The sequence below is a fragment of the Pantoea sp. A4 genome, from assembly GCF_000295955.2.
GTDB classification, from domain to species: Bacteria; Pseudomonadota; Gammaproteobacteria; order Enterobacterales; family Enterobacteriaceae; genus Pantoea; species Pantoea multigeneris.
The window spans coordinates 1-57,671 of the sequence record NZ_ALXE01000022.1 but is presented as its reverse complement, the minus strand read 5'-3'; the positions used below and the strand labels follow the sequence as shown (position 1 = coordinate 57,671).

Below are 57,671 nucleotides of genomic sequence, written 5' to 3'. Positions count from 1 at the left end.
CTTCTCATCCGGCGGCCCCCACACCGGGATGGGGTGCCCCACTCCCCAGCGCAGGGCGAACAGCCCCTGCACATGGTCCATGTGGTAGTGGGTCAGCAGAATGCGTGACAGGCTGCCTGGCGGAAAACGCTGTGCCAACTGCGGCAGTCCGGCATCGAGCAAGATACGCTCCTTCCCGGTCTCAATCAGCGCACTACAGGGTGCGCGGTGCCAGCGACGATCGCTCAGCGCCCGTAAACAGGCCAGACAGTCGCAGCCGGGCACCGGTGCCCCCGTCACACCGCCAGTACCGAGAAAAGTCAGTTGCATCCCGAACCCTCCAGAAGCTGGCGCAGTTGAAGCACGGTGTCACTCAGTGCGCCATCGTTGTTCAGTTGATAGCAGCCCGGCGGCAGCGGCTGTGCGGCACGCGCCAGCCGTCGGGCAATCTCTTCCGCCGTTTCCCGGCCACGCTGTTGCAGGCGCGCCGCCAAAACCGGTGCTGATACCGTCAGACAAACCGGCACCAGCTGTTCGCCGTAGCGCGCCTGCGCCTCGGGCAAGTGCAATCGGGAACCGTTAACCAGCACGTCCAGCCCGCGCTGGAGCCACAAATCCACTTCCACACCAATGCCATACTGATGACCGTGCGCCTCCCAGCGCAGTGCAAACAGATTGCTGGCAGCGCGCAGGCTAAATTCAGCGGGCGTCAGGGCGATGTGATTTTCCCCGCCCGCATCGGCAGCACGGGTAATGTAACGATGGGCGATCAAGAGTCTGGCTGGGGGCACTTCCCGCAAGGCGTTGAGCAGTGAATCTTTGCCCGCGCCAGACGGCCCGGTAAGCCAGATCAGGCGCGCCATCAGTACACCTGCCTGCCCTGATTCCACACATGGCGAATGTGTGGATGACCATGATCGGTATGGACCAGCACCAGGTCCGCACGTAATCCTTCGGCAATCACCCCGCGATCGTTTAACCCCAGCGCCCGAGCCGGGTTACGCGTGACCAGAGCAACCGCGTCTGCCAGGCTCAGCCCATTGTGTTCATCTGCCGCCAGACGGAATGCCGCATCCAGCAGGCTGGCGGGATAGTAATCCGATGAAAGGATATCCAGCAGTCCTTCAGCGGCCAGTTGCCATGCCGCGACGTTGCCGGAGTGCGATCCTCCGCGCACGATGTTCGGCGCGCCCATCAGAATCTGCATGCCGCAGGCGCGCGAAGCACGTGCCGCCTCCAGCGTGGTAGGAAACTCCGCAATTTGGCTGCCTACCTGATGGGATTCGGCCACATGCGCCGCGGTGGCGTCATCGTGGCTGGCAATGGCAATGCCTTTTTGTCGACACAAACCCGCAATCGCCTGGCGATTGGGCTGCGACCATTCGGCGGCAAACGCCAGTTGCTCTCGCTCGAACGCATCCATCTGCTCATCGTTCAAATGATATTTGCCCTGGTAGTAATCGCGGTATTTCTCCAGCGAGGCATACTGCCGCTGGCCTGGTGAGTGATCCATCAGGGAGACCAGTGCCAGTTCCGGCGTACTCATCAAGCCTTCAAACAGCGGTAAGGTGCTGAAGTGCGGCAGTTCACAACGTAAATGCAGCAGGTGGTCCGCCCGGTTCAGCCCTTTGCGGTTACTGTCACGGATGGCATCGATCATCTTATCGAGGTTTTCCCGGCGGTGGCCGCCATCGCGCACATCACCGACGCCAATCGCATCCAGCACTGTGGTAATACCGCTGGCGACCATCAGCGCATCATGGCTGCTCATCGCCGAGTGGGCTGGCCAGTCAACTTTAGGGCGTGGGGTAAAGAATTTATCCAGGTTGTCGGTGTGCAGTTCAACCAGGCCGGGCAACAGGTATGCGCCTGCGCCATCCAGGGCGGCCGGGGAGCGGCTGGTGCTCTCGCTAAAACTGGCAATGCGCCCATCCCGCATTTCGAGTGATCCATTGACCACTTCATCCGCCAGCACCAAAGCCACATTATTGATAATCATACTGCTACTCCTGCATTCACCGGCAGCATGACGTGCAGGCGATCCGCCACCCGTTCACGCACGCCTTCATCATGAAAAATACCAACAATGGCGGTGCCGCGAGCACGCGCCTGTTCAATCAGTTCGACGACCGCTGCACTATTGGCGCTGTCGAGTGAAGCCGTGGGTTCATCCAACAGCAAAACCGGATAGTCGGCGATAAACCCGCGCGCAATATTGACGCGCTGCTGCTCACCACCGGAAAAGGTCGACGGTGCCAGCGCCCACAAACGTTCTGGCACATTCAGTCGCGTCAGCAGCTCTTTGGCTCGCTTCTCACAAAAGGCGCGCTCGACGCCTCTTTCCAGCAGCGGCTGCATCACAATGTCCAGCGTGGTGACGCGAGGGATCACGCGGAGAAACTGGCTGACCCAGCCAACTGTATGGCGACGGATCGCGATGATCTGCCGCGCCGGAGCCTGCGCCATATCGACCCACTCCCCCTGATGCTGCAACCAGATATGGCCACTGTTGGCCTGATAGTTACCGTACAGCGCGCGCAGCAGGGTCGATTTACCACTGCCGGAACGACCATGCAGCACCACACATTCACCGGCAGCCACTTCCAGCGAGGCATTCTGTAATACTGGCAGCATCACACCGTTCTGGTTATGTAACACAAAGGTCTTGCACAGCTTTTCTACCCGCAGTTGTGTTTTCATAAAAAGCCCCGTTAATTAAGCACTGAAGAGACCAGCAGTTGGGTATAAGGGTGATGGGGATCGTCCAGCACGCGGTCGGTCAGTCCATTTTCCACAACGCGTCCTTGCTTCATTACCAGTAGCCGATGGGCGAGTAACCGCGCCACGCCGAGATCGTGCGTCACAATCACCACCGCGAGGTTAAGTTCCCGCACCAGGGTACGCAGCAAATCGAGTAAACGCGCCTGCACCGAAACATCCAGTCCGCCGGTCGGCTCATCCATAAACACCAGTTTGGGCTGAGTCACCAGATTGCGGGCGATTTGCAGGCGCTGCTGCATCCCGCCAGAAAATGTCGTGGGCAGATCGTCAATACGGTTGGCGGCAATTTCCACTTCCTGCAACCAGTGCGCGGCGGTCGCCCGAATCTCGCCATAGTGGCGCTGACCAATGGCCATCAGCCGTTCGCCAATATTGCCGCCCGCTGTCACCTGCGGGCGCAGGCCATCCAGCGCATGTTGATGCACCACGCCCCATTCGGTACGCAGCAAACGACGGCGTGCGCTTTCATCCTGCTGATAGAGATCGTTACCCTGGTAGTGAATCGTGCCTTGCTGCGGTATGAGACGTGCCGAGAGGCTTTTGAGCAGCGTGGTTTTGCCGGAACCCGACTCCCCAACAATGCCTAACACCTCGCCGGGATAGAGATCGAAACTGACCTGTTCAAAGCCTTTGCCCGGTGCGTATAAGTGGGTCAGGTTATTGACGGCGAGCAGCGGTTGTTCATTGTGCATTTTTCTGTTCCTGCTGCTGATGGCAAAAATCGGTATCGGAGCACACAAACATGCGCGTGCCCTGGTCATCCATTACCACTTCATCCAGATAACTGTGGCGCGAGCCGCACAGTGCGCAAGGTTCTTCCCACTGTTGCAGGGTGAAGGGATGGTCGTCGAAATCGAGACTTTCCACTTTGGTATAAGGCGGCAACGCGTAAATGCGTTTTTCTCGCCCGGCACCAAACAGTTGCAGTGCGGGCATCATGTGCATTTTGGGATTATCAAATTTCGGGATCGGCGAAGGGTCCATCACATAGCGATCGTTCACTTTGACCGGATACGCGTAGGTGGTGGCGATGTGACCATAACGGGCAATATCTTCATAGAGTTTCACCTGCATTACGCCGTACTCCTCCAGCGCGTGCATCGTGCGCGTCTCGGTTTCACGCGGTTCTATAAAGCGCAACGGCTCTGGGATCGGCACCTGAAACACCAGCACCTGATCCTCTTCGAGCGGGGTCTCCGGGATGCGGTGACGCGTCTGGATCAGCGTAGCATCCCGCGTGCGCTCAGTGGTCGCCGCGCCGCTGACGCGCTGGAAGAAGCGGCGAATTGACACCGCATTGGTGGTGTCATCTGCGCCCTGGTCAATCACCTTTAGCACGTCTCCATCGCCAATAATACTGGCGGTGATCTGAATCCCCCCGGTTCCCCAGCCATAGGGCATCGGCATTTCTCGTCCGGCAAACGGCACCTGATAGCCCGGGATCGCCACCGCTTTCATAATCGCCCGGCGAATACTGCGCTTGGTCTGCTCATCCAGATAGCCATTGTTGTAGCCCTGTAACTCAGCCATGTTGGCGTTCCTCATACTCCTGACGCAGCTTTTTCAGCAACTCCAGTTCGGCCTGGAAATCGACGTAGTGCGGTAATTTAAGGTGAGAGACGAAGCCTGCGGCCTCGACGTTATCGGCATGAGACAGCACAAACTCTTCATCCTGCGCCGGGCTGGTGATGCGCTCAGCGTATTCGCGGGTCTGTAAAGCGCGATCGACCAACGCCATCGCCATGGCTTTGCGCTCTGCGCGCCCAAACACCAGGCCATAACCCCGCGTAAACTTAGGCGGCTGGCTCTCCTGATGAGTGATGCCATTCACCATTTCGCATTCCGTCAGCAGGATCTCACCGATCTCAAAGGCAAAACCTAGCTCTTCCGGGCAGATTGACACGCTGAGATACCCCGTGCGGATCTCACCAGCAAACGGGTGGGTGCGGCCATAGCCGCGCTGGGTTGAGTAGCCCAACGCCAGCAGAAAGCCTTCATCGCCCCGTACTAACTGTTGCAGCCGGGCTGAACGTTCGGCAGGAAAATCCAGCGGCTCCCGCGTAATATCACGCGGTTCGCTGCCATCATCCTGTTCGGCAACCGCCAGCTCCTCTTTGCTCATCATGGTGAACACGTGAGGGCAAGATTGTGCCAGCGCGTCTCTGTCCTGGGGGGATACCGGGGCTTCGCCGTTGGCAAGCAGCGTGAAATCCAGCAGGCGGTGGCTGTAATCGTAAGTGGGTCCCAGCACTTGCCCACCGGGCAGATCTTTATAGATGGCCGAGATACGTCGCTCAATGCGCATCTCACCGGTTGGAAGCGGCAAACTGTCTGCCAGACGTGGCAGCGTCGTGCGGTAGGCGCGCAGCAGGAAAATCGCCTCGACCAGATCGCCGCTGGCTTGTTTGATCGCCAGCGCGGCCAGTTGTGGGTCGAAAATGCCACCTTCGGTCATCACGCGATCGACCGCCAGCCCTAATTGCTGTTCGATTTGATCACAACCCAGTTCATCAACCTGGCGCTCACCGCGCCGTAAATCTGCCTGCAACTGGTGGGCGTTGGCAATCGCCTTTTCGCCCCCCTTGACCGCAACATACATCAGCACACCTCCACGTCAGTGGTGCGTGGCAGGGCCATCATCGCTTCACCACAGGTGAAGATCAGGTCAACCCCCTGCGGGAACGGATGGGGGCGGTTGCGCAGGTACTCAATCACGCTTTCGGGTAACTGTGGGGCTATAGCTCTGACTTCGCGCAGGCCGGGACCACTCAGGCGCAGGGTCAGCCCGCCATTCAGTGAGGGCACTTCCACGATAAGCGTAGTGCTTTTTTCCGGAGAGAGGTTGTCCCCCGCTGCAAAGCGCGTTGGGATGGGCGCGGCCTGATGATGGCTGAGCGCGAACAGGGCATCGGTGCTGTCGGTGATCGGCGCACCGGTATGAAAACGGACGTTATCGCGCAGCTGATCGTTGTCTACCGCCGGGTCGATCCATAACGAGCTTTCCTGATCCACCAACGTTAACAGCACCGCCGTGGCGGCCGGGGACAATGCGCCCCATCCCTGCTGGAGCGGCAAAGAGACCATCACCCCGGGTTCGCTCATCGCTTTGAGAATACGACGAAAAGCACGTTGGGCATCAGCCACCGGATGGTTAAAACTTGCCAGTAATGTCATTAATTATCTCCACGAACCAGGGTAAAGAAATCCACTTTGCTGCTAGCTACTTCGCGAGCGCGTAGCTGACGCTGCTCCGCCTGAAGTGCCGCCAGCGGCGTAACAATTTTTTCCATCAGCAGCCCACGGGTTTCCGCCTGCTGTAGCAGCGCATCCAGCAGCGCACAGCGCTCTGCATGGGCTTTATCACGGCCTAAAATGTAGCTGTAGCCCAGGGTGCCGTCGGCCAGCACCACGACGGCACGCGTCAACGTGGCATCGCCCATAATAAAACGCTGACCGGTGGCACCGGCGCGCGCCTGAAGGCGAGTCAGGCCAATTTCAGCCGGGCGTACCAGGGTGAAATCAGGTTTCAGTTCCAGCGTTTGCCAATGGGCATCCAACTGCTCTGCCGTACTGTGTGACAGTACAGAGAGCCAATGCTGGCGGGCGGTGTGCTGTTCCATTAATGCTCCAGGGTCAGTTCAATCATGTCACCGCGCGTCAGGCTGATGGAGTACTCCACCGGCAAGCCGTGCGCGTTTTTATTCAGGGTGCGCACACAAAGCAGTGGCGCATGCAGGGCAATTTCTAGCTGCTGGCACTCTTTAGCCTGTGCACGGCGGGTACTGATACGGGTCTGGCTACGCTGGAGTGGCAGATCCAACTGCTGCCGCAGGAAGTCGTGCAGCGAGCCATGCTGAAAACGCTGGAGTGTTTCCCAGTGGTCGAGATTGCCGAGGTAGTGATTGATCACGCTGACCGGAATGCCATTGACCCGGCGCAGCGTACGCAAATGGATGATCTCACTGCCCTCAGATACCCCTAACGCGCTGGCAATATCGCTACTGGCGGGGCGCAACACAGCCAACAGACGCTCACTGGTTGGGCAACTGCCCTGCTCCAGCAGGTTCTGGCTGAAACGCGCCTGAGCGTGCAGTGGGTAATCAAACGGCCGCATCAGCACCAAAATCCCGACGCCGTGACGGCGCTGGAGCAGACCTTTTTTCACCAGCTCATCAACAGCACGGCGCAGCGTGTGTCGGTTAACTTCATAGTGATCGGCCAGTTGTTGCTCAGAAGGCAAATAGTCACCGCTGCGATAACGATCGTGCAGCGTTTGTTCTAGTTGCGCCGCAACGGCCTGGTACACAGTGGTCGGATGTCTGGATATCTCCATCACTGACAAATCTCCATCGGTTTTCGGGTGGAGTAATGCAGCACGGGATGCTGCGTAATGGCGGTTAGCTTGCAGCAGTGAAATGACAGAACCGTGACTGACCAGTGACGGCTTGGTGAATCTACCTGAGCGGGGCGTTTGCCCGGAGAAGCGAATAAAATGCGATCGCAACCGCGAGGGTTTCGAGAGGGATCGCAAAGTGGAAGAGAGATAAGTGAAGTTAACCCATTCTCGTGGTAAAAAAAACACAGACGATAAAAGCACAATAAATTTTAAATTAGGAAAACAGTTAATTAAAAACCCTGAAATCCGCTAATAAACGCAGTTCTTAATTAAGCGAACAGCTAACACAATCTCACAGGAAAAACAGATGTGGTCCAGGAATCAGAACACAACGCAACACTATTTGATTGAAGGTAACATTCGTATTAATGATGCGCGTGTAGATAATGCTATTGCTTCTCTCAGTGAAAATACCGAGCATAGCAAGGTTATCATTCGCTTTTATCATAATGCTGGCGGTGCAATTGAAACTACGCTCCGTCTGACAGAAGCGATTAAACGCTGTCATCCACATCGACAGGTCATACTGGTTTTCAAAGGCTACGTAGCCAGTGCTGCCGCCTTTATCATGGCGACGTTCGCCTTCAGGGCCACCCCTGCACCGAATGTCATCGTGATGAATGAGGGGCCGGTTTGCGTAGTGTTTCATAAGCCGCGCGTCGTAGCAGGAAAACACCTCTACTTTTCAAATTCTCTCTACACCTGCCAGCTATACAATGACACGTTAGAGTTTTTAAAATTAATTACACCACGTTTTGACGAACTGTTTTGTCGAATGATGAATTATTGTGAACGTAAGAAAATCCCGCTTGCCCCGCATATGGCGTCCGTTTACGCTATGAACGGTGATGTAACGTTAATATTAAAGTCAGGTAAATTATGAAGAATATTGACAACCGAAGTCCGATCAGCCCTAAACGCTATCGCAGGAAAATGAGAAAGTTAATTGCCGAAGGCTGCTCACCCGCCCCAGAGCCGTTAAGTCCGGAGATATTACGTCTGCTGGACATTATTTATCAGGAGGCTCAGGAACAGATCAGAACCACGGGAAAATGTGACTTCCTGATTTGTTGAAGCAAACAACGACGCGCGTAGGGGGAATTCCGTGATAATCCCCCAGGCGTGGTTTTGCGCCGTACTTGAGGGTACGACGCAAAACGTATTCTCAGTGGCTCTTCTTCTGCGCCGCCAACTCTGCCAGACGCAAAATGACTTTGACGCTCTGCTCCATCACATCCAGTGAAGCGAACTCGTGTTTGCCATGGTAGTTATAGCCGCCGGTGAAGATATTCGGGCACGGCAATCCTTTCCAGGACAGCAGTGAGCCATCGGTGCCGCCACGAATCGGCTTCACTTTCGGCTCAATGCCGCAATCACGCATTGCCTGAAGCGCAAGCTCAATAATGTGAGGATAGGGTTCCACTTTCTCACGCATGTTGAAATAGCTGTCGCTGAGCTTCAGCACCACCGAACATCCCGCCGGTAGGCCGGTATTCAGTTGGTCAGTGATTTGCTGGAATTTGGCTTTGCGCGCCGCAAAGCTGTCACGGTCAAAATCACGGATGATGTAAAAGAGTTCGGCGTGCTCAACGCTGCCGCTCAGGCTGTTGAGGTGATAGAAACCTTCATAACCGTCAGTAAACTGCGGCTTTTCTTGCGCAGGGACTGCCGCATGAAAACGCGTCGCAAGATCCAGCGCATTGACCATCACCCCTTTCGCGGTGCCAGGGTGCACGTTGTTACCGGTGATATGCACTTTAGCGGAAGCGGCGTTGAAGTTTTCATATTCAAATTCACCGAGGTCGCTGCCGTCCATGGTGTAGGCCCAGTCGGCGGCAAACGCTTCGACGTCAAAGTTCGCTGCGCCGCGTCCGATCTCTTCATCCGGGGTGAATGCAACGCGAATAGCACCGTGTGGAATCTCACTCTGCGCCAGCGTGGCCAGCGCGGTCATGATTTCCGCTATCCCGGCTTTATCATCCGCACCGAGCAGCGTGGTGCCATCAGTGGTGATCAAACGGTGTCCATGCAGTCGGTTCAGCACCGGGAACACCGCGGGCGACAGAATTTCACCGCTGGTGCCGAGTGCAATGTCGCCCCCCTGGTAATTCTCAATGATTTGCGGTTTCACATTAACCGCAGTGAAATCCGGCGAGGTATCCATATGCGAGATAAAGCCAATCACCGGCGTTGGCCAGTCAACGTTAGCCGGTAACGTGCCCATCACCACACAGTGCTCACTCAGCGTGACATCCACACAGCCAATCTCCTCCAGTTCTTTCTGCAACTGGCGCGCCAGCACCCACTGATTCTCGCTGCTGGGTGCCTGCTTTGAGTGCGGATCAGACTGCGTTTCTACCGCAACATAACTAAGAAATCGATCGAGTAACTGTTTCATGCAGGTTCCTTGTTCCGCGCCGATCAACAGGCCGTTGATCGTAAGTTTTCAGAGCATCCGTTTGAAAATACACCTTTTATCACGCCGGTTTAACTGCAAAAAAACGATTAAGGGCAAATAACCCGTCTGTGAATGTGTCAGGGATACGTTTTAAGCAGAAAAGATCACAGAACTTCTGCAAATGTGATGAAACACAACTCCCGTCGGCACCGGAGTGCCCGCTTTCAATGTTTCACTTTTCCCCTCTTTACCAGGAGATGCAATGCCAATTCTCGCGAATCCAGGCCAGACTGCCAGGTTTTCTCTCCCAACCTGGTCTGACTCCACTAGGACATCACACAAAAATAACACCCTGGCTCACCGCCCCCCTGCCAAAGGGTCACAGGGCATCAGGCGCAACACTCCGCTCGCGAAACCGCGTCTTGATTTCGCCGCAACACATCTGCGTAGCCATAACGCCAACGTTACCCGTCCGGGGGACATTCTTAACCGTTTACAGCAAGAACAGCACGACAGAATGCAACTTGCTGCACAGTTACCGGTTCCCGCGGCCATGATTAACCAGCGGGTTGAACAAGCCATTGGGCGGCATTTCCCCCCCCTACCTGCGGATGTTGCCCCACTTGCTGTTGGCATACATTTACCTGCGCATAATGGCACAGCATCACGCGACATGCTGCTGACAGAGCTGGTGGCAAGACGCCTGCTAGGGGAAGAGTTTCCTGGTGTTTACGCGCGGGATTGTGTTTTTTACCAGCGCAAAGCGGACAATGCGGGGGAGATCCTGCACGACTTTACTTCTCCCGCGTCCCGAGCACAGCTCGCTGCGCTGTATGAACAGACTTCAGCGATGCAATTTGTCGAGCATTATGCTGCTGAGCTCAGGTCACGGTTGAGCAAACGCCCGGGTCAGGCCGGCTGGAAACTGGCAGAAAGCTTATTAACGACATTGCAAAGCGAAGTCAGGCTGCGGGAAAAAATCGATCTATCTTACCTGCGTTACAGCAAGATCGTTAACCGTTTACCCGCACTAAAACCCCATACGGATCAACCCTGTTGGCCGGGTGTTTATCACCTTGTGACGCATCAGGAACAGGCCGAACAGAGTGCCGTTTTAACCGGATACCTCGCACTGACGGAGCGCCCCTCGTTGTCACATCCAGGTCGCCTGATGCTGTGGCATCCCGGTGAAGCAACGCAGTTTTTCAATCATTCTCGCCAACTCTCGCGCTATTTGGATCAGCACGATCTTGCCCCCTGGGGATTCAGATTGCAGGCCATTGAGCAACATCCGGCGTTGGTGCTCGTCGAAGATTTAATCCTGTTGCACGTCGAGCAGTTGCGTAACACGCTCTCGCGACTTATTCATCCCGACCAGGCGCCATTGACACTAAAAAAGAAAATCGCACAACTCAATGCAGCCGCAAGGCCTGCCTATATCTGGCTCGATCTGAGCCGCCTGACCACCGCATTGACAGAAATTTCTGCTGAGTATTCACTTCGCCGCTGGTTCAATGCGCCAGATGGCGGAGAACGGCGCAAAAACTGGCTAAAAACATTACAGCAGCTGCATGCAATCCCCTCTCGCCATGCACTGCCACGTGTGCAAGGCCGCGTCAGCGCGGAAGGGATCAGGCTGTTTGCCAAAAAACGGGTTGAGGAAGCCGCCTTGCGACTCTTCAATACGTCACTGGATGCCGACCAGGCAGAGTTACGCATTAATACGGTGGTGGCCAGCACCAGTGTATTAGGCCATTCGGGCCGTCCTATCGTCCAGACCCAGGAGATGTCACTCACTGAGTGGTCGCTGCAGAATATTGGCTGGCTTGATCGAGGGCACTCACGCAAAGTCTGGGATTGCGGCAGACTCACACCGCTTCAGGTGATTGCATTGATTCGTGCAGCAGATGTAGCGAAACATTATAAGCAACACATTACACGCGAGTTGCAACCCGAGGTGGTACCGTTAGTCGCCGCAGGCTTTCGCTCCATGGCGTATACCGATTATATTCGCCAAAGTATGCTGCCCGCCGCCAACCGGACCATGGACGAACGCGCGCTGGATAAAATCATCACCGCCATTGACTTCCCTGATCCCGCAACACGCCCCCGGAATAACCAAAAGGAAGTAGAAATCTGGCAGCTAAAGGTCGGGAATACACCGATCTCTGAAACCCTGATTTTCTGCCATCCTGGGTTTGTAGAACCCGTGATTTATATTCCGCGATCTCCGGATGGCATTGTCTGTCGCACCGCGGGTGGGAAAAACAGAAGCCTGACTCGATTATTGCATACCGTCATGGCAGTAAAAGGTATGCGGGATCATTTGAGTAAACGCATGGCCGTCGGCACTGACGATCGCGCGGCAATAGAAAAGCACCACTTTAGGCCCCAACAGTTCGAGGTACAAAAAGTATCCGGTGATTTCTATCAGCACCTGTGGGATACCCGTATCGCAACCATTCAGGCTGAAATTCCTGCATTTGCCCGCTCCACCTCTGAGGCTGACCGGACTTCATCTATCCAACTAGCGAAACAAATCTCTATGTTAATAGCCTCACTGGTGACACCTTTGCTCCCGACACCGGCCATTATTTCTCTGACGCTGGCTCGGGTTGCCTTGCATACCCACTTCGCCATCGAGGACTTCAGGCGTGGTCGCACGGAGGAAGGCATATTTTCATTGGTAGATGCACTGACCGCTGTGGCTGATGGCGCTCCTGGCGTATTAAAAAACCGCCTGTCACCGCGTAAAATGTCACGCGCACCCAATCCCTCGTTAGTGCCATTAACATTAGGAGGCTCTGCCCCCGCAGGGCTGGTCGCCACGGCGGCGAGCGAAGGACCCGTGTGGCAAAACCAACAGGGACAACAATATCTCAACATCACCGGCTTATGGTTCAAAAGCAAAGTCAGCTTCAATGGCCGGATGATTTATCATCCGCGTAATCGGGGCGATATGTATCCGGTTTATTATGTCGGGCATGAGTGGGTAGTCAGTGAAGATGGAAAAATCGACCCCAGACTGCTGTTTATTAAGGATAGCCACGCACTGGATGAAGAAGAATTCTCCGCCTTTATCGCCTTCCTCAACCAACGCTATCCGACCGCTGCGGGGCGCGATAGATTTCTGCAAAGTCGACAGGGTAACTACGGTGATGTAGAAATACTCAGCATGGTCGCTGAAAGCCAGAAAAACCTGTTGCAACAGCGAATCCAGCAATTACAACAGCATTTTTCCTCCGCAATACCCAGCGCTGTACCCGCCGTTAGCTCCTCACCGTTTACCGCTATTCACCGGGTGAAAAACACCGGTTTGCTGTTAAGTAAATTTCACCAGCAAAATGACATCTCTAGACTAAAAGTACAGTATCCCGATACGCAGCCAGCCTCACTGGCAAAACTGATAGCCGAAGTGAAAAATCACTACGCGATATCCACCCCGGCAAAAATGCGCCAGATACAACGCGCACAAAAGCAACGTAACGACTTGCTGGATCAACACTATCAGCAACAGTCGCAGGCATGGCAAGCCAGCGCTGAGCGGCAGCCCTTTGGTCCTCTGTTTTTTCATCCACCCAGCGAACATCAGATGATTGATATGGCGTTACAGCGGAGCCAGGGCATCGTTTTCGGCCAGCGACAGACGGAAAATAGCGCGCTGGCCTTGCTCATCCACGCGATGCCGCAGTTGAAGTCACAAGGGGTAAAGCATCTCTTCATGGCATCACTGATCCCCGAAGTCTGGGGGGCTGAATTGCAGCAATTTAATCAGCAAGGCCGGTTAGACCAAAAATTGCTGGATTACCTGATGATCCATCGTCGCTATCGGCTGAGTGATCGCCTCAAAGAGAGCCGGAATGATGAGCAACAGGTCATGCTGAGTGCTTACCAGCAGGGAATAACGCTACATGGGTTAGGGCTACTGGCGATAGCTTCCGACCACAGCAGCGCAGCACGCTGTAATCGGTTTAATTTTATTGCCGCACAGCAGATTAACCAGGTCATCGCACCGGGAGAAAAGTTCGTGGCGCTGGTGGATCTTGAGCACATAGATTCGTGGCATACCGACGCAGCTGAGTTTAGCGTCACTGGGCTGGCACCCACTACCCGGGCAACCAGTGTTGCTGTTATCGCCGCGCGTTCAGGAAACCAGAGCAGATTGATTGTCGATTACCAACGCAACACGGTAATCCCTGAACTGGATGCCCCTTCATTAAACCAGTGTAATTTCCTGCTGGTAAAAGCCGAGCCTGGCCTGGCTTCTCCTCGTGTAACCTCCGGAGCATAAATGTCGACTGTCCTCCCCCTGACTCATCTGACACCGCCCGTGATAGTATCCCCTGTTAAACCGGCCACACCTGAAACAGCCACTACGCCCCCTTGTGCCACTGTTCAGGCCGTAAACCCGCATTTCGATGCCCTGCTACTGCAGCTAAAACAGGCGCAAAATTTTCGTCAATCCCTTATCAACCGGCTACCCCTGCCGGGAACGGCTCACGCTAATCTTTCATCGTCCCCCGTCCCGATTGATTTTCTCACCCTGGGGAAGCGGGACTTTATTTCGCATTTTGCCGAACAGACTCGGGCCTTTTTTCATCCCCAGCAAGCTGCCAGCACCGCGCTGGTTCAAAGCCTTCTGGATGTGATGGCAGTAGAAATGCGTATGCTGGTGAAGCTGGGAAAACTGAATTCATCATGGTTAGCACGGCTTAATCATCTCTGTACCCGCACATCTCAGGCTTTTCAGATTTTCCCCGAACACGGCACTGCCCGCCCTGCCCAACCCCTGCCAGGGAAAATCGCCCTCACTCAGGAGCAGGGGGGAAAACTGCTGCTCTGGCAGCCCGGCTTGCCACTGGGCTATTACGCCTCATCCACTGAGTTACAGCAGGCTTTGAGCGAACAAGGCGAAGTGATGTGGGGAATGACGCTGCAACCTTGCTCATCACCGCCTGCCCACCAGCTGGTGACAGATTTCGCCGAACAGCACATCGCACAATTGCAGTACACCATCAGTGCAGCCATGCAACCGGTTAATGCGAATCTGACCCTGAGCGAACACATCACCCGGCTTGATGAAGCCGCTAAGCCTACCGTTGCCCGGCTTGATCTGGGGGAGATCATCGCCCATTACACTCAGCAGCGCGACGAACTGGCTTTGTACAACTGGTTTAATCGCGCCGCAGAGGCACCTCGGCGTAAAGCCTGGCTGCAAAGTCTTAAGCAACTCCGCGGCATACCTGCGCGCGCAACGCTCGCGTCGCTGCCTGCTCGCGTTAGCGCCACCACGATTGAGGCATTTGCCAGCCACCGATTAGAACGGCTTGCAGCGCAACAACATAACGTCACGTTATCCGCCCACAATGCTACATTAAGCATTACCACTGTCACCGCCGGCACCAGCGTTTTAGGCAGCATCAGCAAAGCCATCAGCCAGACAGAGACGCTGACACTGACTGAATGGTCGCTGCAAAACATCGGCTGGCTGGAGAAAGGCCACAGTCGCAGAGCCTGGAACGCTGGCGGCTTAAGTCCTGACCAGCTCATCGACCTGATCAGGCGTGCTGATGTCGCCAAATATTTTAGTCAGTCACTGTTCCGTCAGTGGCAGCCAGAAACCCTGGCGTTGATTGCAGCGGGCTTAAAGACGATGGCGTTGACCTGCTATATCAACCAGGGCCTCGCTGATCCACCCCGCGCCTTACAGCATGATGCGCTGGAAAAGGTGCTCACCGTGCTTGAACATCCCGATCCTGCTACGCGGCCAAAACTACAGGGCCAGCCGGTGGATGTGTGGCAGTTTAAACTGGGTCGAACGCCGGTGGCAGAAGTGCTGCTGTTTGCCCAGCCCGATCTGCGTGATCCGGTGATGTTTATTCCGAATGCGCCAGATGGAAAAATGTTTCGTGGTGCCCGCGGTGGTGAGAAAACCGTGCAGACGCTGCTGCAAGAGTTACTTGCCGTTCCTGGGATGCGGCAGCATCTGGCGGAGCGCATGCCACAGGGAAATCACGATCGACAAAGAATGCTGGGCCATACGCATGACCGGCGCGGTTTTGATCCCGAGATTATTCGTACGGATTTGTATCAACACCTCTGGAGCACCCGGCTCGCCATCGCCCAGGCGGAAGTCGCTGCTTTTGCACGAACCACCGCCTTAGCCGATCGACTGTCCAGTGCGCAACTGGGGCAAAATATTGTCTCTTCCCTGCTGTCGTTGATTACGCCTTTACTGCCTTCTGCTGCGGTGCTCAGCCTGACCATCAGCCGGGTCGCCGCGCACAGCGCAATTGCAGGAGAGGCGTTTCAACATAGCCGAACGGAGGAAGGGGTTTTCGCGTTGGTCGATGCGCTATCTGCAGTGGCAGACGGCGTAACGGGCGGCAGTAAAAACGCCGCTTTGCGTGTACCCCGTACACCACTGCCTGATCCCAGCTTAACGCACCTTGCCGTTAGCCAACGAAAACCTCAAGGGCTGGTGTTGGCTCGAGGTCGGGAACCGGCCATCTGGCAGGATAGCCAGGGCCAGCAATACCTTGAGAGTGAGGGGCGTTGGTTTAAAACGGCCACTGAAGCCGGTCAGCGCATAATTTATTCTCCGCGCAATCGCGGTGATCAAAAAAGCGTAATACTGCAAACGCGGCGCTGGATTGTACTGCCGCAAGGGCTGCCAGGCGGCGCACCAGAGAACGACCATCGCCTGGTGTTTATCAAAGCCAGTTTTGGGCTTGATGACGAAGAGTTTCGCGTCATGATGCAAAAAATTCGGGTTCATCATCCTGCTGATGCGGACATCTTGCGTTTTCTCTCCAGCAAACAGGGGCATTTAGCCGATGCCGAAATCATGGATTTCGTCCTGCGTAGCCAGCAGCAGGTGACAAAAAAGCGATTACGTCAACTCAAAAACCAGCTGTCAAAGTTGCCGCAGGATTTTACCCCGATTGCGGATGTGCCAGCCGACCTACAGCCGTTATACATCGGTGGCCCAGAGGCCGAGTCCATTATGCGTAAACATGCCGAAGGGGCATGGACACACCGACTTTATAACCTGTACCGGGATAAGCCCGCTGGATTTATTCAGGCGATGGTCACGCAAATAAAAGATCACTTTGGCATCAATACACCAGAACAGACGTTAGCGATTAATCAGGCGATGCTTAGTCAGTCGGAAAAAACCAATGAAGATTATCGGCAGCACTCAGCCACATGGAAAGCCAGTTCTCAGCGGATGGGCTACTCTACCATTGCTAATACAGTGCTGACAGAACAGCAGGTTATCCGCACAGCCCTGCAACAAGGACGTGGATTAATTATCGGGGAGGCCCACCACCAGCGCGCCGCCCTGCAGTTTATTATCGACAATATGGCGTTGCTGCATGAATCAGGTGTCCGTCATCTGTTTCTCGAGGACTTACTGCCGGAAATCCACCATTGGGATATCAGGCAGTTCAATCAGCGCGGCGAATTCACCTCTCAGTTGCAGTTACATGTTGACGCTGCGACTCAGAGCACACAATTTAATCCCCCGATGACCGCTGAAGCGCGTCACTACAATACGGAAAACCTTCTGCGGCTGGCACGTCAACACCAGATCACTTTGCATGGTCTGGGTTCGTTAAGCGCCAGCATCTGGCGGCAAGGTGCCGAACGTACAGAAAGTTTTAATTACGTTGCCACCCGGCAAATTAATAACGTTGAGGGAATTACACAACGAGGGGAGAAGTTTATTGCGCTGGTGGGCTATTACCACGTGGATAATTACTGGGACAACATGGCAGACGGAACGCCCTTCCCGGTCACAGGCATCGCCCCCACTACCCAGGCGACCAGCGTTACGTTACTGGAAACCACACAGGGATCGCCACCACGGGTAGTGGTGGACTACCAGCAACAGACGCCGCTGGCAGAACTCACCGGGAGTAAACTGACGCAGAGCAACTTTGTCATCATCAAAGCCCCTGCCACGGTTTACGCCCCACACCACCCCGTAGCGTCAGGCACGAATCAAAATAGCTGACCAGCCTGATAACGCTGAAGCTTGCGCACAAAGTCAGGGACGACTTCGCTTGCCAGCCCGTAATGGCGCTCAGCAAACTCATTACCCACCTGACTCGGCTCAAGGTTGAGCTCGACGGTATGTGCCCCCTGTACTTTGGCTTCATGGACGAAGCCCGCTGCCGGATAGACATGGCCCGAAGTACCGATAGCGATAAAAATATCCGCCTCATTCAGCGCCTGATAAATCTCTTCCATGCCCAGTGGCATTTCGCCAAACCACACCACGTGCGGGCGCAACACCGACGGGAACTGGCAGCAGGTGCAGCGGTGTTCCGGCGTGACATCTTCGGTCCACTCCACCACCTGACCACTGGACACACAGCGCAGTTTCAGCAACTCACCGTGCATATGCAGCACGCGCTGGCTCCCGGCACGCTCATGCAGGTTGTCGATGTTCTGCGTCACCAGCAAGAGGTGATCGCCTAACACTTGCTCCAGTTCAGCTAACGCCAGATGTGCGGCATTCGGTTGAACCTCTGGCTGCTGCAACTGGCGGCGGCGTGCGTTATAAAACGCCTGCACCAGCGCCGGATCGCGCCGGAACCCTTCCGGCGTGGCGACATCCTCCACCCGGTGCTCTTCCCACAGGCCGTCATCGGCACGGAAAGTGCGGATGCCAGACTCGGCAGAGATTCCTGCGCCAGTTAACACCACCACAAAAGGCAATGGATGTTCTGCTAAATCTGCTTCACGGTCGCGTTCGAAAATACGCTGGCGAAAGCGCTGTTGTACCTTACGTCGGTTTTTCTTGTAGCGCGCAAGGCGCAGGCGACGTCGGGGTGTTCGCATATCAACTCCTGTATTACTGTCCGCTTAGTACGCGCGCCGGATCAATCCGACTGGCGCGTCGCGCCGGATACCAACTGGCCAGCAGGCTCAGCACAATCGAGGTGGCGAGCACAATCACCACATCCAGCCAGTGCAGCTCGGTGGGCAGGAAATCGATAAAGTAGATATCGCCCGCCAGTAAATGCCGCCCGGTCAGATGTTCAATGCCCTGCACCAGATGCGTCAGATTCAGTGACACTAACACACCCACCACGACCCCGCTTACGCTGCCCAGCAGACCGGCTAGCAAACCGTACCAGATAAAAATGGCACGGATAAGTCTGTCTTTGGCTCCCAGGGTACGCAACACCGCGATATCACTGCTTTTATCCTTCACTGCCATCACCAGCGTGGAAACAATGTTGAAGCAGGCCACGCCAATCACCAGCACCATCGCCAGATACATGATGGCGCGAATCATTTGAATATCGCGGTACATGTAGCCGTAGGTGCCAATCCAGCTGCGAATGTACACATAGGACCCGGTGGCTTCACCCGCCGTACGGACCAGCTTTTGCGCCTGGAACGGATCGCTCATTTTCAGTGCAATGCCGCTTACCGCATCCCCCATATCGAGGTAGCTTTGCGCATCCTCCAGGGGGACCAGCGCCAGGCTGTGATCGAGCATGCCGCTGAGCTGCAAGATTCCTTCCACCTGCAAACGAATCCGCTTGGGTTGCAGCAGCTTATTCGCGCCGTCATTGTTGGGGATCAGGATGGTTATCCAGTCACCCTGTTTGACGTTAAGGGCTTTGGCGATACCGCCACCGAGAATGATCTGCTGCTTACCGGCGCTGAATTGTGACCAGGCGTTGCCCTGCACAAACTGCGGCAGCGCACTTAAACGCGGCTCCTGGGCCACATCCACACCGCGCACCTGTAGCGCCTGTAATTTGCTGCCGCTGTCGATCAGGCCAGTAAAGGTGATGTAGGGTGCTGCCGCCGCAATACCCGGTACTTTCTCAACCGGTGCAATCAGCGGCTGCCAGTGACGAAACGGCTGTTCAACCGCGCTGATTTCACCGTGCGGCACCACCGCCAGAATGCGACTGTTCAGCTCACGTTCGAAGCCATTCATCGCACTCAGGCCAATAATTAACACCGCCACACCCAGCGCAATCCCCACGGTGGAGATCACCGAAATCAGGGAAACCATACCACCCCGTTTGCGCCCACGACTGAAGCGCAACCCCAGCAGCAGGGAGAGAGAAGACCCCATTAGCGCACTCCCGTCAGGGTTGACTCAGCGCTAAGCTGCCCGTCACGCATCTCCATCTGACGCGACATGCGCTGTGCCAGATGGAGGTCGTGAGTCACCACTAAAAATGCGGTGCCTTCACGCTGGTTGAGATCGCCCAGCAGCGAGAAGATGGCATCGGCGTTACGCGCATCAAGGTTACCGGTGGGTTCATCGGCCATCACCAGACGCGGACGATTGACCAGCGCACGGGCAATCGCCACGCGCTGACGTTCGCCGCCGGAAAGCTCAGAAGGACGATGATGGCCACGGTGTTCCAACCCGACGGCGGCCAGCATTTCACGCGCCCGCTGTTGCGCTTCGGTTTTGCTCTTTCTGCCAATCATTAACGGCATTGCGACGTTTTCCAGCGCGCTAAAATCCGGTAACAGATGGTGGAACTGATAGATAAAGCCCAGCTCACGGTTACGCAGATCGGCCTTAGCCGAAGAAGAAAGCGCATTCATCGACTGACCATCAAACACCACATCACCGGAGGTAGGCGTATCCAGTCCGCCTAACAGATGCAATAAGGTACTTTTCCCGGAGCCGGAGCTCCCGACAATCGCCATCATTTCACCAGGCTGCACCGAAAAGGCCACGCTGCGCAGCACATCGGTCTGTACGCTTCCTTCCTGATAGCTTTTGCACAGGTCGCGACACTGCAACAAGGGGGTATTACTCATAACGTAGAGCCTCAGCGGGTTGAATGGCGGCAGCGCGCCATGAAGGATAGAGCGTAGAAAGCAGCGCAACGGCCATTGCCGCCAGCGCAATAGTGACCACCTGCCAGACGTTGATATCCACCGGCAGTGCGGCACCATCCAGGAACAGGCCAATCACTGGCATCAGGTTATTTAACTGGCTGGCCAGCAGCACACCCAGTCCGGTCCCCAGTAAGGCACCGATAATACCGGCCCCCGCACCCTGAACCATAAACAGCAGCAGGATCTGACGGCGTGTCAGTCCCAGCGTTTGCAGGATCGCCACCTCGCCCTGTTTTTCCATGATCAACAGGCCAAGGGACGTAATAATGTTAAATGCGGCCACCGCAACGATCAGGCTCAGCAGCAGCCCCATCATATTTTTCTCCATGCCCACCGCCTGGAACAGGTCGCCTTTGCGCTCGCGCCAGTCTTTCCATTGCAGGCCTGCGGGCAATTTCTGCTGGCTCAGGCTGTCAACGTCCAGTGGTTTTTGCAGCCACAAACGCCAGCCGGTGATATTACCCAGCGGGTAGCGCATGACGCGCGAAGCATCCTGGAGATTGACCAAAATCTGATAGCTATCCACTTCACTGTTGGCGGCATAGGTGCCCGCCACGGTGAACAGGCGCTGGCTTGGCACACGCCCTACCGGCGTGAACTGGCTCACCGAAGGCACCATCAGGCGCACCTGGTCCCCTTTTTTCACCCCCAGTTGGCTCGCCAGCTCTTCGCCCAGAATCACGTTCCAGCCATTAGGTTGCAGTACCGACTGTGACGTATTCACCAGATAGGGGGTAAGCGGGTCTTGTTCGTCCGGGTTAATGCCTAACATCACCCCGACAGAGACGTTGTGCGCACTTTGCAGTACCACGTCAGCCGTTGTTAACGGCGCGACACGGCTCGCACCTTGCAGCCCCATATTTTGATACGGTTGTTGTTGCGGATCGATGCTGCCTTTGTCGCTGGTCACCAGCGCCTGCGGCATTAAGCCGAGAATGTTGCCCTCCAGCTCTTTTTCGAAGCCGTTCATTACGGAGAGCACCGTCACCAGTGCCAGAACGCCAAGCGTAATACCAATAGTGGATAACCAGGAAACAAAGCGACCAAAACGGTCCGATGCTCGTCCGCGCATGTAGCGAAGACCAATATAAAGCGCAACAGGTTGATGCATAGCGTCCGTCTTAAGCTTTCCTCAATAAGTACCGGGATGATAAAGGAGCCGCCCTGTTTAGGAAACCTCAATCAACCGATTGCTGAGCGCTGTTTGTGCAGTCAGGCAGCTATACTTACTGTATGTCCAGTTACTGAAGGAGGGAGTATGACAAAATTTCCCAAAGGCAGTCTGGTGAAACATAAAACCGGTGAAGTAAAGGGTGAAATTCTCAATGTGTTCGATCAAGGCGATGCCCCGGCGGCCTATTACGTCAAATGGGATGATGGCAATCACAGCTATCACCTGGAGAAAGAGCTGAGCTGGGCCAACATCGATCGACCGCGAATGTACTACCGCGAACCCCGCTAACCCCGCTAACCCCGCTAAGGAGAGCGTAATGCGGAAAAATCCGCACTAAGTGATGACCCCCAGGGCGGAATGTGGAATCATGACGCCCTGGTAAAAATGGAGAACAGCACGAGATCCCATGTCCGAACCAACCCGCTACGACCTGCCCGTCAAACCTGGCGATCACCGCCAACTCGGAGAACTGATTGGTGCCGCACACGCGGTAGAGTGCGCCAGCATCACTGAACGTCACACCGGCCCCGTGGTGTTAATCACCCCGGATATGCAAACGGCGCTGCGGTTGCAGGATGAGATTCGGCAGTTTACTGACCTTACAGTGAACCATTTGCCGGACTGGGAAACCCTGCCCTATGACAGTTTTTCGCCCCATCAGGATATTATCTCTGCCCGCCTGTCGATTCTCTATCAATTGCCGACGCTGAAGCGTGGCCTGCTGATTCTGCCGGTGAATACGCTGATGCAGCGCGTCTGCCCACATACCTTCCTGCACGGCCATGCGCTGGTGATGAAACGCGGTGAAAAACTCTCCCGCGACCGCCTGCGTGACCGGCTGGAGCAAGCGGGCTATCGCCACGTGGACCAGGTGATGGAACATGGCGAATATGCCACGCGCGGCGCACTGCTCGATCTCTACCCGATGGGCAGTGAGCAGCCGTATCGCATTGATTTCTTCGATGATGAAATCGATACCCTGCGCCTGTTTGATACCGATACCCAGCGCACCCTGGAAGAGGTGGCAGAAATTAATCTGCTGCCCGCACACGAATTCCCGAGCGATAAAGCCGCCATTGAGCGTTTTCGTACCCGCTGGCGTGAATATTTCGATGTGCGCCGCGAGCCGGAGCATATCTATCAACAGGTGAGTAAAAACACCTTCCCCGCCGGGATTGAGTACTGGCTGCCACTGTTCTTTGATCAGCCACTGGAACCGCTGTTTAGCTATCTGCCTGACAATGCTTTACTGCTGAGCAGCGGCGACCTGGAAGCAGGCGCACAGCGTTTCTGGCAAGACGTCGAAGCGCGTTACGAAAACCGTCGTATCGATCCCATGCGCCCACTGCTGGAGCCGGTGCAACTCTGGCTGCGCCCGGATGCACTGTTTGGCGAATTAAAACAGTGGCCGCGTGTGCAGCTTAGCAGCGAAACGCTGCCCGACCGGGCGGCTAACCGCAACCTTGGCTATCAACCGTTGCCAGAACTGACCGTGCAGGCGCAGGCCAAGTCTCCGTTGGACCTGCTGCGTCAGTTCCTTGAAGGCTTTGCCGGTTCGGTGGTGTTCTCGGTGGAGAGCGAAGGACGCCGTGAGAGTTTGCAGGAATTGCTGAACCGCCTGAAAATTAAACCGCAGGCCGAACAGCAGCTGGAGCAGGCACGTCAACAGCGTTTCGCACTGATGGTCGGGGCCAGCGAACGCGGATTTATCGATAGCCAGCGCAACTGGGCACTGATTTGCGAAAGCGATCTGCTCGGGGCGCGCGTCAGCCGTCGCCGCCAGGATAGCCGCCGTACCATCAATCCTGATGTCCTGATCCGCAACCTGGCCGAGCTGCATCCCGGCCAGCCCGTGGTGCACCTTGAGCACGGCGTAGGCCGCTACATTGGGCTGACCACGCTGGAAACCGGTGGCATCACCGCCGAATACCTGATGCTCTCCTATGCGGGCGATGCCAAACTGTATGTCCCGGTGTCCTCACTGCATCTGATCAGCCGCTATGCGGGCGGAGCCGATGAAAACGCGCCGCTGCATAAATTAGGCACCGATGCCTGGTCACGTGCACGGCAGAAAGCGGCCGAAAAAGTGCGTGACGTGGCCGCCGAGCTGTTAGACATCTACGCCCAGCGCGCGGCCAAAACCGGTTTTGCGTTTAAGCACGACCGTGACCAGTATCAGCTGTTTTGTGAAAGTTTCCCGTTTGAAACCACCGTCGATCAGGCCCAGGCCATTAACGCGGTACTGAGCGACATGTGCCAACCGCTGGCGATGGATCGTCTGGTCTGTGGTGATGTGGGCTTCGGTAAAACGGAAGTGGCGATGCGTGCCGCTTTCCTCGCCGTGGAAAACCACAAGCAGGTGGCGGTGCTGGTGCCGACCACGCTGCTGGCGCAGCAGCACTACGATAACTTCCGCGATCGTTTCGCTAACTGGCCCGTCCGCATTGAGATGCTCTCCCGCTTCCGTACTGCCAAAGAGCAGGCTCAGGTATTGCAGGAGGCCAGCGAAGGTAAAGTGGATATTCTCATCGGGACGCACAAGCTGTTGATGAGCGACCTGAAATGGCGCGATTTGGGGCTGTTGATTGTTGATGAAGAGCACCGTTTCGGCGTGCGTCATAAAGAGCGCATCAAAGCGATGCGTGCCGACGTAGACATTCTGACGCTCACCGCCACGCCAATCCCGCGTACCCTGAACATGGCCATGAGCGGGATGCGCGATCTGTCGATTATTGCTACGCCACCTGCACGCCGTCTGGCAGTGAAGACCTTCGTGCGCGAATACGACAAACTGGTGGTGCGTGAGGCGATTCTGCGTGAAATTCTGCGCGGTGGTCAGGTGTATTACCTGTTCAATGACGTGGAAAATATCGAGAAAACCGCACAGCGGCTGGCCGAACTGGTGCCCGAGGCGCGCGTGGCGATTGGTCACGGCCAGATGCGCGAACGTGAACTGGAACGGGTGATGAATGATTTCCATCACCAGCGTTTCAACGTGCTGGTGTGTACCACCATCATCGAAACCGGTATCGATATTCCCACCGCCAACACCATCATCATTGAGCGTGCTGACCATTTCGGCCTGGCGCAGCTCCACCAGTTGCGTGGCCGCGTAGGCCGTTCGCATCATCAGGCTTATGCATGGCTGTTAACACCGCATCCGAAAGCGATGACCACCGATGCGCAAAAACGCCTCGAAGCCATTGCCTCACTGGAAGATTTGGGTGCGGGTTTTGCGCTAGCAACCCATGACCTGGAGATCCGCGGTGCCGGTGAGTTGTTGGGTGACGAACAGAGCGGGCAGATGGAGACCCTCGGCTTCTCGCTGTATATGGAGCTGCTGGAGAATGCGGTGGACGCGCTAAAAGCCGGACGCGAGCCTTCACTGGAAGACCTGACCAGCAATCAAACCGAGATAGAGCTGAGAATGCCTGCCCTGCTGCCGGATGATTTTATCCCTGATGTGAATACCCGTTTGTCGCTCTACAAGCGCATCGCCAGCGCCAGCCATGAAGATGAACTGCAAGAGCTCAAAGTAGAGATGATCGATCGTTTCGGTCTGCTGCCGGATGCCGCACGTAATCTGCTGGACGTCGCCGCCCTGCGTTTACAGGCGCGCGAATTGGGTGTGAGAAAGATTGAAGCCAGCGAGAAAGGCGGTTTCTTCGATTTCGCCCCGCAAAATCAGGTAGACCCGGTGTGGCTGATTGGCCTGCTGCAAAAAGATCACAAACAGTGGAAGCTGGATGGGCCAACCCGTTTACGCTTCACGCGCGACCTGCCGGACCGTAAAGTGCGGATGCAGTGGGTACAAGAGTTTGTGCGTCAGATGGCGGATCACCGCGTCTAGCGGTGTCCGGTGTGCGCTGCCAGCAACTCTGGCAGCGCAACGATTCAGGCATTGAGAAACTTATCGAGGAACTGGCGGGTTCGCGCCTGCTGCGGCTGACTAAACAGCATTTTGGCCGGTCCCTGCTCCACGATGCGTCCCTGATCCATGAAGATGGCCCGGTCCGCGACATCGCGGGCAAAGCTCATTTCATGGGTCACAATCACCATGGTGCGCTTCTCTTCAGCTAGCGCACGAATGGTGTTCAACACTTCCCCCACCAGTTCCGGATCGAGTGCTGAAGTGGGTTCATCAAACAAAATGACCTGGGGTTGCATGGCTAACGCGCGAGCAATCGCCACACGCTGCTGTTGCCCTCCAGACAGACGGCGCGGGAAACTCGCTTCTTTGCCCTGTAGTCCCACTTTTTCCAGTAAGGTGCGCGCACGGGCGACCGCTTCCGCCTTTGGCTCCCCCTTTACGATCACCGGCCCTTCAATGATGTTCTCCAGCACCGAGCGGTGCGGAAACAGATTGAAGTTCTGAAACACAAAGCCCACCTGCTGACGCAGTTGGCGCACCTGCTCTTTCTGACGCGCCAGCGGCTGAGCGGTATCAATGGTGATCTCGCCGACCTTCACCGTGCCACTCTCCGGGGTTTCCAGCAGGTTAATGCTGCGCAGCAAGGTGGTTTTGCCTGAGCCGCTGGGGCCGATAATGGCCACCACTTCACCAGGTGCCACATCCAAATCGATGCCGTGCAGCACCGTTTGCCCGTTAAACTGCTTAACTAGGCGACGTACTTCAATGGCACTCATTTCCCCTCCTCATCCTGGCGATTAACGTGACGCTCCAGACGGTTTTGCAACGCAGACAGCAGGGTCGCCATCACCCAGTAAATCGCCGAGGCGGCCAGGTACATGGTGAACACTTCGAAGGTGCGCGAAGTGATCAACTGTGCCTGACGGAACAGTTCTGGCACCTGAATGGTCGCCGCCAGCGAGGTGTCTTTCACCAGGCTGATAAAACTGTTCCCCAACGGGGGCAGCGCGGTACGTGCCGCCTGTGGCAGGATGACGCGGCGCAGCGTTTGCCAGCGCGTCATGCCAATACTGGCCGCCGCTTCCCACTGGCCGCGCTCAATCGCCGCAATGGCACCGCGCAGCGATTCAGACGCATAAGCCGCCGTGTTCAGCGACAGGCCAATCATGGCCGAAGGGATGGGATCGAGTTCAATGCCGAACTGTGGCAGGCCGTAGTAAATCATAAACAGCTGCGCGATCAGCGGCGTGCCACGAAAGATCGACACGTAGATACGCGCCAGCCAGTTCAACGGCCAGAAGTGCGACAGGCGCATCAATGCCAGCGCAAAGCCGAGTACCAGGCCAAAGAACATCCCGCCGATACTCAGCTGTAGCGTGAACAGCGCCCCTTTCAGTAAAAATGGTGCTGAATTCAGCACCAGTTGCAGGCTTTCTTGCATTATTTAGTAACGTCCGCATCAAACCATTTTTCAGAGATTTTTTTCAGCGATCCATCTTGCTGCATCTCAGCAATGGCTTTGTTGATGGCATCCAGCAGGTCCTGATTGCCCTTGCGCAGCGCAACGCCTGACTCCAGTTTAGAGAAGGCTGGGCCGGCAACCGCCATGGTATCACCGGTTTTTTTCACCAGATCAAGGGCTGCCAGGCGGTCAACCAGAATGGCATCCACGCGGCCAGAACGCAGATCTTGATATTTAGTCGGGTCGTCGTCATAAGTACGAATGTCTACGCCCTTCACATTATCGCGCAGCCACTGTTCATAGTTTGAACCTAAACCAACGCCCACTTTTTTACCGGCCAAATCTTCTGGCTTAGTAATGCTGGCCGCATTCTTTTTCAGGGTCAGCGCCTGCACGCCTGAAATGGTATACGGTGTAGAGAAGTCATATTTCTTCTCACGTTCCGGGGAGATGGTCACCTGATTGATCACCACATCAATACGCTTCGAGTCCAGCGCCGCTAACATCCCATCCCATTTGGTCGGCTTGAGATCCGCCTTCACGCCAAGATGCTGGGCTAACTGCTGGGCAAACTCCACCTCAAAGCCGGTGAGCTTGCCGCTTTCATCCTGAAAACTGAATGGGGGATAAGTCCCTTCCAGACCAACGCGCAGCGTACCGCGATCTTTAACTGCCTTTAGCAAATCTTCTGCCGCAAACGCTGGCGCGCTGAGACCGGCCACCAGCGCGACTGCCATCATGCCCGTCACCAGTTGGCGACGCAGTTGTGAAAAAGTCATGTTAACTCCAGTTTGTGAGAGATGTTGTTATGGGTCAAACCAGCATTACACTAACGGATGGTAAGCAAACAGCGCCGGAGCACCGCCGGTGTGGACGAACAGCAGCGGTCCTTCACGGCGGAAACGGTTCTGCGTAATACCATCAAGCAGGCCAGCCATGGCTTTTCCGGTATAAACCGGGTCCAACAGAATCCCTTCCAGACGGGCTAACAATTTCACCGCCTCCATACCTTCTTCATTGGGTTCGCCGTAACGTGGCGCAAAATAGTCATCCCACAGCGTTACAGGCGCATTTGCTGTGAGCTCTAACTGGCTAGCCAGTGGCTGACGCAAACGCTCCACCACCGGCAGTTGATCGGCCACTTTACGCGAAACCGTCACGCCGACCAGTTCAGTCTCTGGCAGCAGATGCTCCAGCCCCACGGCTAAACCGGCATGGGTGCCCGCGCTGCCTGAAGCGACCACTACCGCGGCAAAGTCAACCACGCCTTCACTCTGGTGAGCAATTTCTTGCGCGCACTCGACATAGCCCAGCGCACCCAGCAGATTCGAGCCACCAACCGGCACCACATAGGGGCGGAAACCTTGCGCTTCCAGCAGCAGCGCCTGCTCAGCCAGCTGCGCCGCCGGATTATCCAGCGCATCCACCATCACCACTTCAACATTAAACAGATCCAGCATCAGCCGGTTGCCGTTGGTGAGGTAGTTTTCCGCGTCGGTGCCAATGGGATTCTCCAACAGCGCCAGGCACTTCAGGCCCAGTCTGGCCGCAACCGCCGCCGTCTGGCGTACATGGTTCGACTGAATCGCACCGGCAGTGATCAGCACATCAGCACCTTCACGCAGCGCATCTGCCGCAAGGAATTCCAGCTTACGCAGTTTATTACCGCCCAGAGCCACCGGCGTAACATCGTCACGCTTGATAAAAATATCGCGCCCGACATAGCCGGAAAGACGAGGAAGATGCTCCAGCGGCGTCGGCGCGCCGAGCAGTTCAATGCGAGGAAATTGGTGCAGTAAGTGTAAGGACAACGGAGCCTCCATCAGGCGTCATTCAGTCATCCTTACAGTGTTGCAGAAGTTGGCCTAAGGATCACGCTTAAACCGTTGACAGATGGTGTGATCCAGCCCAGAAAAATCAGGCAACGCGTGGCTCAGGGAGCGCATGGCGACGCCAGCCGAGAAACTGATCGTATTTGCGTAGCGCAATGCGATAGTTATTGGTCCCCGCATCAGGCAGATGGCTTTCCAGGCATTCTGACCAGACATCCCCTTTTAGCCTCTCTGCCGGGAAGTGTTGCGCCTTCAAGGCATCGTCCAGGCGGCGTAACCGCACCACGTATTCACGCACCGTACTGTGGTTCATGTCGGTTTGCTCAAACAGGTACTGTTTAAACGCCATAATATCGAAGTAGTCAGGCTGACTGTTGCAGAAGATATCGCTACAGAAGCGACACAACGCGGTCAGTTCAGGTTGCAGCTTGAACCAGAGTTGCTCATCAATCATCTGATCCATTCTGGCAATGGCTTCTTTATTGATGATCTGGCCACGAAACACCAACGCCATGCGATCAAGTACCTTGCCACAATGTGAGCAGTTCGTCTGGCTGTGCTTATAGTCTTTAAGATAACGACTTAACGGTCTGGCTTTGGATTTGGCTCCCATTGCTGAGTCCCCGGATTATTATTTTTAGGCCGCCAGAAGTAGAGTCTGTCAGCGCGCGCCGGTTAAGCGGCCGCGCAGGCGTTTGATCGCCTGACTGTGCAGTTGGCTAACGCGGGATTCACCCACATCCAGCACTGCGCCAATCTCTTTCAGGTTCAGCTCCTCCTGGTAGTACAGTGTCAGCACCAATTTTTCACGTTCAGGCAGTGCCTCAATCGCTTCAATTACGCGCTCACGTAGATTCCCTTCCATTAACTGATGAAGCGGATTGGCCTCTTCGTGCCCTTCCGTCACCAGTTCCGCACTGTCGCCGTGTTCTTCCCGATACTCATCGTAGGAAAAAAGCTGGCTGTTATTGGTATCGAGCAGAATCTGCCGATACTCCTCCAGCGAAAGCTGCAGTTGCTGCGCTACTTCCAGTTCGGTGGCAGCACGCCCCAACGTCTGTTCCACCTGGTGCAGTGCGCCAGCCACCTCGCGTGCATTACGTCGCACACTGCGCGGTGCCCAGTCACGGCTGCGTAGCTCATCCAACATCGCCCCACGAATGCGCTGCACGGCATAGGTGGTAAAGGCTGTGCCTTGCAAGGCATCGAAGCGCTCTACGGCATTGAGAAGTCCAATACCCCCAGCCTGCAGCAGATCGTCAAGCTCAACGCTGGCAGGTAAACGAACCTGCATGCGCAATGCTTCATGACGCACCAGCGGAACGTAACGCTGCCAGAGCGAATGCTTATCCATCACGCCTTCGGCGGTATAGAGATCGTTCACGTTGACTACCCTGCGTTAATTAAGTTATCGGCAAGATTATCCCGTCCTGTAGGGTGTTTAATTGACGGAATAGACAGGAAAAACAGAGGTTATTTCAGGATTGTGTGCCGACACGGCAGATAAATCTGCGGGGATAAGCGCGGCGCAATTTCGCAAAAAAGCCCTTTTGTATGCTTATTCCCGGCTTTGCCCTGGCCCAGCTCTGCGTATTCTGGCGGCATTGTGCTGCACCAGCAGCGTCTCTGATATTAAGGCTAGCCATGAAGGGCATTATCCTGGCGGGTGGCAGCGGTTCGCGCCTCTACCCCATTACCTGCGGAGTCTCGAAACAACTGCTCCCGGTCTATGACAAACCAATGATTTACTATCCACTTTCCGTGCTGATGCTGGCAGGCATCCGCGACATTTTGCTGATTGCCACCCCGGAAGATCTGCCTTCATTCCAGCGTCTGCTGGGGGACGGCAGTGCATTTGGCCTGCATTTGCAGTATGCCGTGCAGCCCAAACCCGAAGGTCTGGCGCAGGCATTTATCATTGGTGAGCAGTTTTTGGCGGGCGACCGCGCGGCCCTGGTGCTGGGTGACAACATCTTCTTCGGCCAAAGCTTCGGCAAAAAGCTGGAAGAGGTCAGTAAACGCCGTGAAGGTGCGACCGTGTTCGGCTACCAGGTGATGGACCCTGAGCGGTTTGGCGTGGTGGCCTTTGACCAGCACAAACGCGCCATCTCCATTGAAGAGAAACCGCAGAATCCGCAGTCTCGTTATGCTGTAACCGGCCTCTATTTCTATGATGAGCACGTCTGTGAGATGGCAAAACAGGTGCAGCCCTCCCCACGCGGCGAGCTGGAGATCACCACACTGAATCAGATGTATCTGGCTCAAGGGTTACTCAACGTGGAACTGCTTGGGCGCGGTTTTGCCTGGCTGGATACCGGCACCCATGACAGCCTGCTGGAAGCCTCGCATTTCATCCACACCATTGAAAAGCGCCAGGGCTTTAAGGTCGCCTGTCTGGAAGAGATCGCCTGGCGCAAAGGCTGGATCAGCGCCGAAGACTTACTCCAGCGCGCCCACCTGTTCAGCAAAACCCAGTACGGCGAGTACCTGCAACTGCTGCCAGAGGAGGCCTCATGAAGGTTAGCGCCCTGGATTTGCCCGAGATTAAGCTGATCGAACCTCGGGTCTTTAGCGACGATCGCGGATTCTTCCTCGAAACCTTTGAACAGCAGCGCTACCAGCAGCTGCTCGAAACAGACCTGTGCTTTGTGCAGGATAACTTCTCCCGATCCCACCGGCACGTGCTGCGCGGCATGCACTTCCAGCGCACCCGCCCGCAGGGCAAGCTGGTGCGCGTGGTGCACGGCGCGGTATTTGATGTGGCGGTGGATGTCCGCCCTGAATCCGCCACGCTGGGCCAATGGGCCGGTGCGGTGCTCTCCGCCGAGAACCGGGCGCAGCTGTGGATCCCGCCGGGCTTTGCCCACGGCTTTGTGGTGTTAAGCGATCAGGCGGATTTCGAATACAAGTGCACCGACTACTACTGCCCGCAAGATGAAGCCTGCCTGCACTGGGCAGATGCTGACGTGGACATCGCCTGGCCCGTCAGCACGCCGCAGCTGTCAGACAAAGACCGCGCCGGGCTTTCGCTCCAGGCGCTGTTGGCCTCTTTGCAATATCCCACCAAATAGCCGCTAAAAAGGCGGTTTATTGGCGTATTGAAACGCCAACCGCCCTTTAAGCTTTTTCACTTAATCTCGTGTGTGCGGACGCAGCTAATGCCCATTTACGTCATATGCCATCAGGAATTACCCTGCTTTTCCCTGCCTGCTGAGGCAGAAATTATCTGGCTGAATGCCACTCCCCCTGTTAATCCCGACGGGAGAAAGATCCATTACGGCTACGACCTGATCCCGGAAGGTCAGACGTTACACCAGAAACTCTCTGGCGGTTTTGGCCCGATGGTGATCAACCACTTGTTACAGACAACCGCGCAAAGTGATGAATGCGTGACCCTGTGGCAATACCGCAAGTTCGTCACGCGCGAGCGCTATGGTCGCCCTTCAAACGTGTATGGCGGCACCCATGAACTCTCGGTGGCTGAGGCCGCATCCCTTGTGCCGTCGGCAGATCCAGAGCCAGGGCAGAGCCTGTTGTTCTCCTCTTTATTACAGGTCGGTTCCCTCTATCAGCAATATGTCGAGTGTCACCACATTGCTGACCTGCTGCGTTATACCGCGCTGGCGGTAGATCTGGGCGTGCTGACGGCAGCCGAAAGCCACACCTTTTTACAGTGCCCGTGGCTGGTGATTGGCGGTATTGAGCTGGGAACCTATCCCCTGAGCTGGTGGCAAGAGACGTTCAGCGCGCTGGAAAAGGTCGCCACTGCCTTTATCGCCCAGCATCAACCGGTGAATGTAGCCGATCCCTATCAAAAGCGGGCGCTGGCGTTTTGTCAGGAGCGCCTCGGCAGCTTCCTGCTGCTGCGCGACGTGACAGCCACCTGCAACAACAATATTCCCAAAAACCTTTTTGGCACGGTGCATAGCGTAACGTCATCCGGCGTTTATCAGCGTGGTGTTTAACTTCTCTTACTCAGGGTTATTTTTATGAAAGTCGTTATCCTCGCGGGCGGATTAGGCTCCCGCCTCTCAGAAGAGACCGTTATTCGCCCCAAACCGCTGGTCGAAATTGGGGATAAGCCGATTCTGTGGCACATCATGAACATTTACTCCCATCACGGCTTTAACGAATTTATCGTGTGCGTGGGCTATAAGGGCTATCAGATCAAAGAGTATTTCGCCAATATCGTGCTGCATCACAACGATATTACCGTTGATCTGGCGAAACACACGGTGGAGTACCACCACTGCGCTGCGCCTGACTGGAAAGTGACGATTGTCGATACCGGTATCGGGGCCATGACCGGCGGCAGAATCAAACGCATAAAATCGTATTTGCCGCCAGACGAGCCATTTATGCTGACCTATGGCGACGGCGTAGGCGATATCAACCTGCGTGAAGAGCTGGATTTCCACCTGTCTCACGGCCTGAAAGCCACCATGTGTACCGTGATCCCACCCGCTCGCTTTGGCACGCTGCACTCCGACGGATTCCGGGTCACCAACTTCTCGGAAAAACCGCGCGATCCCTCCGCACGCATCAACGGCGGCTTCTTTATTCTCGACCCTTCGGTCATCGACCTGATTGAAGATGACAGCACCGTGTGGGAAACCGGGCCCTTAGAAACGCTGGCGAACAGTGGTCAACTCGCAGGCTATATGCATAACGGCTTCTGGCAACCGATGGACACGCTGCGGGAAAAAGTCTATCTCGAAGAGCTGTGGCAGGGAGGAAAAGCACCATGGAAGCTATGGTAGACCGCGCTTTCTGGCACAACAAACGCGTGCTGGTCACCGGGCACAACGGCTTTAAAGGCTCGTGGCTCACGCTGTGGCTGACCTCTATGGGGGCGCAGGTTTACGGCATCTCGCTGGAGAACCCACACCCTGATGCGCACTTTCACCGGGTGGCCATGACGGGCCTGACACAGCACCACTGCGATATCCGCGATGCGCAGGCGTTAACTGCGCGCATCCTTGAGAGCGAAGCAGAGATTGTGTTTCACCTCGCGGCACAACCGCTGGTCAACCACGCCTATCGCGATCCCAACTACACCTGGCAGTGCAACGTCAGCGGCAGCGCCAATGTGCTGGAGGCGCTGCGTCAGCTCCCCAGCGTAAAAACCGTGGTGGTGATCACCACGGATAAAGTGTATCGCCATGAGAAAGATAAAGTGGTGGCGTTTACCGAACAGGATGCACTGGGGGGGCACGATCCTTACAGCGCCTCCAAAGCCATGACTGAACTGCTGTGCGCGTCCTACCGCGACAGCTACTTTCGCCACAGCGGCGTTGCCCTCGCCACCGCGCGCGCAGGCAATGTGATTGGCGGGGGTGACTGGGCCGAAGAGCGACTGATTCCTGACTATTATCGCGCCCGCCAACAGAACCAGCCGCTGGCATTGCGCTATCCGCAGGCGGTACGGCCTTGGCAGCACGTGCTGGAATCGGTGCGTGGTTACCTGCTGTATGCAGAATATCTGCACCGCCATCCGGTTGATTACCCGGTGGCACTTAACTTTGGCCCGCGCGAGAGTGACCAGCTCACCACCCACGACCTGATCGCGGCGCTGAATCGGCTGGCAGCAGAGACCCCACAGACGGTGGAGACCGTGGCGGCCCACTATCATGAATCCCCTCATCTTTATCTCGACTCCACGCTGGCTGACCGCACGCTCGGCTGGCGCTCTGCGCTGTCGATCGGTGACACCCTGCGTCTGACCCATGCGTGGTATCAACACGCAGGCCAACAGCGGGATATGCGCGCGTTTAGCCTGCAACAGCTGAATGATTACCAACAACTTACGACTGACCAGTGAGATAACCTGATGGAACTGATCCCCACCCCGATTGCCGGCGCCTTTGTCCTGCAATCCCGCGCTTTTCGCGATCAGCGCGGGGCGTACACCCGCCTGTTCTGCCAGCAGGATTTTATCGCTGCCGGTCTGCATGGCGACTTCCCGCAGAGCAACCTGTTGCAGAACCCTCAGCGCGGCACGCTACGCGGCCTGCATCGCCAGCGCGATCCCCACGGCGAAGTCAAAGTGGTACGAGCACTGCATGGGCAAGTGTTTGATGTTGCAGTGGATATGCGCCCCGATTCGCCCAGCTACCTGCAATGGCATGGCGTCACGCTGTGCAGCGAGCAGCAAAATGCGTTCTATATCCCCGCTGGCTGCCTGCATGGCCTGATCACGCTGACCGATAATGCCACCCTGTTCTACCAGGTTTCACAAGGCTATGCCCCGCAGTCTGAAGAGTGCTACGCCTGGAACGATCCGGCCTTTGGGATTGAATGGCCGATCGCGCCCACGGTGATCAGTGAGAAGGATCAATCACAGCCGTTTCTGGCGCAGCGCGAGGCACAGCCATGACCAGACATATTCTGCTCACCGGCGCGAATGGGTTTGTCGGCCAGGCGCTGGTGCAACAACTGCTGCAACAGGATGTGAAACTTACGCTGGTGGTGCGCCGCCCGACGCCGCTCGCGCTGGCGGGAGAGGCAAAAATTGTGCAGACCCTGGTGACCGACTCGCTGTTTGATAAGTCGGTTGCGTGGTGGCGCACACAGTTGCAAGGCATTGATACTGTGCTGCATGCGGCCTGGTACGTCGATCCCAAAGACTATCTCAACACCCCGGCGAATCTGGAGTGCATGCAGGGTACGCTCAATCTGGCGCAGGCCTGTATCGCGGAAGGGGTGCAGCACTTTGCCGGGATTGGCACCTGCTTTGAATACAGCCATGACAGTTCACCCCTGACCGTCGACTCGCCACTGCGCGCTAATTCACTCTATGGCACCAGCAAAGCCGCCACCTATTCGCTGTTGCAACAGCTATTCTCGCGCAGTGAGACCCGCTTTGCCTGGTATCGTCTGTTCTATCTGTTTGGGGAAAACGAAAAGTCCGGACGCTTAGTCAGCTACCTGCATGAGCGGTTTGCCAGGGGGGAGACGGCCACGATTGATTACCCCGATATTCAGCGCGACTATCTGGACGTCAAACAGGCTGCGGGCATGATCGTGAATGCGCTGATGCAGCAGGCCTGCGGTGCGTTTAATGTCTGTTCCGGTCAACCGATTGCTCTGCGCGATCTGGCGCTGGGGGTTGCCGCCGGTTATAACGCCGAGCATCTGTTACTGCTGGGCTCACCGGATAACAAAGCCGCACTGCCTCCGGCACTGTACGGCGTGTGTAACCTCCCGCTATAACCCTTTGGGCAGCCCGCAGGCTGCCCCTGTTTCACTACTCCGACGTCCAGGCTTGCGCCCATTCCACCACGTTGTTGCCGGTTAACATCCACTGCTGATGAATCGCCTGCTGTAGGGCCAGGCCCATTTTCTCACTGGCTGCGCTGTCATCCAGGTGCATGCGAATCGCATTGCGCCAGTCACTGAAGCGGTTTTTCACGCGCGTTACCGGCAAATCACCTTGATAACAGGCCACATCACTGCACACCACCGGAATCGCACAGGCACCATACTCCATCAGGCGCAGGTTACTCTTACAGGCGTTGAACAGGTTGTCTTCCACCGGTGCCAGCGCCAGGTCGAGATTGAGCGAAGCCAGTTTCTGCGGATAGAGGCGAATATCTACCGCGGCGTGCAGTTCATGCACGTAAGGCCGTAATTTAGGCGGACACATGCCGAGAAACACCCACTCGACCTCACCGGCAAAGGCTTTCACCACATCGGCAATCATCTCCAGATCGCCAGTGTGACTGGACCCCCCTGCCCAGCCGATGCGTGGCTTGCGTCCCTGGTTACGCAGGCTGTGTAACGATCCCCACCACGCCACCGGCAGGCGGTTATTCACCACCCGAATGTTGCTGTGCATGTCGGCCAGCGCCTCAGCTAGCGGCGAGGTGGAGACTACGAAGCGATCAAAGAAGCGCAGCGTCTTACGCAATAGCCGGTTGGTATCAGCGGTGAAGTCTTTGCGGTGATGGTTTTTCAGCGGCAGATTGATGAGATAGTCATCTAACTCGAACACGCGATAGGTTTGCGAAATGGCCCGGACCTGGCCCATCCACTCCTGGAACGACTCGCTGTAACGACGCTGGACGATCAGGGTATCGGGCTGATAGCGCGCCAGTTCAACGTGGGTTGGCAAGCGATCAATCAGTTTCCCTTCGCCGCGCCCCTCCTCCTGCATCGCCTCCAGCGGGGTAATCATGCGGTAGTAACCACATCCAAAGCGGTCTCCCGGACTCACCATAAACTTCGGCAATCCAGGACGATTAAGCGGGTCCCAGTTCAGGGCGCTGTCGCTGCTCATTTCAAACTGACGGCTGCGCACCGAGAGGTTCGCGTTAAACGCCGGATCGTGGATGATCTGCGGTGCCCAACGCCGGTACATCACCGCATCATGCTCCTGCTTCTGCTGTTTGGCCGACAACAGCGACTGGCTGGCATAAGGATTATGGCGCGCTGCCGGACGGTAGGCGCGACTGCGTGGAGTCCATACGGTTAAATACCCGGCCTCGCGACTGCGTAGGCAGAAGTCGACGTCATCAAACTGCGCGATCCCGGTGTCAAATCCGCCTAAAGAGGCGAACAGTTCCCGCCGCACCAGCATAAAGTCGGCAGAGACCGCACTGAGGTTTTGATCCTGCTGATGACGTCCCATAAAGCTGGCCTCACCATCATTTTGCCCACGAAACGCCTCGGTTGCCGCGCCATTCACCCCAAGAATATAGCCTGCATGGCGGATCTTATTGCCCGCCGCCAACTGTTTGCCGCCCACAATACCCACTTCCGGCCGCTGGGCATGATTGAGCAGCTGCGCCAGCCAGTCCCCCTCGATCATCGCCAGTTCACTGTGGATAAACGCCAGGTACTCACCCTGCGCCTGCTGCGCCGCGAGGTTCGCCATAGCACTGCGCTGAAATTCACCCTCGGCATACAGGATACGGATACGTTGTGGATCAATGCTCGCCAGATCCGCCAGCCACTGACTGCGCTCTGGCGAGGCCTGGTTATCGGCAACCACCAGCATTTCGTAATGCAGATAATCGGTTTTCTCCAGCAGCGAGGTGACGCAGGTGATCAGCGACGCTAAGTGCCAGTTGGCAAGGATAATCAGGCTGACTTTCGGCTGCTGGCCGTGCTGGTAATTAATGCAGTGGTTTTGATAGCGATCGCCGCTGATTTGCGCATCAGGGTAGCCGCGCTGCTGCAAATGGTTACGCAGCACCTGATGGTCCTGCTCGCTGTTGCGCGTAGAGAGCGGCGCTTCCAGCAGCGGTTCGGCAAGATGCCCGATACCACTTCCGCCCTGGGTGGCAATCAGTTTCAGGATCAGATCGTACTCGGCGGCCTGCGGATAAGCCGGGTCTAGCCCTCCAGCGGCGGCCAGCAGCTCACGCCGGAACAGCCAGTGGCTGGCCATCGTCCGGGGAGCGCTGAGGATCAGATCGAGGTTAAAGTCCGGGCGGAACGCCATCCCCAGCGGTTTGCCCTCCAGCGGGAAGAAACCATCCGCATACAGCGCATAGCAAGATTCAGCCTGTGGCAATACGTTGCTCAACGCCACCACACCGGAAGAGAGGAAACGATCCCCCGCCTGAAGGAAGATAAACCAGGCTTCTTCACGCGTGGGCAGGATCGCGTTCAGCGTGGCAATACGCTGCGCTACGTCTGTCTCGATGTGTTCAACCCCAGACTGCGTCACACAACCCAGCGTCAAGGGGACAAAACAGCAGCCGGTTTGCGCCGACTGCTGAATGGAGGCCAGCGTCTGCTGGAGCGCGGCTTCACTGCCCTCTGGCGTGTTGATTATCACCGCGACGCTGATCTCCTCTCGCTGCTGCTGCTGTAGCCAGGCGTGTTGATAGGGTGCGAGGGTGCGCTGTGCCAGCCAGCGATCGCGCTGGCTGAGGTTATAGTTTGCGAAGTGCTGCATGCTGAGGTTTTGTTCGCGCCAGTGCGTAGGTTGCGCCAGCGCGGCAACCTGCACCAGATGCAGATGCGGTTTTCCCCCCGTGGCTCGCTGACGCAGCCAGCCATGCACGACGGCACGCTCAGCCCGGACTTCCCCGATGCCTTCGCGCTGGCCCGGCTGTTGCCACACATCTGACACGCGAATCTGGCAAAGCGGCGCTTGCAGCCAGATAAACGGTGAAGCATCCGCCAGACGCGCATACAGCGCCAGCGCACTTACTTCAAACAGCGGTGAGTCAACGAGGGTGAATAGGTCCGGTTGTAAAGGTTGCAGCGCGGCGCGGCGGATCACCGAAGCACTCAGCTCCCCCAACAGGTTAAAGTGCAGCGTTGACTGGAACGCTAACAGATCGGCCCCGGCAATCAGACTGTCTTCATCCACCACCGGTGAGTTAGAGAGGATATCCGCTAACGGCGCACCGGTAGGATCGATACGCTGGCGGCGTGAGATCAAGACATTACAGTCAGGATGTTGCTCCAGTGCCTGCACGCTTAGTGCTATGGCTTCGGGCACCAACAGGTCCGCACTGGCAAGGAATTTAACATAGTCGCCTTCACTCTGGCGCAGCGCAAAATCATAGACCTTGTCTGCCGCCTCCCGATAAGCGTAGTAGCGCATCGCGTGTCCCGGCTGGGCCAAAAACGGCTCGACCACCTCACGGACAAAGGTTTTTTCACTGCTATCCACCACCACGATTTCGCAATTCGGGTAGCTTTGCGCCCGCGCGCACGCCAGGGCTTGATCGAGCCAGTGGGGATGAGAACAGAGGATAATCAGGGAAACAAGGGGTGGCTGAGACATGAGAAATCATTGCTCCTGGTGTTAAACCACATAACAGAGGGAAAACACCATTTTAAGCGTCTTGATGCACGCCAATCGGCCAAAGTCAGGGGGCAATCGGGGTTATACCGGGGGATGAATGTTGGGGGAAACCACCGACTGTGAAGGGATTAAAAGATAGCCTGTCCGGTCAGGATTCCATGCTCTCGGCATTAACCCTGCGTTATTTATTATTTTAACTTTAGCCGGGTAATTTAACCGAAACACTCTGCCATTTATATCAAAGCAGTGTTAAAAGTAGCACGCCTGCATGCTACAACCCGGACGCGTTGTCTGCTCATTTTCAGCATTGTTTTTTCCCGTGGGCCATAACCTGATCTGCCAATATTCACATGATACTTAAAATGAATCGTTCGATTCACAAATCGTCATGATCCAGTACTGACAATGCCTTACGCCAGGATATCCCCCGCATTGTCAGCAAAAGTTACGGCAAAGAGGGAATTTTGTAAAAAATTGGTTTTGCTATCGCGCCGGTATATCCACTATATTACCAGGCGAAATATCTCTGGGTGATGTAGTAAATGATTGGTGATTTTAATCAGTTACGTTGTTTTATCACGTTAGCTGAAGAGCTGCACTTTGGGCGAGCTGCTGCGCGTCTTTTTATGACTCAACCACCGTTAAGCCGGCAAATACAACTGCTGGAAGAAGCGCTGGGCGTGCGGTTGTTTGAACGTAACAGTCGAATGGTACGCCTGACAGAAGCCGGTGAGGATTTTCTTGCATCTGCGATAAATATGCTGGCGATGGCTGAACAGTCAGTAAAAAAAGCACAGAAAATCCAAAGTGGTTGTGCTGGCCATGTCACCCTCGGATTTACTGCGGTGTCTGGTTATAGTCTTCTGCCTCATATTATTCATCAGGCCAACATTCACCTGCCTGATATTGAGATCACGCTTAAAGAGATGATTTCAGCCAAACAGGTTGCAGAGTTGAGTGCCGGGACTATCTCTCTGGCGCTGATGCGGCCGACGATTATGTCAAAGAGTTATCTGTCCCATAGTCGTTTTCATCGGGAACCGGTGGTACTTGCCATGCCCCGGGATCATGCATTGAGTGCGTGCGAAAAAATTACACTGTCGGATTTACGCCATCAGTCATTTATCAGTTACTCTCCTGATGATGGAAGGTATTTTTACGAATTAACATTAGATCTGCTGGCGGATATCAATCCACCACCAAAATTCATTCAATACCTTGGGCAAACACACAGTATTCTGGCGCTGGTGAATGCGGGTATGGGTATCGCCCTGGTGCCTACATCTGCAAAAAAAATTGGATTTTCCAATGTTTGTTTTCGTCCACTATGGCCCTCTTCACGCCATTCTGAAGTGTGGTTGTCCTGGCGTAACGATCAACAGACTGCTGCCGAAAAGACCATGCGAGATTTTATTCTGTCGTTAAAATCAGAATAAAACACCAGAGCATTCATCGCTGTTTTAAATCTCGTTAATTCATACGGGGGTAATCCCCTGCTTTATTTTTATGATTATTAATAATTATAAACATGTCGTTTATATTGGTTTATATGTGAGGGAAAATGAGTAACTATGGTTTGACCCGAAGGCGTTTCCTGAGTGGAACCTTTGTCGCGATCGGCGCACTTTCTGTAAAATATGGAACATCAAATGTATTTGCAGCCGTATCTGCGCCTTTACAGGATTTGGCAAGTTATCAACCAAACTTTTTTACTGCTGATGAATGGAAGTTCATTCTGTCATTATGTGACCGCCTTATTCCTTCTGATGAAAATGGGCCAGGTGCACTTGAAACGCACGTTCCTGTTTTTCTTGATAAGCAATTACTTACCTCGTACGGCCTCGGCCACGACTGGTATATGAAAGGTCCATTTAATAGCCAGGCCAGTCACCTTTTCGGATATCAGATGCCGTTTAACTTACAAGTGCTTTATCGTAAGGGCATTGAACTGACCAATAAGTTTACCCATGAAAAGTACAGTAAATCATTTACTGCTCTCAGTAACCAGCAGCGAAATGATGTTATATCCGCACTTGAGAAGGGTAACGTAGACTTCAAACAATTTGGGGAGAATGATCTTAATTCATCTTTCTTCCTTACGCGCGTCCTTGAGAATGTTAAAGAAGGTTATCTGTCCGATCCCCAATATGGGGGTAATAAAGATATGGCGGCCTGGAAAATGATCGGTTTCCCCGGTGCACGTGCAAGTTTCCCGCAGTGGATTCGCATGCATAACATTAAATATCCATTAGGTCCGGTTTCTGTTAAGGGCGATCAGGCTTAAGGCCTGGAAATAAAATATGAAAAAAGTTAATGATGCAGTTGATGTCGTAGTCGTCGGACTGGGATGGACCGGCGCAATTATGAGTATTGAGTTAGCGAAAGCAGGTCTTAAAGTTCGGGCACTGGAACGCGGAGCCGATCGTCCCGCTTCTGAATGGGGATACCCAAACCCCGCCGATGAGCTGGCCAATACCAAACGCCATGTCCTGATGCAGAAACCGTCTCAGGATGCTTTTACGGTCAGGCACAATGCCGGTGAAACGGCTTTACCTATGCGTGAATTAGGTGCTTTTCGTCTGGGAGATGGTGTTGGTGGCGCAGGGCTGCACTGGACAGCCATGCTCATCCGGCCTACGCCAAACGACCTGAAACTGAAAACCTTTGCGGATACGCACTATGATAAAGGCCAGTTGGACGAAGAGTTACGGATCATGGACTTCCCGTTCACCTGGGATGAAATTGAACCTCATTTTGACTTCTTTGATAAAGTCTGCGGCACCTCAGGGACGACGGGTAATCTCAATGGCAAGATTTTGCCTGGCGGCGACCCCTTTGAAGGCCCACGCTCGAACCCCTTCCCGACAAAAGCATTAGAGGATAGCCTGCAGAGTTCGATGTTCAGAAAAGCGGCGACTGAATTGGGCTATCACCCCTTCTCTAACCCTTCTGCGGCAGTTTCAGAAGCATGGACCAATCCGTACCGTCAGCAAATTGCGCCTTGTAACTATTGCGGCTTTTGCCAGTTCTATTCTTGTATCAATTATTCTAAAGCTTCACCGCAAACCACTATTCTGGATGCACTCAATTTGTATCCGAATTTTGATTATAAAACCCATGCTCATGTTATCCGCGTCGAAAAACACGCTGATGGCAAAACAGCGACGGGCGTAACCTATATAGATGCTGAAGGAAATGAGGTTTTCCAGCCGGCTAAAATTGTTATTCTGGCCTCCTTTGCGCTGAACAACGTACGCTTACTGCTTAATTCTAAGATCGGAAAGCCTTATAACCCCATCACCGAAGAAGGTGTTGTTGGTCGAAATTATGCTTATCAATATGGTGGCGGCTTTACCCTCTTTTATGACAAATTAGACTTCAATCCTTTCGCAACGGCCGGACCCACCGGAGTCATGTTCAATGACTTTGGGCCAGGTAATTTTGATGCCTCACAACTGGGCTTTATTGGCGGTGCTAAAATGCACAGCTCTCAGGCCACGGGAACGCCGATGGCCAGTGCTTTGAAGGGTGGCACGGATAAGTGGGGTGCAGGCTGGAAAAAAGGCATTAAAGAAAGTTACGGTCATTCAATGGGCATGAAGATGACAGTATCAAACATGTCAACGCGCGGTAACTTCCTTGATCTCGACCCGAATTATACCGACCAGTATGGACTGCCACTATTGCGTATGACGTATGATTTTGTGCATAACGATATCAAATTAATGCGCTACCTCCGTGATAAAATGATGGATATCGTTAAACATCTAAATCCGGATAGTTATACAGAAAGTATCGCGAACTTTGACAGTCATTTTAATATTTCACCAGCCTATAGCTCAACCCATAATACGGGTGGCGCGGTAATGGGCGACGATCCTAAAACATCGGTGGTCAATCGTTATCTGCAAAGCTGGGATGTTCACAATGTGTTTGTGCAAGGAGCCTGCGCCTTCCCACAAAACTTCCAGGCAAACCCAACAGCACTGGTGGGTGCTTTGGCCTACTGGTCAGCAAAGGCTATCAAAGAACAATATATTGGCCAGCCGGGTCCATTGGTACAGGTATAGGTGAAATAATGAAGCATATTGCGAAAATTTTATTATTAACACTCCCGTTATCCTGGGCGGCAATGGCGAATGCAGATCAGAACCCGCAGGATTTAATCGCAAAAGGCGCTTATCTGGCCCGTGCTGGTGACTGCACGGCTTGCCATACTGCCAGTGGCGGTAAACCTTTTGCTGGTGGATATAAAATTGTCAGTGGGCTAGGAACCATTTTCTCTACGAATATTACCCCATCCAAAACCGCGGGTATTGGTAACTATTCAGAAAAACAGTTCGCGGATGCAGTGAGAAAAGGTATACGTGCCGATGGAGCTTATCTCTACCCAGCGATGCCATATCCAGATTACAGAGGCATAACGGATGCAGATATTCATGCGCTCTATACCTACTTCATGCAGGGCGTGGCCCCGGTTGATCGTGCGGCACCCGCAACTGATTTAAGTTTTCCATTTAGTCAGCGCTGGGGAATGCGTTTCTGGAACTATGTCTTCACCGATGACAAAGATTTTCAGGCTGCCTCCCCGGCCAACGAAGAGATTAATCGTGGAAAATATCTGGTAGAAACATTAGGTCACTGTGGCAGTTGCCACACGCCTCGCGGTATCGCAATGCAGGAGAAAAGCCTGAACGATAGCGATAGCACATTCCTCGCAGGCGGGGATCTTAATGGCTGGCCGGTTCCTTCCCTTCGTCACATGGACGGCTGGAAAGATAAAGATATTGCTGATTATCTGGGCTCCGGTCGTAACGATTTCGCTGCCGTAGGCGGTGAAATGACCAGCGTTGTTCAGCATAGTATGCAATATATGTCTGATGCAGATCTGATGGCGATTGCGCACTATCTCAAATCGTTACCGGACGATAAGCCTGTCGGCAATAAAAAGCCTGATGCCATCCAGGCTTCGAGTGAAACAACTAAAATTCTGACCGAAGGTAAAAACCTCAGTTCAGGGCAGTTGCTTTACCTCAACAACTGCGAAGCCTGTCACTGGACTGATGGTAATGGTGCAAAAGGTATTTTCCCGCATCTGAATGGGTCAGATCTTGTTCGGGCTGATAATCCCAATGCCCTTATTGGCACGATTCTGAAAGGGGCACAGACACCTTCAACCACACGCTCGCCCTCTGTGCTGTTCATGCCAGGCTTTGCATCACGCCTGACAGATGAACAGGTCGCCGAACTGGCTACCTTTATTCGTGGCGGCTGGAGTAACAATGCTCCCGCAGTCACCACGGATCAGGTTAAAAAAGTTCGCGATAAAGAGTAAGTCACGTTGATTCAGGGGGCCACTTGATGTTCAGACATCGGTGGCACCCGTTCAATAATCACGTCCAGTATTTTGATTTGCTTAGCCATTTAATCATCCTCCACCCATCCTTCCTGGTAACACTCGCTTTAATATTCGCCCTACAACAGTAGATATTTATTCCACTCGGGTATTATAAAGAAACCATCGATTTTCAATACAACATTAACAACGCTGCGTTATTTCATTGTGGAATGAATAATTCGTATAAGAATATGCTGATATCTCATTATGTCACGTATTTCCAGTTTGGTATTCTGAATATGATTTTTCCTCATTTAAATAACAACATGTTAACACCAGGATCGATATGTTAAATTCAAAACCACCCACCAGAAATATACTTCTAAGCACATTAATTGCTCTCGCTATTTCATCTACTTCAGTGCAAGCTGAGGATGACACCGGGGTTCCGGCGAAATTTAACTTTCAGGTAAAACCCGACACCAACATCCAGAAATTATTACCTACTGAGACGATACAAAAAGGATATTTTATCGCGGGAACGAACCCCAACACCCCACCCACCACATTTCTGTTAGACGATAACAAAACGCTCTCAGGCCGGGATGTTGATCTCATGAATGCCATCGGCCAACGACTTGGATTGAAAGTCATCTGGAAAGACAGTGGCGGCTTTAACAATGTCATTCCCGGTTTAAAAACCGGTCGTTTTGACATGGTGCTTTCTAATATAAGGCCCAGTAAGACGCGTTTTGCTCAAATTGATTTTTTAAGTTATTTCGATAGTTCCCGCCAGGCGGTTATCTCTCGTAAAGACAGTGATATCGCACCATTCAAAAGCTTAAATGCACTTTGTGGTCAAACGGTAGGCGCTGGAGTGGGCACAGCACAGATTGGATTACTCAACGATGCAAGCAAAATATGTGTTAGCGAAGGAAAGTCAGCGATCGCCGTCGCAGTATTTCCCAGCCGTCCTGATGGTATCGTTGCCGTATTAAGTAACAGAATCCCTTTCTATTACGGTCCCTGGGAAGGCCTGGCATGGCAGGCAGATAAGATAAAAAACCTGGCAATAACAGGTGAAATTAACGTAAACGAGCCACCGATGTCGATTGGTTTCCCAAAGGGATCGCCTAATGAAAAAGCGGTTCAGGCAGCACTGAATTCGTTGATTCAAGATGGCACCTACCAAAAAATCCTTGATCACTGGTTGATTGGCTATGGTGCAGTTAAAGAAGCCAGGCTTAATGAAGACGTTTTTAGCACACACACAGGATAATTTATGAGCGGCTTACAGATCTTAAAAAGAAAAAATAAGCCCAGCGCACAACAGATTGCACTTTATCGCGATTTGCCTGTGGCGAATATTAGCGATGCTATGTATCGCCTGAGCGCGGGAGGGACACACCTACGCCCTTATCATGCTGGTGGATATATGTCTGGCGCAGCTTTGACAGTGAAATGCCGGCCTGGGGATAATCTGTTGGTACACTATGCTCTGAACATTGCAGAGCCCGGTGATGTTATTGTCGTGGATGCCGGAGGGGATTTAACCAATGCCATTGTAGGTGAGTTAATGCTGACTTACGCCGCAAAAAAGGGGGTTGCCGGTGTGGTTATTCATGGTGCTATTCGTGATAGCCAAAGTATTCGTCAGAATGATTTTCCCGTATATGCTGCCGGTATTACACATCGAGGACCTTATAAGGATGGTCCGGGTGAAGTGAATGTGCCTGTATCACTTAATGGCATGGTGATTGAAGCTGGCGACCTGGTCATAGGTGATGCAGATGGTGTGCTGTGCGTCCCCTATGCTCTGATTGATGAGGTCTACGAAATGGCCAGTCAACGTCATAGCAGTGAAGAAATAAAACTGCAGAATATTAAATCAGGGAAAAATAACCGGAACTGGGTGTATGAGAAATTACAAGCACTAGGTTACATATTACCTGAGTAAGAAATTGTTATAGCGAAAACAGGCACAGCAGGCTTCTCATTGAATAAAAATACTATTCGATGATCACACCACACTGTGCCTGTTTTTATTTCCCGCCTGTTACTTGAAATAACTCAGAGCCAGACGGGATTACGGGACCGATTAGCCCTGCAGCAGTGACAGAACCTGCTGTGGAACCTGGTTCGCTTTCGCCAACACGGAGTTACCTGCCTGCTGGATGATCTGCGCTTTCGACATGTTCGACACTTCGGTCGCGTAGTCCGCATCCTGAATACGCGACTGCGCTTCAGACAGGTTGGTGGTGGTGTTGTTCAGGTTGGTGATAGCAGAGTCCAGACGGTTCTGTACCGCACCCAGGCTTGAACGGAAGGTATCAACCTGAGAAATCGCTTTGTCCAGCAGCGCCAGTGGATCGCTGGTGGCCACACCGGTGTACAGGTTAGAATTGTCTGCATCTGCGATGTCGTCGATGTCGCTCTTACCGGTGGTCGCGGTTGCGCCGCCGTTAACGATAGCAGAAGCTGCTACAGAGTAGTCTTTGCCCTGTACAGAAACGAAGCCCACTGCGCCGCCGCTGGCGTCTGCGCCGACTTTGATTGGCTGACCAGACATTACGCCTGAAGATACGCCGTTTGCAGTATCTTCGTAATCCACTTCGGTGGTGTTCAGTTTAACTGCGCCGCCTGAACCAACAGATACAGAGTAGTTATCAGTACCGTTGCTCACGACATAGGTAGAAGTCGCGTCACCGTTGCTGTCCAGTACGCTGTGCAGAGACAGGTTGCTGGCATCGGTTTTCAGTGCGCTTGCGACTGAGCTCAGGTCCACATCTTTCATTGCGGTGCCAGAAGAAGAAGCATCGCCGATGGTGGTGATATCGTCGCTCAGTTTCAGCGAGTTGCTGTCTACTGAGAAGCCTTTCAGGCCCAGAGAAGAGGAGTCGATTTTCTGCAGGTCGATAGAGATGGTTTCGCCATCGTTAGAACCTACCTGAATTTTCATTGAACCGTTTTTCGCCAGCACGTTCACGCCGTTGAACTGGGTCTGACCTGATACGCGGTCAATTTCGTCCAGACGAGATTTGATTTCGTCCTGGATTGAAGTCTGGTCAGAATCGGAGTTGGTGCCGTTCTGAGACTGTACAGTCAGTTCACGGATACGCTGTAAGTTGTTGTTGATTTCTGACAGTGCGCCTTCAGTGGTCTGCGCAGCTGAGATACCGTCGTTAGCGTTACGTGCAGCCTGAGTCAGGCCGTTGATGCTTGAAGTGAAACGGTTAGCAATTGCTTCGCCAGCCGCATCGTCTTTTGCGCTGTTGATACGCAGACCTGATGACAGACGCTCAATCGAGGTAGACAGTGCAGACTGGTTTTTGTTGATGTTGTTTTGTGTGATCAGCGAGAGGCTGTTAGTATTAATGACCTGTGCCATGGTTTCAGTTCCTGTTATTCAAGTCTACGGTTACGTTGTGGGTTCAACCCGTCGGCTTCATCGCCGTCAAAGTTGTTATCGTCTGTCCCCCCGGAACCTTTAGATTTTTTTTCCTGTCGCCGCAAAAAACCTGACCCGCCGAAATACCCCTCTTTATTGCAGCTGTTCCCGACATTATCTCCCTGTCCTGCACCGTAAACTTTTTTTCAGAATGGCCGATAACCCCGCTATTCCCTTTCCGTGTCGACAAGATAAGGATCTACTATGGCAGCAACGATAACGAACCTGGGAGTCGGTTCTGGCCTCAACTTAAGCGATATTCTGGACAGCCTGGAAACCGCTGAGAAAGCCTCTCTGACCCCCATTTCTACCCAGCAGACCTCTTACACCGCTAAACTTTCCGCGTATGCCACGCTGAAAAGCGCGCTGACCACGTTCCAGACCGCGAACACCACGCTGAATGATGCGGACCTGTTCACCGCCACCTCGGCCACCAGCAGCACCTCTTCCGTGAGCGCTACCACGTCTGGCACCACCGTTGCCGGACGCTATACCATCAGCGTTTCACAGCTGGCGCAGGCGCAGACGCTGACCACAGCGGTACAATCCAGCAACTCCACTGCGCTGGGCGACAGCTCGGCCACCAGCCGCAGTCTGGCGATCACCCTGGCCGATGGCACCAGCAAAAGCATTTCCCTGACCACTGCGCAAACGTCGCTGACCGGTATGCGTGATGCAATCAATGGCGCCGATGCAGGCGTCAGTGCCAGTATCATTAAAGTGGCTGATGGCAGCTATCGCCTGTCATTAACCTCCAGTGAAACCGGTACCGATAACGCGGTCTCTTCACTGACCGTGACGGGTGACGATACGCTGCAAAACATTATTGGCTATGACGCAACGGCCAGCAGCAACCCGATGACAGAAAGCGTTACGGCGCAGAATGCCAAGCTGACGGTGAATAACGTTGCGATTGAAAACAGCAGCAACACCATCGACGATGCGCTGGAAGGCATTACGCTGAACCTGAATGATGTCACCACTGGCAACCAGACGCTGACCATCACCAAGGACACCAGTAAGGCCGAAAACGCGGTTAAAGGCTTTGTCGATGCTTACAATACCCTGCTTGACCAGTTCAGTTCACTGACCAAGTACACGGCAGTTGATGCCGGTTCAGACTCGCAGGACTCCAGCAACGGCGCACTGGTGGGTGACAGCACCCTGCGCACCATTCAGACCCAGTTGAAGAGCCTGCTGACCAACTCCTCCAGCACCTCCAGCTTTAAAACACTGGCGCAAATCGGTGTCACCACCGACCCGACCAGCGGTGAACTGGAACTGGACACCGATAAGCTGGAAACGGCACTGAGCGATGACTCCGATGGCGTGAAAGCGATGATCATTGGTGATGGCAAAACCACCGGTATTGCGACCACCGTGGCCAGCAGCCTGACCACCTGGCTCTCCAGCACCGGTATTGTCCAGGCCGCGACCGATGGCGTGAGCAAGACGCTCAACAACCTGACTGAGCAGTACAACAATATGAGCGATCGCATCGATGACCTGATCGCGCGTTATAAAACCCAGTTCACCGCGCTGGATGTGACGATGAGTAAGCTGAACAGCACCAGTACTTATCTGACGCAGCAGTTCTCGACCACCTCTTCCAGCTCCAGTAGCTCATCCTGATAAGGAGTGACTATGTACAGTGCGACAGGTACCCAGGCCTACGCAAAGATTGGCGTAGAGAGTGCGGTAATGAGCGCCAGCCAGCAGCAGTTAGTCACGATGTTGTTTGATGGCGCATTAAGTGCGTTGATTCGCGCGCGTCTGTTCATGCAGGAAGACAACCTGCAAGGCAAAGGCAATGCGCTCTCGAAGGCGATTAATATCATCGAGAATGGCCTAAAACAGGGCCTGGATGAACAGAGCGGCGATGAGCTGACCACCAATCTGGTGGCACTTTACGCCTATATGGTGCGCCGTCTGTTGCAGGCAAACCTGCGCAATGAAGTGGCAGCGGTAGAAGAAGTGGAAGGCCTTCTGCGTAATATCGCTGATGCCTGGCGTGAAGTGGCGATGCCTGGCCAACTACAGGATGCGGTGTAATGAACACGACATGGCAACAGGTGCTGCAGCAGAGCAATACGCTGTTACAGCTGGCCTCCATTGGCGAGTGGGATTCATTGATCGCATTGCGCCCGGCCTATAGCGAGGCGGTGCAGGCACTGCCGCTAACCGCCCTTGATACGCGAGATCAGCTGCTGTTTACGCAAATCCGTGATAACGATCAACAGCTTAAACAGTTGATGGCTAACCGGATGAACGAACTGACCACCCTGATTGGACAATCCTCTAATCAAAAATCCGTGATGAACGCCTACGGTAAACAGGGCGGACAGATGCTGTTACCGCGCGATAACGGCTAATTCCCTCCCACAATAAACGCCCTTTTTTCATCATCGGGGCGTTTTTTTTTGCACTTCATCCATACTCAGTATTCCCTCTCTGTGGAGTGCATGAACGATGTCTAACCCAACATTATTGCAGTTTTTCCACTGGTACTACCCAGACGGCGGCAAACTCTGGCCTGAAGTGGCGGAGAAAGCGGCCTGGCTGAGTGAAGTGGGTATCACAATGGTATGGCTACCGCCGGCGTACAAAGGCGAATCAGGAGGGTTTTCGGTAGGTTATGACACCTATGATCTGTTTGACCTGGGGGAGTTTGATCAAAAAGGCAGTGTTGCCACCAAATATGGCGATAAAGCGCAATTACTGGCGGCCGTGGACAGCCTGCGCAGCCATAACGTTGGCGTATTGATGGATGTGGTGCTGAACCACAAAATGGGGGCCGATGAAAAAGAGCGCGTGCAGATCAATCGCGTCAATCCGGACAACCGCGAAGAGATCAGTGAAGAGGTGATTGAGGCCGAGGCCTGGACACGTTTCACCTTCCCCGTGCGCGGCGGGCAGTATTCGCAGTTTATCTGGGACTATAAATGCTTCAGCGGCGTCGACCACATTGAAAATCCCGATGAGAACGGGGTATTCAAAATCGTCAACGACTACACCGCAGAAGGCTGGAACGATCAGGTAGATGACGAGCTGGGAAATTTTGACTACCTGATGGGCGCCAATATCGACTTCCGTAACAACGCCGTCAGTGAAGAACTGAAATACTGGGCGCGCTGGGTGATGCAGCAAGTCCCCTGCACCGGCTTCCGCCTCGACGCAGTCAAACATATTCCTGCGTGGTTCTATAAAACCTGGATTGATCACATTCAGGAGGCGGCCGAACAGCCGATGTTTATCGTGGCGGAATACTGGTCGTTTGAAATCGACAAGTTGCAGGAGTATATCCATCAGGTCGAGGGCAAAACCATGCTGTTTGATGCCCCGCTACACATGAACTTCCACCACGCTTCTACCGCCGGTAGCGATTTTAATCTGAGTACCATTTTCGATGGCACCCTGGTGCAGGCCGATCCGTGGCACGCGGTAACCATTGTCGCCAACCACGACACTCAGCCGCTGCAATCACTGGAAGCCCCGGTGGAACCCTGGTTTAAACCCCTGGCTTACGCGCTGATCTTATTGCGTGAGCAGGGCTTGCCCACCGTGTTCTACCCGGACCTGTTCGGGGCGCATTACGAAGATGAAGGCGGCGACGGTGAAATTTATGCTATCGATATGCCCGTCATCCCTGAGCTGCAAGCGCTGATGCAGGCGCGTCAGCAGTTCGCCTGGGGCGCGCAGACCGACTACTTTGACCACCCCAACTGCGTTGCTTTCAGTCGCAGCGGCACTGAAGAACATCCGGGTTGCGTGGTGGTGATGTCGAACGGCGAAGCGGGAGAGAAAACCATCACGCTGGGCGAAGGGTTTGCGGGCAAGCAATGGCGAGATTATCTGGGCCACCGGGAAGAGATGATTACCCTGGATGAGGCCGGTGTGGCGGCTTTCTATTGTAATGCGGGTAGTGTTAGCGTTTGGGTCTTAAGCGAATAAACGCCTGGCCCTCTTAAGCAGCTTAAGAGGGCCAGCCATCATCATTAACGTCCAGCGATTAACCGACCAGCATCAGCTCACGTTCTGCTTCAGCGGGTGCGCTAAGCAGTGACATCAACACATCCTGCACCGCCTGCGCCGAAGCCGACATGGGCAGACGCGATGAGACATTCAGCGTTAATGGCAGATTCAGCGAAGGCGTCGTAATGCGTGCCATCCATGCCTGGGTTGATGCCACCAGCGCACGTGCGGCTGATTCTGGCAACAGTGTGACACCCATGCCACTGGACACTGCCGCCGTGAGGGTGGCAATCGACTCAATCTCACCGACAATGCGGGCGCTCAAACGGCGCAGCGAGAAGGCTTCATCCACACGCTGACGTACCGCACTGTAATCTCGCGGCAGGAAGAGGTTCATCTGCGCCACATCGGCCAGATCCACCGAGCTGCCTGGGCAGTCCGTTGCACCAACCAGATAGAGGTCTTCCTTTAATAACGTGGTGCTGTTGAGTCCGGCAATCACGGTGCGGTCATACAGGATAGCCATATCCAGTTGGCCGTTAGCCACTTTCTCATTCAGCGTATTGCCGCTGTTTTCATGCAGATACACTACGATTTCTGGATACTGTTCACGGACTTTTTGCAGTAACGGCATGGTCAGTGATGACGCCGCCGTGCCCGGTGCCAGGCCAATGGAGACCTGACCATTCAGTGTCTGACCGGCATTAATCACGGCCGTTTGCGCCTGTTCACACTGACGCAGAATGGTACGTGCATGGGAATAAAGAATCTTCCCGGCTTCGGTGGGGGTGACGCCACGTTTTGTGCGGATCAGCAGTTGTTGATCGAGTTCGCTTTCCAGCGTCGCCACCTGCTGGCTCAGCGCAGGTTGCGCAATATGCAGCACTTCCGCCGCCTGAGTCAGGCTGCCGATATCGACGATTTTTACAAAATACTTCAGCCGTCTTAAGTTCATATTGCCTCCATCACCTGTCGCAAAAAACTTTGTGAGTGTTATGTGCCGCTGTGCAGCTTGATGAATAAGAGATTGCAATATGCAGGCCAGAAATTGGCGCGGGTGTAAATTTTTGTCATGAGCCGGGCTAATTGGGCGGAAAATAAGCCTTTCTGATTATTTCTGCGACGGGATTAATCCCGCTAACCGAGATTGCCTGCTGCGAGCGGGTCGCAGTTGCACGTTGCTGGTGCAAAAAATGCCTGTCAGGCGTGCATAAAAGTGATGGCTCAGGAGCCATTCTGGTGCATGGGATCACATAATCGGGCAAAAGTTGAGGTAAAACGGTGGAATAGTCATCAATCTGCGGGGGGTGTCAGCAGGAAAACTTATTGTGCGAGAGAGCCTCTTCACCCGATGCAACGACGATGAAGAGGCCTGGAGAACTTAACGTTTTTTACGGTTGCGGCGCATATCAATCGTCACGGCCGCGACGATAATGATGCCCTTGATGATGTCCTGCACGTAAGCATCAACCCCGACGAAGGTGAATCCGCTTTTAATCAGGCCAAGGATCACCGCACCAATCAGCGTACCGGTAATGCGACCCACGCCGCCCATCAGGCTGCTACCACCGATGACCGCAGCGGCGATGGCATCCAGCTCATAGGCCATCCCCATGCTTGACTGCCCGCTGCTCACCCTTGCGGCCAGCACCACTCCTGCCAGGCCAGACAGCGCACCGGCAATGGTATAAACGATGATCAGGTACTTATTCACCTTGATGCCAGAGACTTTGGCCGAGGTCATGTTACCGCCAATGGCATACACATATTTGCCGTAGCGGGTGTGTTTGAGCGCCACATGGAACAGCGCTGCCACCACGAGGAAAATAATCACCGGCATCGCGCCTTGGCCGATTGACGTAAAGCCATCAGACAGGAAGCTGATCGGATTGCCCTGGGTGTAGTACTGTGCCAAACCGCGTGCTGATACCATCATACCGAGGGTAGCAATAAACGGAGGAATACCAGTCCGGGTGATCAGGAAACCGTTGCACAAGCCACAGAGCAAGCCGACCCCAATCCCCGCGACAATCGGGATGACCGCAGGTAGGTTCACCAGTGAAGGGAACATCGGCGAGAGGCTGTCGGACGTTTGCGCCAGGCTGGCAGCCACTACAGCGGTTAAAGCAATCACCGAGCCGGAGGAGAGGTCGATCCCGGTGGTAATAATGACCTGTGTCACCCCCACCGCGATAATGCCGATAATCGCGACCTGCAGCACGATCAACACCAGACGGTTGGTGTTCATCAGGAATGACTGATCGCGCACATACCAACCGGCAATTTCGAACACCAGCGCAATGCCGATCATCACGATAAAGATACCGGTGTCTTTCGGCAGTTTATGCCGCAGGTTACTAAAGAAAGAACGCTGCTCACTATTTGTAGGTGTTGCTGTAATTTTCATATTGCTCATGGTGTGCGCCTCAGTCGGATGCCAACGACAAGATGGTTTCCTGGTCGGCTTCTTCTTTATCGAGGATGCCGGTAATTCGCCCTTCATGCATGACCATGACGCGGTCACTCATACCGAGAATTTCTGGTAATTCAGAAGAGACCATAATGATGGCGACCCCACGGTTCGCCAGTTCACTGATCAAACGATAGATTTCAGCCTTCGCGCCAACGTCGATACCGCGCGTAGGTTCATCAAGGATTAAGATTTTTGGCTGTGCCAGTAACCAGCGCGCAATCAACACTTTTTGCTGATTCCCCCCGCTGAGGTTATTAATAATCTGATCCATGGTCGGGGTTTTAATATTCAGGCGACGTATCTGTTCCATACAGTCCTGCGCCATTTTGACATGGCTGACAAACCCGGCCTTGCCGATATATTCCGGCATATTGACGATACTCATGTTTTCTAACACTGACAGAACAAGGAACAGCCCCGATTTTTTGCGATCTTCGGTTAAAAACGCCATGCCTTTTTCGATAGCCGTAGAAGGTGCATCGATCTTGACGGGGACGCCGTCGATCAAGACTTCACCGCTATCGAAACTTTCCATCCCAAACAGACTTTCCATCACCTCACTACGGCCAGCCCCCACCAGCCCGGCAACGCCAAGGATCTCGCCCCGGCGCACGTTAAAGCTGACATCATGGAAGCGATCTTTACTGCACAGATTGCGCACCGTAAGGACATCTTCACCGATGGCGTTGTTGAATTTAGGAAACAGTTGGGTCAGTTCGCGTCCTACCATCTGGGTAATCAGTGACTGACGCGTAAACTCAGTGGTGTGTTTGCTGCCGATCCAGGTGCCGTCACGGAACACGCTGATTTCATCGGTGATGGCAAAGATCTCATCCATTTTGTGACTGATATAGATGATGGCTTTACCCTGCTCGCGCAGGTCACGAATGATGGTGAACAGATGGGCGACTTCACTCTCGGTTAAAGCAGAGGTGGGCTCGTCCATGATCACAATGTCTGAGTTCCAGGATACCGCCTTGGCAATTTCTACCATCTGCTGTGCGGCGATGCTGAGTTCGCCCACCAGTCGGTCGGCTTTAAGCCGGATGTTCAGGCGGTTGAGCAGTGCCTGGGTCTGCGTATTCAGGGTAGCGTGGTCGACAAACCCATATTTCATCGGCTCACGGCCCAGCCAGATATTCTCAGCAACCGTCATATACGGCACCAGGTTTAACTCCTGGTGGATCATTGAGATCCCTGAACGTAACGCATCCATCGTATCGTGGAACTGGACCTGCTCGCCTTTAATGCGAATGGTGCCCTGATCGGGGGTATACATCCCGATCAGGCACTTCATTAAAGTCGATTTGCCCGCGCCGTTTTCGCCCATTAAGGCATGTACTGTTCCTGGACGCACACGCAGTGAGACATTATCCAGTGCTTTGACTCCAGGGAAGAACTTACTGATACCTTCGGCTTCAAGCGCAAAAGCATTCATGATTCACCTCCGTACTACGCAACCGGGATTGGTTATTTCTGATTTTTATTTAAGAACTCGGCCATATTGTCTTTGGTAATCAACTGGTAAGGGATGTTGATCACTTTGTCGACCTTCTCGCCGTTTGCCAGTTTCACCGCAGCGTCTACTGCACCTTCACCCTGCCCTTTTGCGTCCTGGAATACGGTGGCCACCATCTTGCCGTTTTTCAGCATCTGCAAGGCATCTGGCGTACCGTCTACACCGGCAATCAGGATGTGATTCGGGTTTTTACCCAATGCCTGGAGTGCGCCAATCGCCATCTCATCGTTATTTGACGCAATCGCCTGAATATCATCTCCCGCAGTTAACCAGTTACTCACCACATCTACTGCGTCATTGCGCATAAATTTCGCGGTTTGTTTCTGCACCACTTTAATGCCCGGGTATTTAGCCGCGACCGCCTCTACGCCTTTGGTACGGTCACGGGTCGATTCGTTAGCCAGATCCCCCATTAAGATCGCCACGTTGCCTTTACCGTTCATCGCTTTTGCCAGCGCTTCCATTTGCAAGCGTCCCGCTAACTCAGAATCCGAACCGACATAGGCCATTTTGTCGCCCAGTTCACCAGCGGGCTTACGGTTAACAAACACCAGTGGAATATTGGCTTTTGTCGCCGCATCGACGATAGGTTTTACCGCGTTGGTATCCACCGGATTAACGATGATGGCGTCAACACCCTGACCAATAAAGTTCTGGACCTGCTGCAACTGCTGTGAGACATCACCCTTGGCATCTTCGACCTGACCTTTGATGTTGTCTTTGGTCATCTCTTTTTGCATCGACGTACGTAAGATGGTCAGAAAGTTATCGTCGAACAGCGCCATAGAGACGCCCACCTGAAGATCTTTCGCCATTGCGGCGGCAGGCAGCATGCAAACTAACAGTGAAGCAACGATGGTTTTTTTGATGTTCATAAATGACCCTTTATTGTTCGTTAACTTGCCCAGGGTGGCTGCCACCGCGAATGAAAAAAAACTTTCATTCATGCAACGCTGCTGGTGTTTTTCATCTGTAGGTAAAGAAACAATCTATCAATGCCACGGCTTTCCTTTGCGAGAAAATCACCCTATCTGTCTGTAATTAAATCGTTTTCTCCTGATGTCTTTTACTGTGCCCTGGGGTTGTTCACGTCGGTGATAGTTAGCAGTTCATTTATTTCACCAAGTGATATTTTGAAATTTTCATCATAAAAGCACTGAAATGATTGTTTTAGAATCACCGAATAACAAAAATTTGACACGCCTCTAACATCTGCGCAGAAATCAGAGAAAAGTGAGATCCTGGCAGCAGTTTGAAAAGCCACCGATTCTGTTGAAAAGTCATCAGATTGCTGGTTTAAACGGCACTTGAACGCTAACAGTAAAATTTAGCTTTGACACAACCGGGGGAGGTCGATACTATGCGCCCCG

50 protein-coding genes (1 of these 50 running past the window's edge) are annotated in these 57,671 nt (G+C 54.2%); 23 read left to right on the top strand and 27 right to left on the bottom strand.

Annotated features, from left to right (window positions below):
• The 10 genes in view from phnP to phnF are tightly spaced (at most 11 nt apart) and all read right to left on the bottom strand, a layout consistent with a single transcriptional unit that may run on beyond the window.
• Positions 1-309, bottom strand: partial view of a phosphonate metabolism protein PhnP gene (gene phnP, locus B880_RS0109220; RefSeq protein ID WP_017347110.1) — the start only. Its footprint begins 462 nt before the window's first position; 309 of the gene's 771 nt are visible here — the first part of the coding sequence; the start codon lies at positions 307-309; the stop codon falls past the left edge of the window.
• Positions 300-842, bottom strand: coding sequence for a ribose 1,5-bisphosphokinase (gene phnN, locus B880_RS0109215; RefSeq protein ID WP_017347109.1), 543 nt, complete (start codon positions 840-842; stop codon positions 300-302). The genes phnP and phnN overlap by 10 nt, the downstream gene beginning before the upstream one ends.
• On the bottom strand, positions 842-1,978 hold the full coding sequence (gene phnM, locus B880_RS0109210; protein WP_017347108.1) for an alpha-D-ribose 1-methylphosphonate 5-triphosphate diphosphatase: 1,137 nt from the start codon (positions 1,976-1,978) through the stop codon (positions 842-844). Before phnM ends, phnN begins: the two co-directional genes overlap by 1 nt.
• Positions 1,975-2,679, bottom strand: coding sequence for a phosphonate C-P lyase system protein PhnL (gene phnL, locus B880_RS0109205; RefSeq protein WP_017347107.1), 705 nt, complete (start codon positions 2,677-2,679; stop codon positions 1,975-1,977). Before phnL ends, phnM begins: the two co-directional genes overlap by 4 nt.
• Positions 2,680-2,690: 11 nt before the next feature.
• Positions 2,691-3,452 carry a phosphonate C-P lyase system protein PhnK gene (gene phnK, locus B880_RS0109200; RefSeq protein ID WP_017347106.1) on the bottom strand — a complete coding sequence of 254 codons (762 nt, stop codon included), beginning with the start codon at positions 3,450-3,452 and terminating at the stop codon, positions 2,691-2,693.
• Positions 3,442-4,290, bottom strand: a complete 849-nt coding sequence (locus B880_RS0109195) for an alpha-D-ribose 1-methylphosphonate 5-phosphate C-P-lyase PhnJ (protein ID WP_017347105.1) — start codon at positions 4,288-4,290, stop codon at positions 3,442-3,444. Before B880_RS0109195 ends, phnK begins: the two co-directional genes overlap by 11 nt.
• Positions 4,283-5,359 carry a carbon-phosphorus lyase complex subunit PhnI gene (locus B880_RS0109190; protein WP_017347104.1) on the bottom strand — a complete coding sequence of 359 codons (1,077 nt, stop codon included), beginning with the start codon at positions 5,357-5,359 and terminating at the stop codon, positions 4,283-4,285. The genes B880_RS0109195 and B880_RS0109190 overlap by 8 nt, the downstream gene beginning before the upstream one ends.
• Entirely contained in the window at positions 5,359-5,934 is a 576-nt protein-coding gene (phnH, locus tag B880_RS0109185; RefSeq protein ID WP_017347103.1) for a phosphonate C-P lyase system protein PhnH, read from the bottom strand. The genes B880_RS0109190 and phnH overlap by 1 nt, the downstream gene beginning before the upstream one ends.
• A complete protein-coding gene (gene phnG / locus B880_RS0109180; protein ID WP_017347102.1) occupies positions 5,934-6,380 on the bottom strand; it encodes a phosphonate C-P lyase system protein PhnG in 447 nt (148 codons plus the stop codon). The genes phnH and phnG overlap by 1 nt, the downstream gene beginning before the upstream one ends.
• Positions 6,380-7,093, bottom strand: coding sequence for a phosphonate metabolism transcriptional regulator PhnF (gene phnF, locus B880_RS0109175; protein WP_026042522.1), 714 nt, complete (start codon positions 7,091-7,093; stop codon positions 6,380-6,382). Before phnF ends, phnG begins: the two co-directional genes overlap by 1 nt.
• A gap of 370 nt (positions 7,094-7,463) precedes the next feature.
• Here phnF and B880_RS0109170 point away from each other — a divergent pair, with 370 nt between their 5' ends.
• Together B880_RS0109170 and B880_RS0109165 are read left to right on the top strand one after the other, a co-directional pair.
• Positions 7,464-8,039, top strand: a complete 576-nt coding sequence (locus tag B880_RS0109170) for a hypothetical protein (protein WP_017347100.1) — start codon at positions 7,464-7,466, stop codon at positions 8,037-8,039.
• Positions 8,036-8,230, top strand: a complete 195-nt coding sequence (locus B880_RS0109165) for a hypothetical protein (RefSeq protein ID WP_017347099.1) — start codon at positions 8,036-8,038, stop codon at positions 8,228-8,230. Before B880_RS0109170 ends, B880_RS0109165 begins: the two co-directional genes overlap by 4 nt.
• Before the next feature lie 91 nt (positions 8,231-8,321).
• Here the strand turns inward: B880_RS0109165 and pepT are convergent, their stop codons facing one another.
• On the bottom strand, positions 8,322-9,554 hold the full coding sequence (gene pepT / locus B880_RS0109160; RefSeq protein ID WP_017347098.1) for a peptidase T: 1,233 nt from the start codon (positions 9,552-9,554) through the stop codon (positions 8,322-8,324).
• Between the two features lie 262 nt (positions 9,555-9,816).
• On the opposite strand from pepT, the gene B880_RS0109155 reads away from it, so the two are divergent.
• Both B880_RS0109155 and B880_RS0109150 read left to right on the top strand, forming a co-directional pair.
• Complete coding sequence (locus B880_RS0109155; protein ID WP_157060536.1) at positions 9,817-13,845, top strand: membrane-targeted effector domain-containing toxin; 4,029 nt, start codon at positions 9,817-9,819, stop codon at positions 13,843-13,845.
• Complete coding sequence (locus tag B880_RS0109150) at positions 13,846-17,574, top strand: membrane-targeted effector domain-containing toxin (protein ID WP_157060535.1); 3,729 nt, start codon at positions 13,846-13,848, stop codon at positions 17,572-17,574.
• Here B880_RS0109150 and cobB read toward each other — a convergent pair.
• From cobB to lolC, 4 genes are read right to left on the bottom strand one after another with little or no spacing between them, the layout of a single operon-like run.
• Positions 17,562-18,404, bottom strand: a complete 843-nt coding sequence (gene cobB / locus B880_RS0109145) for a Sir2 family NAD+-dependent deacetylase (RefSeq protein ID WP_017347095.1) — start codon at positions 18,402-18,404, stop codon at positions 17,562-17,564. The genes B880_RS0109150 and cobB overlap by 13 nt on opposite strands.
• A 13-nt stretch (positions 18,405-18,417) precedes the next feature.
• A complete protein-coding gene (gene lolE, locus B880_RS0109140; RefSeq protein WP_017347094.1) occupies positions 18,418-19,662 on the bottom strand; it encodes a lipoprotein-releasing ABC transporter permease subunit LolE in 1,245 nt (414 codons plus the stop codon).
• Positions 19,662-20,366 (bottom strand): lipoprotein-releasing ABC transporter ATP-binding protein LolD, encoded by a 705-nt coding sequence (gene lolD / locus B880_RS0109135; RefSeq protein WP_017347093.1) that lies wholly within the window; start codon positions 20,364-20,366, stop codon positions 19,662-19,664. The genes lolE and lolD overlap by 1 nt, the downstream gene beginning before the upstream one ends.
• Positions 20,359-21,558 carry a lipoprotein-releasing ABC transporter permease subunit LolC gene (gene lolC, locus B880_RS0109130; protein WP_017347092.1) on the bottom strand — a complete coding sequence of 400 codons (1,200 nt, stop codon included), beginning with the start codon at positions 21,556-21,558 and terminating at the stop codon, positions 20,359-20,361. The genes lolD and lolC overlap by 8 nt, the downstream gene beginning before the upstream one ends.
• A 147-nt stretch (positions 21,559-21,705) precedes the next feature.
• On the opposite strand from lolC, the gene B880_RS0109125 reads away from it, so the two are divergent.
• Both B880_RS0109125 and mfd read left to right on the top strand, forming a co-directional pair.
• A complete protein-coding gene (locus B880_RS0109125; protein WP_017347091.1) occupies positions 21,706-21,909 on the top strand; it encodes a hypothetical protein in 204 nt (67 codons plus the stop codon).
• Positions 21,910-22,027: 118 nt separating this feature from the next.
• Positions 22,028-25,471, top strand: coding sequence for a transcription-repair coupling factor (gene mfd / locus B880_RS0109120; protein ID WP_017347090.1), 3,444 nt, complete (start codon positions 22,028-22,030; stop codon positions 25,469-25,471).
• Between the two features lie 44 nt (positions 25,472-25,515).
• Here the strand turns inward: mfd and tcyN are convergent, their stop codons facing one another.
• The 6 genes from tcyN to B880_RS0109090 all read right to left on the bottom strand — a co-directional run bounded on the left by tcyN (position 25,516) and on the right by B880_RS0109090 (position 30,170).
• Positions 25,516-26,268, bottom strand: coding sequence for an L-cystine ABC transporter ATP-binding protein TcyN (gene tcyN, locus B880_RS0109115; protein WP_017347089.1), 753 nt, complete (start codon positions 26,266-26,268; stop codon positions 25,516-25,518).
• On the bottom strand, positions 26,265-26,933 hold the full coding sequence (tcyL, locus tag B880_RS0109110) for a cystine ABC transporter permease (RefSeq protein WP_017347088.1): 669 nt from the start codon (positions 26,931-26,933) through the stop codon (positions 26,265-26,267). The genes tcyN and tcyL overlap by 4 nt, the downstream gene beginning before the upstream one ends.
• The gene (tcyJ, locus tag B880_RS0109105; protein ID WP_017347087.1) at positions 26,933-27,733 is read right to left on the bottom strand and encodes a cystine ABC transporter substrate-binding protein; all 801 of its coding nucleotides are present in this window, start codon (positions 27,731-27,733) and stop codon (positions 26,933-26,935) included. The genes tcyL and tcyJ overlap by 1 nt, the downstream gene beginning before the upstream one ends.
• Positions 27,734-27,778: 45 nt before the next feature.
• Positions 27,779-28,765 carry a D-cysteine desulfhydrase gene (locus B880_RS0109100; RefSeq protein WP_026042521.1) on the bottom strand — a complete coding sequence of 329 codons (987 nt, stop codon included), beginning with the start codon at positions 28,763-28,765 and terminating at the stop codon, positions 27,779-27,781.
• A gap of 106 nt (positions 28,766-28,871) precedes the next feature.
• Positions 28,872-29,399: a flagella biosynthesis regulatory protein FliZ gene (fliZ, locus tag B880_RS0109095; RefSeq protein WP_026042520.1), complete on the bottom strand. Its 528-nt coding sequence runs from the start codon at positions 29,397-29,399 to the stop codon at positions 28,872-28,874.
• 48 nt (positions 29,400-29,447) lie between these two features.
• Positions 29,448-30,170: an RNA polymerase sigma factor FliA gene (locus tag B880_RS0109090; protein WP_017347084.1), complete on the bottom strand. Its 723-nt coding sequence runs from the start codon at positions 30,168-30,170 to the stop codon at positions 29,448-29,450.
• A 260-nt stretch (positions 30,171-30,430) separates the two neighbouring features.
• Here B880_RS0109090 and rfbA point away from each other — a divergent pair, with 260 nt between their 5' ends.
• From rfbA to B880_RS0109050, 7 genes are all read left to right on the top strand, one after another.
• Positions 30,431-31,303 carry a glucose-1-phosphate thymidylyltransferase RfbA gene (rfbA, locus tag B880_RS0109080; RefSeq protein ID WP_017347082.1) on the top strand — a complete coding sequence of 291 codons (873 nt, stop codon included), beginning with the start codon at positions 30,431-30,433 and terminating at the stop codon, positions 31,301-31,303.
• On the top strand, positions 31,300-31,857 hold the full coding sequence (gene rfbC / locus B880_RS0109075; RefSeq protein ID WP_017347081.1) for a dTDP-4-dehydrorhamnose 3,5-epimerase: 558 nt from the start codon (positions 31,300-31,302) through the stop codon (positions 31,855-31,857). The genes rfbA and rfbC (B880_RS0109075) overlap by 4 nt, the downstream gene beginning before the upstream one ends.
• An 87-nt stretch (positions 31,858-31,944) precedes the next feature.
• On the top strand, positions 31,945-32,751 hold the full coding sequence (locus B880_RS0109070) for a hypothetical protein (RefSeq protein ID WP_017347080.1): 807 nt from the start codon (positions 31,945-31,947) through the stop codon (positions 32,749-32,751).
• Between the two features lie 24 nt (positions 32,752-32,775).
• Positions 32,776-33,546, top strand: a complete 771-nt coding sequence (rfbF, locus tag B880_RS0109065; RefSeq protein ID WP_017347079.1) for a glucose-1-phosphate cytidylyltransferase — start codon at positions 32,776-32,778, stop codon at positions 33,544-33,546.
• Complete coding sequence (rfbG, locus tag B880_RS0109060; protein WP_017347078.1) at positions 33,531-34,607, top strand: CDP-glucose 4,6-dehydratase; 1,077 nt, start codon at positions 33,531-33,533, stop codon at positions 34,605-34,607. The genes rfbF and rfbG overlap by 16 nt, the downstream gene beginning before the upstream one ends.
• A 9-nt stretch (positions 34,608-34,616) precedes the next feature.
• Complete coding sequence (rfbC, locus tag B880_RS0109055; protein WP_017347077.1) at positions 34,617-35,162, top strand: dTDP-4-dehydrorhamnose 3,5-epimerase; 546 nt, start codon at positions 34,617-34,619, stop codon at positions 35,160-35,162.
• Entirely contained in the window at positions 35,159-35,998 is an 840-nt protein-coding gene (locus B880_RS0109050) for an NAD-dependent epimerase/dehydratase family protein (RefSeq protein WP_017347076.1), read from the top strand. The genes rfbC (B880_RS0109055) and B880_RS0109050 overlap by 4 nt, the downstream gene beginning before the upstream one ends.
• A gap of 34 nt (positions 35,999-36,032) precedes the next feature.
• On the opposite strand, the gene B880_RS0109045 is transcribed toward B880_RS0109050, so the two are convergent.
• Complete coding sequence (locus B880_RS0109045; RefSeq protein ID WP_017347075.1) at positions 36,033-39,530, bottom strand: glycosyltransferase; 3,498 nt, start codon at positions 39,528-39,530, stop codon at positions 36,033-36,035.
• 563 nt (positions 39,531-40,093) lie between these two features.
• On the opposite strand from B880_RS0109045, the gene B880_RS0109040 reads away from it, so the two are divergent.
• The 6 genes from B880_RS0109040 (at position 40,094) to B880_RS0109015 (ending at position 46,846) form a co-directional block, all read left to right on the top strand.
• On the top strand, positions 40,094-40,987 hold the full coding sequence (locus B880_RS0109040; protein WP_017347074.1) for a LysR family transcriptional regulator: 894 nt from the start codon (positions 40,094-40,096) through the stop codon (positions 40,985-40,987).
• 125 nt (positions 40,988-41,112) lie between these two features.
• Complete coding sequence (locus B880_RS0109035) at positions 41,113-41,835, top strand: gluconate 2-dehydrogenase subunit 3 family protein (protein ID WP_026042518.1); 723 nt, start codon at positions 41,113-41,115, stop codon at positions 41,833-41,835.
• Positions 41,836-41,851: 16 nt separating this feature from the next.
• Positions 41,852-43,621: a GMC family oxidoreductase gene (locus B880_RS0109030; protein ID WP_017347071.1), complete on the top strand. Its 1,770-nt coding sequence runs from the start codon at positions 41,852-41,854 to the stop codon at positions 43,619-43,621.
• An 8-nt stretch (positions 43,622-43,629) separates the two neighbouring features.
• On the top strand, positions 43,630-44,886 hold the full coding sequence (locus B880_RS0109025; RefSeq protein WP_017347070.1) for a c-type cytochrome: 1,257 nt from the start codon (positions 43,630-43,632) through the stop codon (positions 44,884-44,886).
• Positions 44,887-45,235: 349 nt separating this feature from the next.
• Entirely contained in the window at positions 45,236-46,168 is a 933-nt protein-coding gene (locus B880_RS0109020; RefSeq protein WP_017347069.1) for an ABC transporter substrate-binding protein, read from the top strand.
• Between the two features lie 3 nt (positions 46,169-46,171).
• Positions 46,172-46,846 carry an RraA family protein gene (locus B880_RS0109015; protein ID WP_017347068.1) on the top strand — a complete coding sequence of 225 codons (675 nt, stop codon included), beginning with the start codon at positions 46,172-46,174 and terminating at the stop codon, positions 46,844-46,846.
• Between the two features lie 141 nt (positions 46,847-46,987).
• On the opposite strand, the gene B880_RS0109010 is transcribed toward B880_RS0109015, so the two are convergent.
• On the bottom strand, positions 46,988-48,277 hold the full coding sequence (locus tag B880_RS0109010) for a FliC/FljB family flagellin (RefSeq protein ID WP_017347067.1): 1,290 nt from the start codon (positions 48,275-48,277) through the stop codon (positions 46,988-46,990).
• 264 nt (positions 48,278-48,541) lie between these two features.
• On the opposite strand from B880_RS0109010, the gene fliD reads away from it, so the two are divergent.
• From fliD to amyA, 4 genes are all read left to right on the top strand, one after another.
• Entirely contained in the window at positions 48,542-49,969 is a 1,428-nt protein-coding gene (gene fliD, locus B880_RS0109000) for a flagellar filament capping protein FliD (protein ID WP_017347065.1), read from the top strand.
• Between the two features lie 12 nt (positions 49,970-49,981).
• Positions 49,982-50,389 (top strand): flagellar export chaperone FliS, encoded by a 408-nt coding sequence (gene fliS, locus B880_RS0108995; RefSeq protein ID WP_017347064.1) that lies wholly within the window; start codon positions 49,982-49,984, stop codon positions 50,387-50,389.
• Complete coding sequence (gene fliT / locus B880_RS0108990; RefSeq protein ID WP_017347063.1) at positions 50,389-50,709, top strand: flagellar protein FliT; 321 nt, start codon at positions 50,389-50,391, stop codon at positions 50,707-50,709. The genes fliS and fliT overlap by 1 nt, the downstream gene beginning before the upstream one ends.
• A 97-nt stretch (positions 50,710-50,806) precedes the next feature.
• Entirely contained in the window at positions 50,807-52,288 is a 1,482-nt protein-coding gene (gene amyA, locus B880_RS0108985) for an alpha-amylase (protein ID WP_017347062.1), read from the top strand.
• A 58-nt stretch (positions 52,289-52,346) separates the two neighbouring features.
• Here the strand turns inward: amyA and nac are convergent, their stop codons facing one another.
• The 4 genes from nac to B880_RS0108965 all read right to left on the bottom strand — a co-directional run bounded on the left by nac (position 52,347) and on the right by B880_RS0108965 (position 57,176).
• Positions 52,347-53,264: a nitrogen assimilation transcriptional regulator NAC gene (gene nac, locus B880_RS0108980; protein ID WP_017347061.1), complete on the bottom strand. Its 918-nt coding sequence runs from the start codon at positions 53,262-53,264 to the stop codon at positions 52,347-52,349.
• A gap of 426 nt (positions 53,265-53,690) precedes the next feature.
• The gene (locus B880_RS0108975) at positions 53,691-54,716 is read right to left on the bottom strand and encodes an ABC transporter permease (RefSeq protein WP_026042516.1); all 1,026 of its coding nucleotides are present in this window, start codon (positions 54,714-54,716) and stop codon (positions 53,691-53,693) included.
• A 19-nt stretch (positions 54,717-54,735) separates the two neighbouring features.
• On the bottom strand, positions 54,736-56,220 hold the full coding sequence (locus B880_RS0108970; protein ID WP_017347059.1) for a sugar ABC transporter ATP-binding protein: 1,485 nt from the start codon (positions 56,218-56,220) through the stop codon (positions 54,736-54,738).
• 32 nt (positions 56,221-56,252) lie between these two features.
• Positions 56,253-57,176: a sugar ABC transporter substrate-binding protein gene (locus B880_RS0108965; RefSeq protein WP_026042515.1), complete on the bottom strand. Its 924-nt coding sequence runs from the start codon at positions 57,174-57,176 to the stop codon at positions 56,253-56,255.
• Positions 57,177-57,671: the final 495 nt, after the last annotated feature.

Bases quoted from the DNA above. Each gene is read 5' to 3' on its own strand.
- phnN (WP_017347109.1), bottom strand. From the start codon at position 842: ATGGCGCGCCTGATCTGGCTTACCGGGCCGTCTGGCGCGGGCAAAGAT.
- phnM (WP_017347108.1), bottom strand. From the start codon at position 1,978: ATGATTATCAATAATGTGGCTTTGGTGCTGGCGGATGAAGTGGTCAAT.
- phnL (WP_017347107.1), bottom strand. From the start codon at position 2,679: ATGAAAACACAACTGCGGGTAGAAAAGCTGTGCAAGACCTTTGTGTTA.
- phnK (WP_017347106.1), bottom strand. From the start codon at position 3,452: ATGCACAATGAACAACCGCTGCTCGCCGTCAATAACCTGACCCACTTA.
- B880_RS0109195 (WP_017347105.1), bottom strand. From the start codon at position 4,290: ATGGCTGAGTTACAGGGCTACAACAATGGCTATCTGGATGAGCAGACC.
- B880_RS0109190 (WP_017347104.1), bottom strand. From the start codon at position 5,359: ATGTATGTTGCGGTCAAGGGGGGCGAAAAGGCGATTGCCAACGCCCAC.
- phnH (WP_017347103.1), bottom strand. From the start codon at position 5,934: ATGACATTACTGGCAAGTTTTAACCATCCGGTGGCTGATGCCCAACGT.
- phnG (WP_017347102.1), bottom strand. From the start codon at position 6,380: ATGGAACAGCACACCGCCCGCCAGCATTGGCTCTCTGTACTGTCACAC.
- phnF (WP_026042522.1), bottom strand. From the start codon at position 7,093: ATGGAGATATCCAGACATCCGACCACTGTGTACCAGGCCGTTGCGGCG.
- B880_RS0109170 (WP_017347100.1), top strand. From the start codon at position 7,464: ATGTGGTCCAGGAATCAGAACACAACGCAACACTATTTGATTGAAGGT.
- B880_RS0109165 (WP_017347099.1), top strand. From the start codon at position 8,036: ATGAAGAATATTGACAACCGAAGTCCGATCAGCCCTAAACGCTATCGC.
- pepT (WP_017347098.1), bottom strand. From the start codon at position 9,554: ATGAAACAGTTACTCGATCGATTTCTTAGTTATGTTGCGGTAGAAACG.
- B880_RS0109155 (WP_157060536.1), top strand. From the start codon at position 9,817: ATGCCAATTCTCGCGAATCCAGGCCAGACTGCCAGGTTTTCTCTCCCA.
- B880_RS0109150 (WP_157060535.1), top strand. From the start codon at position 13,846: ATGTCGACTGTCCTCCCCCTGACTCATCTGACACCGCCCGTGATAGTA.
- cobB (WP_017347095.1), bottom strand. From the start codon at position 18,404: ATGCGAACACCCCGACGTCGCCTGCGCCTTGCGCGCTACAAGAAAAAC.
- lolE (WP_017347094.1), bottom strand. From the start codon at position 19,662: ATGGGGTCTTCTCTCTCCCTGCTGCTGGGGTTGCGCTTCAGTCGTGGG.
- lolD (WP_017347093.1), bottom strand. From the start codon at position 20,366: ATGAGTAATACCCCCTTGTTGCAGTGTCGCGACCTGTGCAAAAGCTAT.
- lolC (WP_017347092.1), bottom strand. From the start codon at position 21,558: ATGCATCAACCTGTTGCGCTTTATATTGGTCTTCGCTACATGCGCGGA.
- B880_RS0109125 (WP_017347091.1), top strand. From the start codon at position 21,706: ATGACAAAATTTCCCAAAGGCAGTCTGGTGAAACATAAAACCGGTGAA.
- mfd (WP_017347090.1), top strand. From the start codon at position 22,028: ATGTCCGAACCAACCCGCTACGACCTGCCCGTCAAACCTGGCGATCAC.
- tcyN (WP_017347089.1), bottom strand. From the start codon at position 26,268: ATGAGTGCCATTGAAGTACGTCGCCTAGTTAAGCAGTTTAACGGGCAA.
- tcyL (WP_017347088.1), bottom strand. From the start codon at position 26,933: ATGCAAGAAAGCCTGCAACTGGTGCTGAATTCAGCACCATTTTTACTG.
- tcyJ (WP_017347087.1), bottom strand. From the start codon at position 27,733: ATGACTTTTTCACAACTGCGTCGCCAACTGGTGACGGGCATGATGGCA.
- fliZ (WP_026042520.1), bottom strand. From the start codon at position 29,399: ATGGGAGCCAAATCCAAAGCCAGACCGTTAAGTCGTTATCTTAAAGAC.
- rfbA (WP_017347082.1), top strand. From the start codon at position 30,431: ATGAAGGGCATTATCCTGGCGGGTGGCAGCGGTTCGCGCCTCTACCCC.
- rfbC (WP_017347081.1), top strand. From the start codon at position 31,300: ATGAAGGTTAGCGCCCTGGATTTGCCCGAGATTAAGCTGATCGAACCT.
- B880_RS0109070 (WP_017347080.1), top strand. From the start codon at position 31,945: ATGCCCATTTACGTCATATGCCATCAGGAATTACCCTGCTTTTCCCTG.
- rfbF (WP_017347079.1), top strand. From the start codon at position 32,776: ATGAAAGTCGTTATCCTCGCGGGCGGATTAGGCTCCCGCCTCTCAGAA.
- rfbG (WP_017347078.1), top strand. From the start codon at position 33,531: ATGGAAGCTATGGTAGACCGCGCTTTCTGGCACAACAAACGCGTGCTG.
- rfbC (WP_017347077.1), top strand. From the start codon at position 34,617: ATGGAACTGATCCCCACCCCGATTGCCGGCGCCTTTGTCCTGCAATCC.
- B880_RS0109050 (WP_017347076.1), top strand. From the start codon at position 35,159: ATGACCAGACATATTCTGCTCACCGGCGCGAATGGGTTTGTCGGCCAG.
- B880_RS0109045 (WP_017347075.1), bottom strand. From the start codon at position 39,530: ATGTCTCAGCCACCCCTTGTTTCCCTGATTATCCTCTGTTCTCATCCC.
- B880_RS0109040 (WP_017347074.1), top strand. From the start codon at position 40,094: ATGATTGGTGATTTTAATCAGTTACGTTGTTTTATCACGTTAGCTGAA.
- B880_RS0109035 (WP_026042518.1), top strand. From the start codon at position 41,113: ATGAGTAACTATGGTTTGACCCGAAGGCGTTTCCTGAGTGGAACCTTT.
- B880_RS0109030 (WP_017347071.1), top strand. From the start codon at position 41,852: ATGAAAAAAGTTAATGATGCAGTTGATGTCGTAGTCGTCGGACTGGGA.
- B880_RS0109025 (WP_017347070.1), top strand. From the start codon at position 43,630: ATGAAGCATATTGCGAAAATTTTATTATTAACACTCCCGTTATCCTGG.
- B880_RS0109020 (WP_017347069.1), top strand. From the start codon at position 45,236: ATGTTAAATTCAAAACCACCCACCAGAAATATACTTCTAAGCACATTA.
- B880_RS0109015 (WP_017347068.1), top strand. From the start codon at position 46,172: ATGAGCGGCTTACAGATCTTAAAAAGAAAAAATAAGCCCAGCGCACAA.
- B880_RS0109010 (WP_017347067.1), bottom strand. From the start codon at position 48,277: ATGGCACAGGTCATTAATACTAACAGCCTCTCGCTGATCACACAAAAC.
- fliD (WP_017347065.1), top strand. From the start codon at position 48,542: ATGGCAGCAACGATAACGAACCTGGGAGTCGGTTCTGGCCTCAACTTA.
- fliS (WP_017347064.1), top strand. From the start codon at position 49,982: ATGTACAGTGCGACAGGTACCCAGGCCTACGCAAAGATTGGCGTAGAG.
- fliT (WP_017347063.1), top strand. From the start codon at position 50,389: ATGAACACGACATGGCAACAGGTGCTGCAGCAGAGCAATACGCTGTTA.
- amyA (WP_017347062.1), top strand. From the start codon at position 50,807: ATGTCTAACCCAACATTATTGCAGTTTTTCCACTGGTACTACCCAGAC.
- nac (WP_017347061.1), bottom strand. From the start codon at position 53,264: ATGAACTTAAGACGGCTGAAGTATTTTGTAAAAATCGTCGATATCGGC.
- B880_RS0108975 (WP_026042516.1), bottom strand. From the start codon at position 54,716: ATGAAAATTACAGCAACACCTACAAATAGTGAGCAGCGTTCTTTCTTT.
- B880_RS0108970 (WP_017347059.1), bottom strand. From the start codon at position 56,220: ATGAATGCTTTTGCGCTTGAAGCCGAAGGTATCAGTAAGTTCTTCCCT.
- B880_RS0108965 (WP_026042515.1), bottom strand. From the start codon at position 57,176: ATGAACATCAAAAAAACCATCGTTGCTTCACTGTTAGTTTGCATGCTG.